The sequence below is a fragment of the Megasphaera micronuciformis F0359 genome (assembly GCF_000165735.1).
Classification (GTDB): Bacteria; Bacillota; Negativicutes; order Veillonellales; family Megasphaeraceae; genus Megasphaera; species Megasphaera micronuciformis.
In genome coordinates this window covers 741,745-799,415 of record NZ_GL538208.1, presented here as the reverse complement: position 1 = coordinate 799,415, position 57,671 = coordinate 741,745, and the positions used below count along the sequence as shown (strand labels likewise).

General features: G+C 45.0%; 54 protein-coding genes, 1 tRNA gene and 1 riboswitch (1 of these 56 running past the window's edge). Of the genes, 50 read left to right on the top strand and 5 right to left on the bottom strand.

Translation table 11 applies throughout. The annotated features are described in order from the left end of the window. The 12 genes from nifJ to HMPREF9429_RS07445 all read left to right on the top strand — a co-directional run. On the top strand, nucleotides 1-2,473 hold the 3' portion of the coding sequence (nifJ, locus tag HMPREF9429_RS07500) for a pyruvate:ferredoxin (flavodoxin) oxidoreductase (protein ID WP_006942831.1). Its footprint begins 1,046 nt before the window's first position; the window shows 2,473 of its 3,519 coding nt (coding positions 1,047-3,519); its start codon lies off the left edge, out of view; the stop codon is at nucleotides 2,471-2,473. 208 nt (nucleotides 2,474-2,681) lie between these two features. Next, on the top strand, nucleotides 2,682-4,658 hold the full coding sequence (recJ, locus tag HMPREF9429_RS07495; RefSeq protein ID WP_232216657.1) for a single-stranded-DNA-specific exonuclease RecJ: 1,977 nt from the start codon (nucleotides 2,682-2,684) through the stop codon (nucleotides 4,656-4,658). A gap of 12 nt (nucleotides 4,659-4,670) precedes the next feature. Further along, complete coding sequence (locus HMPREF9429_RS07490; protein ID WP_006942828.1) at nucleotides 4,671-6,869, top strand: RelA/SpoT family protein; 2,199 nt, start codon at nucleotides 4,671-4,673, stop codon at nucleotides 6,867-6,869. Beyond that, a complete protein-coding gene (dtd, locus tag HMPREF9429_RS07485; RefSeq protein WP_006942827.1) occupies nucleotides 6,866-7,315 on the top strand; it encodes a D-aminoacyl-tRNA deacylase in 450 nt (149 codons plus the stop codon). The genes HMPREF9429_RS07490 and dtd overlap by 4 nt, the downstream gene beginning before the upstream one ends. A gap of 13 nt (nucleotides 7,316-7,328) precedes the next feature. Next, a complete protein-coding gene (locus HMPREF9429_RS07480; RefSeq protein ID WP_006942826.1) occupies nucleotides 7,329-7,964 on the top strand; it encodes an MBL fold metallo-hydrolase in 636 nt (211 codons plus the stop codon). Between the two features lies 1 nt (nucleotide 7,965). After that, nucleotides 7,966-9,045, top strand: a complete 1,080-nt coding sequence (locus HMPREF9429_RS07475) for an AI-2E family transporter (RefSeq protein WP_040774121.1) — start codon at nucleotides 7,966-7,968, stop codon at nucleotides 9,043-9,045. Next, entirely contained in the window at nucleotides 9,032-9,550 is a 519-nt protein-coding gene (locus HMPREF9429_RS07470; protein ID WP_006942824.1) for a Fur family transcriptional regulator, read from the top strand. The genes HMPREF9429_RS07475 and HMPREF9429_RS07470 overlap by 14 nt, the downstream gene beginning before the upstream one ends. Continuing rightward, the gene (gene hemZ, locus HMPREF9429_RS07465; protein ID WP_006942823.1) at nucleotides 9,543-10,988 is read left to right on the top strand and encodes a coproporphyrinogen dehydrogenase HemZ; all 1,446 of its coding nucleotides are present in this window, start codon (nucleotides 9,543-9,545) and stop codon (nucleotides 10,986-10,988) included. Before HMPREF9429_RS07470 ends, hemZ begins: the two co-directional genes overlap by 8 nt. A gap of 2 nt (nucleotides 10,989-10,990) precedes the next feature. Continuing rightward, nucleotides 10,991-12,256: a histidine--tRNA ligase gene (hisS, locus tag HMPREF9429_RS07460; protein WP_006942822.1), complete on the top strand. Its 1,266-nt coding sequence runs from the start codon at nucleotides 10,991-10,993 to the stop codon at nucleotides 12,254-12,256. Between the two features lie 5 nt (nucleotides 12,257-12,261). Next, a complete protein-coding gene (aspS, locus tag HMPREF9429_RS07455; RefSeq protein WP_040774118.1) occupies nucleotides 12,262-14,052 on the top strand; it encodes an aspartate--tRNA ligase in 1,791 nt (596 codons plus the stop codon). 217 nt (nucleotides 14,053-14,269) lie between these two features. Next, nucleotides 14,270-14,347: riboswitch (ZMP/ZTP riboswitch) on the top strand. Nucleotides 14,348-14,405: 58 nt separating this feature from the next. Further along, nucleotides 14,406-16,085, top strand: a complete 1,680-nt coding sequence (locus tag HMPREF9429_RS07450) for a formate--tetrahydrofolate ligase (protein WP_006942820.1) — start codon at nucleotides 14,406-14,408, stop codon at nucleotides 16,083-16,085. Then, nucleotides 16,054-16,704 (top strand): cyclodeaminase/cyclohydrolase family protein, encoded by a 651-nt coding sequence (locus HMPREF9429_RS07445; protein WP_006942819.1) that lies wholly within the window; start codon nucleotides 16,054-16,056, stop codon nucleotides 16,702-16,704. Before HMPREF9429_RS07450 ends, HMPREF9429_RS07445 begins: the two co-directional genes overlap by 32 nt. A gap of 35 nt (nucleotides 16,705-16,739) precedes the next feature. Here the strand turns inward: HMPREF9429_RS07445 and HMPREF9429_RS07440 are convergent, their stop codons facing one another. Further along, nucleotides 16,740-17,144: a hypothetical protein gene (locus tag HMPREF9429_RS07440; protein WP_006942818.1), complete on the bottom strand. Its 405-nt coding sequence runs from the start codon at nucleotides 17,142-17,144 to the stop codon at nucleotides 16,740-16,742. Between the two features lie 370 nt (nucleotides 17,145-17,514). Between HMPREF9429_RS07440 and nth the strand changes: the two genes are divergently transcribed. The 10 genes from nth to sufU all read left to right on the top strand — a co-directional run bounded on the left by nth (nucleotide 17,515) and on the right by sufU (nucleotide 25,584). Beyond that, on the top strand, nucleotides 17,515-18,162 hold the full coding sequence (gene nth / locus HMPREF9429_RS07435; protein WP_006942816.1) for an endonuclease III: 648 nt from the start codon (nucleotides 17,515-17,517) through the stop codon (nucleotides 18,160-18,162). 85 nt (nucleotides 18,163-18,247) lie between these two features. Continuing rightward, nucleotides 18,248-18,643 (top strand): hypothetical protein, encoded by a 396-nt coding sequence (locus HMPREF9429_RS07430; RefSeq protein WP_006942815.1) that lies wholly within the window; start codon nucleotides 18,248-18,250, stop codon nucleotides 18,641-18,643. Between the two features lie 63 nt (nucleotides 18,644-18,706). Beyond that, nucleotides 18,707-18,847 (top strand): six-cysteine ranthipeptide SCIFF, encoded by a 141-nt coding sequence (gene scfA / locus HMPREF9429_RS09070; RefSeq protein WP_059077334.1) that lies wholly within the window; start codon nucleotides 18,707-18,709, stop codon nucleotides 18,845-18,847. A 63-nt stretch (nucleotides 18,848-18,910) separates the two neighbouring features. Next, nucleotides 18,911-20,311: a thioether cross-link-forming SCIFF peptide maturase gene (scfB, locus tag HMPREF9429_RS07425; RefSeq protein WP_006942814.1), complete on the top strand. Its 1,401-nt coding sequence runs from the start codon at nucleotides 18,911-18,913 to the stop codon at nucleotides 20,309-20,311. After that, entirely contained in the window at nucleotides 20,304-20,504 is a 201-nt protein-coding gene (locus HMPREF9429_RS07420; protein ID WP_006942813.1) for a hypothetical protein, read from the top strand. Before scfB ends, HMPREF9429_RS07420 begins: the two co-directional genes overlap by 8 nt. 112 nt (nucleotides 20,505-20,616) lie before the next feature. Continuing rightward, nucleotides 20,617-21,363, top strand: coding sequence for a Fe-S cluster assembly ATPase SufC (gene sufC, locus HMPREF9429_RS07415; protein WP_006942812.1), 747 nt, complete (start codon nucleotides 20,617-20,619; stop codon nucleotides 21,361-21,363). 12 nt (nucleotides 21,364-21,375) lie between these two features. Continuing rightward, nucleotides 21,376-22,806: a Fe-S cluster assembly protein SufB gene (gene sufB, locus HMPREF9429_RS07410; RefSeq protein ID WP_006942811.1), complete on the top strand. Its 1,431-nt coding sequence runs from the start codon at nucleotides 21,376-21,378 to the stop codon at nucleotides 22,804-22,806. Between the two features lie 12 nt (nucleotides 22,807-22,818). Further along, nucleotides 22,819-23,892 (top strand): SufB/SufD family protein, encoded by a 1,074-nt coding sequence (locus tag HMPREF9429_RS07405; RefSeq protein WP_198005687.1) that lies wholly within the window; start codon nucleotides 22,819-22,821, stop codon nucleotides 23,890-23,892. A 16-nt stretch (nucleotides 23,893-23,908) separates the two neighbouring features. Further along, complete coding sequence (locus HMPREF9429_RS07400; RefSeq protein WP_006942809.1) at nucleotides 23,909-25,129, top strand: SufS family cysteine desulfurase; 1,221 nt, start codon at nucleotides 23,909-23,911, stop codon at nucleotides 25,127-25,129. A 17-nt stretch (nucleotides 25,130-25,146) separates the two neighbouring features. Continuing rightward, nucleotides 25,147-25,584, top strand: coding sequence for a Fe-S cluster assembly sulfur transfer protein SufU (gene sufU, locus HMPREF9429_RS07395; RefSeq protein ID WP_040774410.1), 438 nt, complete (start codon nucleotides 25,147-25,149; stop codon nucleotides 25,582-25,584). A gap of 76 nt (nucleotides 25,585-25,660) precedes the next feature. Here sufU and lgt read toward each other — a convergent pair whose 3' ends face one another. Then, entirely contained in the window at nucleotides 25,661-26,452 is a 792-nt protein-coding gene (gene lgt, locus HMPREF9429_RS07390; RefSeq protein ID WP_040774116.1) for a prolipoprotein diacylglyceryl transferase, read from the bottom strand. Nucleotides 26,453-26,541: 89 nt separating this feature from the next. Here lgt and HMPREF9429_RS08915 point away from each other — a divergent pair, with 89 nt between their 5' ends. From HMPREF9429_RS08915 to HMPREF9429_RS07340, 10 genes are all read left to right on the top strand, one after another. Next, on the top strand, nucleotides 26,542-28,023 hold the full coding sequence (locus HMPREF9429_RS08915) for a glycosyl hydrolase family 18 protein (protein WP_006942806.1): 1,482 nt from the start codon (nucleotides 26,542-26,544) through the stop codon (nucleotides 28,021-28,023). Nucleotides 28,024-28,101: 78 nt separating this feature from the next. Next, nucleotides 28,102-30,585, top strand: coding sequence for a leucine--tRNA ligase (gene leuS / locus HMPREF9429_RS07380; RefSeq protein WP_006942805.1), 2,484 nt, complete (start codon nucleotides 28,102-28,104; stop codon nucleotides 30,583-30,585). Nucleotides 30,586-30,600: 15 nt separating this feature from the next. Beyond that, complete coding sequence (locus HMPREF9429_RS07375; protein WP_006942804.1) at nucleotides 30,601-31,221, top strand: NUDIX hydrolase; 621 nt, start codon at nucleotides 30,601-30,603, stop codon at nucleotides 31,219-31,221. Between the two features lie 289 nt (nucleotides 31,222-31,510). After that, complete coding sequence (locus HMPREF9429_RS07370) at nucleotides 31,511-32,779, top strand: S-layer homology domain-containing protein (RefSeq protein WP_006942803.1); 1,269 nt, start codon at nucleotides 31,511-31,513, stop codon at nucleotides 32,777-32,779. 318 nt (nucleotides 32,780-33,097) lie between these two features. Beyond that, nucleotides 33,098-34,432, top strand: coding sequence for an S-layer homology domain-containing protein (locus HMPREF9429_RS07365; RefSeq protein WP_232216656.1), 1,335 nt, complete (start codon nucleotides 33,098-33,100; stop codon nucleotides 34,430-34,432). 281 nt (nucleotides 34,433-34,713) lie between these two features. Continuing rightward, entirely contained in the window at nucleotides 34,714-35,982 is a 1,269-nt protein-coding gene (locus HMPREF9429_RS07360) for an S-layer homology domain-containing protein (RefSeq protein WP_006942801.1), read from the top strand. Between the two features lie 427 nt (nucleotides 35,983-36,409). Next, nucleotides 36,410-37,735, top strand: coding sequence for an S-layer homology domain-containing protein (locus HMPREF9429_RS07355; protein ID WP_006942800.1), 1,326 nt, complete (start codon nucleotides 36,410-36,412; stop codon nucleotides 37,733-37,735). 565 nt (nucleotides 37,736-38,300) lie between these two features. Next, entirely contained in the window at nucleotides 38,301-39,572 is a 1,272-nt protein-coding gene (locus tag HMPREF9429_RS07350) for an S-layer homology domain-containing protein (protein ID WP_006942798.1), read from the top strand. 176 nt (nucleotides 39,573-39,748) lie between these two features. Further along, a complete protein-coding gene (locus HMPREF9429_RS07345) occupies nucleotides 39,749-41,044 on the top strand; it encodes an S-layer homology domain-containing protein (protein WP_006942797.1) in 1,296 nt (431 codons plus the stop codon). Nucleotides 41,045-41,214: 170 nt separating this feature from the next. Further along, nucleotides 41,215-42,516, top strand: coding sequence for an S-layer homology domain-containing protein (locus HMPREF9429_RS07340; protein WP_006942796.1), 1,302 nt, complete (start codon nucleotides 41,215-41,217; stop codon nucleotides 42,514-42,516). 113 nt (nucleotides 42,517-42,629) lie between these two features. On the opposite strand, the gene HMPREF9429_RS07335 is transcribed toward HMPREF9429_RS07340, so the two are convergent. Together HMPREF9429_RS07335 and HMPREF9429_RS07330 are read right to left on the bottom strand one after the other, a co-directional pair. Beyond that, nucleotides 42,630-42,718 (bottom strand) — tRNA-Ser (locus tag HMPREF9429_RS07335). A gap of 81 nt (nucleotides 42,719-42,799) precedes the next feature. Next, on the bottom strand, nucleotides 42,800-44,350 hold the full coding sequence (locus tag HMPREF9429_RS07330; protein WP_006942795.1) for a translocation/assembly module TamB domain-containing protein: 1,551 nt from the start codon (nucleotides 44,348-44,350) through the stop codon (nucleotides 42,800-42,802). A gap of 153 nt (nucleotides 44,351-44,503) precedes the next feature. Between HMPREF9429_RS07330 and HMPREF9429_RS07325 the strand changes: the two genes are divergently transcribed. From HMPREF9429_RS07325 to HMPREF9429_RS07240, 18 genes are all read left to right on the top strand, one after another. Further along, nucleotides 44,504-45,616, top strand: coding sequence for a GspE/PulE family protein (locus HMPREF9429_RS07325; RefSeq protein WP_006942793.1), 1,113 nt, complete (start codon nucleotides 44,504-44,506; stop codon nucleotides 45,614-45,616). After that, nucleotides 45,606-46,562: a type IV pilus twitching motility protein PilT gene (locus HMPREF9429_RS07320; RefSeq protein WP_006942791.1), complete on the top strand. Its 957-nt coding sequence runs from the start codon at nucleotides 45,606-45,608 to the stop codon at nucleotides 46,560-46,562. The genes HMPREF9429_RS07325 and HMPREF9429_RS07320 overlap by 11 nt, the downstream gene beginning before the upstream one ends. Beyond that, entirely contained in the window at nucleotides 46,562-47,755 is a 1,194-nt protein-coding gene (locus tag HMPREF9429_RS07315) for a type II secretion system F family protein (RefSeq protein WP_006942789.1), read from the top strand. The genes HMPREF9429_RS07320 and HMPREF9429_RS07315 overlap by 1 nt, the downstream gene beginning before the upstream one ends. A 15-nt stretch (nucleotides 47,756-47,770) precedes the next feature. Beyond that, nucleotides 47,771-48,163: a competence type IV pilus major pilin ComGC gene (locus HMPREF9429_RS07310; protein ID WP_006942787.1), complete on the top strand. Its 393-nt coding sequence runs from the start codon at nucleotides 47,771-47,773 to the stop codon at nucleotides 48,161-48,163. Between the two features lie 8 nt (nucleotides 48,164-48,171). Then, nucleotides 48,172-48,630, top strand: coding sequence for a prepilin peptidase (locus HMPREF9429_RS07305; protein ID WP_006942785.1), 459 nt, complete (start codon nucleotides 48,172-48,174; stop codon nucleotides 48,628-48,630). After that, complete coding sequence (locus HMPREF9429_RS07300) at nucleotides 48,627-49,058, top strand: pilus assembly FimT family protein (protein ID WP_006942783.1); 432 nt, start codon at nucleotides 48,627-48,629, stop codon at nucleotides 49,056-49,058. Before HMPREF9429_RS07305 ends, HMPREF9429_RS07300 begins: the two co-directional genes overlap by 4 nt. After that, nucleotides 49,024-49,386 (top strand): hypothetical protein, encoded by a 363-nt coding sequence (locus HMPREF9429_RS07295; RefSeq protein ID WP_156780726.1) that lies wholly within the window; start codon nucleotides 49,024-49,026, stop codon nucleotides 49,384-49,386. Before HMPREF9429_RS07300 ends, HMPREF9429_RS07295 begins: the two co-directional genes overlap by 35 nt. Continuing rightward, nucleotides 49,352-49,891 carry a hypothetical protein gene (locus HMPREF9429_RS07290; RefSeq protein ID WP_156780725.1) on the top strand — a complete coding sequence of 180 codons (540 nt, stop codon included), beginning with the start codon at nucleotides 49,352-49,354 and terminating at the stop codon, nucleotides 49,889-49,891. Before HMPREF9429_RS07295 ends, HMPREF9429_RS07290 begins: the two co-directional genes overlap by 35 nt. Next, the gene (locus HMPREF9429_RS07285) at nucleotides 49,875-50,258 is read left to right on the top strand and encodes a hypothetical protein (RefSeq protein ID WP_040774106.1); all 384 of its coding nucleotides are present in this window, start codon (nucleotides 49,875-49,877) and stop codon (nucleotides 50,256-50,258) included. The genes HMPREF9429_RS07290 and HMPREF9429_RS07285 overlap by 17 nt, the downstream gene beginning before the upstream one ends. Further along, nucleotides 50,243-50,977 carry a hypothetical protein gene (locus tag HMPREF9429_RS07280; protein ID WP_006942775.1) on the top strand — a complete coding sequence of 245 codons (735 nt, stop codon included), beginning with the start codon at nucleotides 50,243-50,245 and terminating at the stop codon, nucleotides 50,975-50,977. The genes HMPREF9429_RS07285 and HMPREF9429_RS07280 overlap by 16 nt, the downstream gene beginning before the upstream one ends. Nucleotides 50,978-50,979: 2 nt before the next feature. Further along, complete coding sequence (locus HMPREF9429_RS07275; protein WP_006942773.1) at nucleotides 50,980-51,474, top strand: hypothetical protein; 495 nt, start codon at nucleotides 50,980-50,982, stop codon at nucleotides 51,472-51,474. 115 nt (nucleotides 51,475-51,589) lie between these two features. Continuing rightward, on the top strand, nucleotides 51,590-51,964 hold the full coding sequence (locus HMPREF9429_RS07270; protein ID WP_040774104.1) for a hypothetical protein: 375 nt from the start codon (nucleotides 51,590-51,592) through the stop codon (nucleotides 51,962-51,964). Nucleotides 51,965-52,111: 147 nt separating this feature from the next. Then, on the top strand, nucleotides 52,112-52,675 hold the full coding sequence (locus tag HMPREF9429_RS07265; protein WP_006942769.1) for a shikimate kinase: 564 nt from the start codon (nucleotides 52,112-52,114) through the stop codon (nucleotides 52,673-52,675). Continuing rightward, nucleotides 52,665-53,630 carry a 6-phosphofructokinase gene (gene pfkA, locus HMPREF9429_RS07260; RefSeq protein WP_006942767.1) on the top strand — a complete coding sequence of 322 codons (966 nt, stop codon included), beginning with the start codon at nucleotides 52,665-52,667 and terminating at the stop codon, nucleotides 53,628-53,630. The genes HMPREF9429_RS07265 and pfkA overlap by 11 nt, the downstream gene beginning before the upstream one ends. Before the next feature lie 20 nt (nucleotides 53,631-53,650). Then, the gene (locus HMPREF9429_RS07255) at nucleotides 53,651-54,310 is read left to right on the top strand and encodes an amino acid ABC transporter permease (RefSeq protein ID WP_006942763.1); all 660 of its coding nucleotides are present in this window, start codon (nucleotides 53,651-53,653) and stop codon (nucleotides 54,308-54,310) included. Further along, a complete protein-coding gene (locus tag HMPREF9429_RS07250) occupies nucleotides 54,297-55,016 on the top strand; it encodes an amino acid ABC transporter ATP-binding protein (protein WP_006942761.1) in 720 nt (239 codons plus the stop codon). The genes HMPREF9429_RS07255 and HMPREF9429_RS07250 overlap by 14 nt, the downstream gene beginning before the upstream one ends. 175 nt (nucleotides 55,017-55,191) lie before the next feature. Beyond that, nucleotides 55,192-55,977 (top strand): electron transfer flavoprotein subunit beta/FixA family protein, encoded by a 786-nt coding sequence (locus HMPREF9429_RS07245; protein WP_040774101.1) that lies wholly within the window; start codon nucleotides 55,192-55,194, stop codon nucleotides 55,975-55,977. Nucleotides 55,978-55,991: 14 nt separating this feature from the next. Further along, the gene (locus HMPREF9429_RS07240) at nucleotides 55,992-56,990 is read left to right on the top strand and encodes an electron transfer flavoprotein subunit alpha/FixB family protein (RefSeq protein ID WP_006942758.1); all 999 of its coding nucleotides are present in this window, start codon (nucleotides 55,992-55,994) and stop codon (nucleotides 56,988-56,990) included. A 52-nt stretch (nucleotides 56,991-57,042) separates the two neighbouring features. On the opposite strand, the gene HMPREF9429_RS07235 is transcribed toward HMPREF9429_RS07240, so the two are convergent. Next, nucleotides 57,043-57,621 carry a DUF3862 domain-containing protein gene (locus tag HMPREF9429_RS07235; protein ID WP_006942756.1) on the bottom strand — a complete coding sequence of 193 codons (579 nt, stop codon included), beginning with the start codon at nucleotides 57,619-57,621 and terminating at the stop codon, nucleotides 57,043-57,045. Nucleotides 57,622-57,671 lie beyond the last annotated feature (50 nt).

Below are 57,671 nucleotides of genomic sequence, written 5' to 3'. Positions count from 1 at the left end.
GGTAGGCCTTGATGTAGACATTATCGGCGGTCGTGCAGGTCTCGGCTCGAAGGACGTTCTTCCGGAAGATATTCTCCCCGTATTCGAAGAACTCCAGAAAGATCATCCGATGCACGGTTTCACTATCGGTATCGTTGATGACGTTACGAATCTTTCCTTGCCGCGTGCCGACAAAATGCCTTTGGATACGACCGGTCTTACGGCTTGCAAATTCTGGGGCTTCGGTTCCGACGGTACAGTCGGTGCCAATAAATCGGCTATCAAGATTATCGGTGACCATACGGACTTGTATGCACAGGCGTACTTTGCTTATGATTCCAAGAAATCCGGCGGCGTAACGGTATCTCACTTGCGTTTCGGTACGAAACCTATCGATATGCCGTACTTGATTGATGCGGCGGACTATATTGCTTGTCACCGTCAATCTTATGTAAAACGTTTTGATTTGCTTCGCGGCATTAAAGACGGCGGTACGTTTATGCTTAACTGTACCTGGTCTGATGAAGAACTGGATCATCAACTGCCGGCACGCATTAAACGTGCGATTGCTAAACACCATGTAAAATTCTACACCTTGAACGGTGATGCTATCGGTCAGAAACTCGGCCTCGGCACACGTATCAACATGGTAATGCAGGCTGCTTTCTTCGCACTTGCAAAAGTTATCCCCTTGGATGACGCTGTTAAGTACCTGAAAGACTCCATTGTCAAGTCTTACGGCAAGAAGGGTCAGAAGGTTGTTGACATGAACTGGGCTGCTGTTGATGCAGGTGTCGGTGAATTCCATGAAGTAAATTACCCCGCATCTTGGGCTGATGCTGTAGACGAAAAAGTGGAAGGCCGTCCGACAACGGAATATTTCGAAAACGTGGCAACTCCGATTCTCGGTCAGATCGGCGACGATTTGAAGGTATCGGACTTCATTGGCCGCGAAGACGGCACGATGCCTGCAGGTACGTCCAAGTTCGAAAAAGCAGGCCCGGCATTGTATGTTCCTTCCTGGGATGCTGAAAAATGTATCGGTTGCGTACAGTGTTCCTTCGTCTGCCCGCATGCTACGATTCGCCCCGTTTTGACGACGGAAGAAGAACGTGCAAAAGCTCCGGCAGGTTTCGTTACGGCACCTAAAGCTAAATCCGGTAAGGAATACGGCTTTACGATCGTAGTTGACCAACTCGACTGCCTCGAATGCGGTAGCTGTGCAAATGTCTGCCCGGCTAAGGCATTGACAATGGTTCCGAATACGGAAGAAGAACGTGCCAAGATGGACCTCTGGTATTATGGTACGGAAGAAGTGGCACCGAAAGCAAATCCGCAGAACAAGAAATCGGTTATCGGTTCGCAGTTTGAACAACCTCTCTTCGAATTCTCCGGTGCTTGTGCCGGTTGCGGCGAAACTCCGTATGTTAAATTGACGACACAGCTCTTCGGTGATCGCATGATGATTGCCAATGCAACAGGTTGTTCCTCCATTTACGGCGGTTCCGCTCCGGTTGCTCCGTATACGACAGATGCAAAGGGTCACGGTCCCGCATGGGCAAACAGCCTCTTTGAAGATGCTGCCGAATACGGCTTCGGTATGTTCGTAGGTGTTGATAAGGTTCGCAGAGACTTACTTGCAAAAGTAGAAAATGCCAAAGCCGTTGCATCGCCCGAACTTCAGGCGGCATTAAGCGATTGGGCTGCCAACTTTGCTGAAGGCGAAGGCACACGTGAACGTGCCGATAAAGTAACGGCACTTCTTGAAAAAGAAGCTGCAGGCAAGCCGGTTCTCGAAGCATTCCTCGACAACAAACAATATCTTGTAAAACGTTCGCACTGGATCTTCGGTGGTGACGGCTGGTCCTACGATATCGGTTTCGGCGGTGTAGACCATGTCCTCGCACAGGATCAGGATGTCAATATCCTCATCCTTGATACGGAAGTTTATTCCAATACGGGCGGTCAGTCTTCCAAGGCTACGCCGACAGCTGCTATTGCGCAGTTCGCCGCTTCCGGTAAACGTACGAAGAAAAAGGATCTCGGCATGATGATGATGTCTTACGGTTATGTATACGTAGCACAGGTTGCTATGGGTGCCGATAAGAATCAGCTCGTAAAGGCTATGACCGAAGCTGAAGCTTACCATGGTCCGTCCGTAATCATCGCATATTGCCCGTGCATTAACCACGGTATTCGTAAGGGTATGGGCAAGAGCCAGGAAGAAGAAAAATTGGCAGTTGCATGCGGTTACTGGGATATGTATCGCTACAACCCGGAACTCAAAGAACAGGGTAAGAATCCGTTCAGCCTTGATTCTAAGGAACCGGATTACAGCAAGTTCCAGGAATTCCTTGACGGCGAAGTTCGTTATGCGTCCTTGGCAAAAGGATTCCCCGAATTGGCACAGTCCCTCTATGAAAAGACCGTTGCGGATGCGCGTGCTCGTCGTGAATCCTATGTCCGTTTACAAGCGGGATTTGAAGCTAAATAATAGACTCGACAGAGTTAAACTTAACAACCGTCTCTCATTACGAGAGGCGGTTGTTTTTTTCTATTGTCAAAAAGATAGTAAGGATGTAAATACGCTATGGTAAATTATAGTTTTCTCAAAAAAGAGCTTTATTTGAGAATGAAAATGTGCTAGAATGAATTAACTAATTGATAGCTGTTATTTATTTCTTTAGCAGGCATATATGGACATGCGTTGGATATATGCCGAACCGTCACAGAAAACGGTGCGGCAATTACAAGAACAACTTCACATTTCAAGCTTATTGGCCCGTACACTTGTCAATCGGGGAATCACCGATTCGACAGATGCCAAGCATTTTTTGTATGATAGTATGTCGTCATTATACGATCCTTTTCTTATGAAAGATGTTCGTAAAGGAGCTGAACGTATTCTCACGGCTATTGAACGAGGCGAGCGAATCGTCGTGTACGGAGATTATGATGTAGACGGAATTACATCAACAGCCTTAGTGTACCGTTCTCTTTGTGATTTAGGTGCCGATCCGGCATTTTACATTCCTGAACGGCAGTCTGAGGGATATGGCTTGAACCGGGATGCATTGGAAGAGTTGGTGCGCGACAAAACCGAGGTGATTATTACAGTCGACTGCGGTATTTCTTCAGCTAAGCTGGTCAAGGAATTCAATACGCAGACAGATATTATCATTACGGATCATCACGAACCGTCGGAACATATTCCTGAAGGATATGCCGTCATTAATCCGAAGCAGAAAGACTGCATGTATCCTTATAAGGAATTAGCGGGAGTGGGGGTAGCTTATACGCTGTGCCGTGCCTTAAGAATGCTGGCCGGCAAGACAGATGGTGAGAAATATACATCTCTGGTTGCGTTGGGCACCGTGGCGGATCTGGTACCGTTGACGGGAGAAAACAGAATCTTAGTGGCTGACGGATTGTCACGTATAGCCGAAGGTGATAATTGCGGAATTCAAGCTTTAATAAAAACAGCGGGATTGGATGCGACGAAAATTTCGGCAGGAAATATCGCTTTTTCCGTTGCGCCTCGGTTAAATGCTGCCGGGCGTATCAGCCATGCCGAAAAGGGGGTCTTTCTTCTCTTGGAGAAAGACTCTGATAAGGCAAAAGAAACAGCTGAAGAACTGCATGATTTAAATACACAGCGACAGGAAATTGAGTGGGCTATTACAACGGCAGCCATAGACGAGGTGGAAAATGAAGGATATGAAGACGACCATGTACTTGTTGTTGCCGGTGACGGTTGGCATAGCGGAGTTATCGGTATAGCCGCATCCCGTTTAATTGAAAAGTACTATAAACCGTCTCTGGTCATATCCCTTAAAGACGGTGTGGGTAAAGGGTCATGTCGGAGTATTACCGGTTTTAATATGTATGAAGCCTTGAATTCGTGTAAAGAACTTCTCATTCAGTTCGGAGGACATGCCATGGCTGCCGGCTTTTCCGTTGCCCAGGAGAATATTGACGCTTTGCGAGAACAGCTGAACGAATATGCGTTACGGCATTTGACGGAGAAAGACTATATTCCCGTATTGAATGTAGATTCCGTGGTGGCAGGTGAGGACATAACGGTCGATACGGTCCACGAATTGAGCCTCCTTGAACCTTACGGTATGGGAAACACTCGGCCTCTCTTCGTTTTAAAAAATGCACTCCTTTACGATATTAAGGAAATAGGCAGACAGAAGACGCATTTGCGGATTGTTGCTGAAAGTGAAGACGGTTGTCGCTTAAGCGGTGTAGGCTGGTCGATGGCTGATAAGGCGGACTATATATTACGGAATGATGAAGTGGACCTGGCCTTTCAGCCGGAACTCAATACGTATCACGATCGGACTACGGCCCAACTTGTATTGCGTGATATGCGCTTAACCCATGAATACAAGCCGACCCTTACGAGAAACGATATGGTGGACATATATAAGGTTTTAAAGACCTATGTAGGGGAAGGCCGTCGTACTGTCAGTGACACAAGACGGTATATGCTTGATGCCGTGACATTGATAGACGGACATGATGTACTGACGGCCCTACAGGTTTTTAAGGAACTGGGGATACTGGTTACTGCATCTGATGATGAAGATATATATTATGAAATGCCCGCTCAGGGAAGTAAATTATCTTTAAACGATTCGCCCACATTCAGGGCGGTCGGCTCGGGTTTATAAGGAGGCAGAAAGATGGAAATTTCGAAAAAGGAAGAAGCCTATAATCGCCTCATAGAAATAATTAAGTCATATCAGCCCGATGAAACTTGCGAAAATATTCGCAAAGCATACGAATTGGCCGATGAGGCACATAAGGAACAAAAGAGGGTTAACGGGGATCCGTATATCCTTCATCCCTTAGCTGTAGCGGAAATTCTGGCTGATATGGAAATCGATACGACGACGATTACGGCATCTTTGTTACATGATGTCGTAGAAGACACGGAGTATATGCTGGAGGATATTGAACGGATCTTCGGTAAGGAAGTGGCCTTTCTTGTTGACGGCGTTACCAAGTTAAACCGTTTGGACTATCGTACCAAAGAGGACCAGCAGGTTAACAGTATGCGTAAAATGTTCTTGGCCATGGCTAAAGACATTCGTGTCGTCGTTATTAAGCTGGCAGACAGACTGCATAATATGCGAACCTTAAAGTACATGCGTAGTGAAAAACAGAAGCGCATTGCTCAAGAAACATTGGAAATTTATGCTCCGTTGGCACATCGCTTAGGGATTTTCAATATTAAGTGGGAACTGGAAGATTTGTCTTTCCGCTATATGGAGCCTGACAAGTATTACGACTTGGTAGATCAAATGAAAGAAAAACGGAAGGTTCGCGAAGAAATTGTCAATGAAGCTATTGATGTACTGAAAAAGACGCTGACCGAATCGTCCATCAGCTTTGAAATAAACGGAAGGCCCAAGCATTTTTACAGTATTTATAAAAAAATGAAGAAAGACAATCGCGATTTGAGTCAAATTTACGATCTTTACGCCATTCGCGTTATTGTCGATACAGTTCAGGATTGTTACGGTGTTCTTGGTATTGTCCACAGTTTGTGGAAACCTCTGCCTTATCGGTTTAAGGATTATATTGCCATGCCGAAGCCGAATAATTATCAATCTCTTCATACGACGGTTATCGGTACGCGCGGACAGCCTGTCGAAATTCAAATTCGTACATGGGATATGCACCATATTGCCGAATACGGGGTAGCCGCTCATTGGCGGTATAAGGAAGGCAGAGCCTCGCAAAAGGCGACAGGTTTTGATGAAAAGATGGGGTGGCTGAGGAATATGTTGGAATGGCAGGATACGAGCAACCCTCAAGAGTTTGTAAATGCCCTTAAACTGGACGCCTTTTCCGATGAAGTATTTGTATTTACGCCGCGCGGTGATGTTATCGATTTACCGCAGGGAGCTATTCCCATTGATTTTGCATACCGCATTCATACGGATGTAGGCCACCGGTGTGTAGGGGCCAAGGTTAACGGAAAAATAGTGCCTTTGGACTATGCCTTGAAGAACGGTGACATTGTCGAGGTTATTACCTCTAAAACCGGCAAGCCGAGTTTGGACTGGTTGAAGATTGTAGGCAGTTCGGAAAGTCGCTCGAAAATACGGAACTGGTTTAAAAAGGAAAACAGAGAAGAAAATATCGAAAAAGGATCAGCCGCTTTGGAAAAGGAATGCAAGCGCCTCGGTCATGATTGGAAGCTGGTAAGTCATTCGGGTCGTATAGCCAAGGTCGCCAAGCAGATGAATGCCGGTACGGAAGATGATTTACTGGCTGCTGTCGGTTACGGCGGGTTTGCCGTCAATACGGTTCTTATTAAGCTCTTGGAACTGCATAAAGAATTGGATAGAGTTGATGACGAGCAGAATGAAAAATCGCTTATTGAAAAGCTCAAACCTCGTAAAGCATCGGGACACAATCATTCGGGGGTTCTCGTAAAAGGCGAGTCGGGACTGCTCGTGCGGTTATCAAAATGTTGCAGCCCTGTTCCGGGAGATCCGATTATCGGCTTTGTTACCAGAGGCAGAGGGGTTTCCGTCCATCGGGCGGATTGTCCTAATGTGCGCCTTGATGAAGACGTGGACCGACTGATTGATGTGGAATGGGATTACGGCATGTCCGAGTCTTTCGAGGTAAATATGGAAATTTCGGCCTATGACAGGACCGGCATGATAGCCGATATTATGGCTGCTTTGGCAGAGATGAAGATTTCTATTACGTCCATTAACGCTAAGGTATCGGAAACAAAGAGTGTAACCATTCACTTGGGCATCAGTATTAAGGACTTAGCCCAATTCGAATTTGTTGCTACGAAAATTCGTCGTTTGAAGGATGTATATAAAGTGCAGCGTTTTACGGGAGGCAGTCAGTCATGAGAGCGGTTATACAACGGACAATACGTTCTTCCGTGACATCGGAAGGAACGGAAACGGGACGCATCGGTGCAGGACTGACGGTTCTTCTGGGGGTAGGCCGGGACGATGACGAAAAAGATGTTGTTTACACGGCGGATAAAATATTGAATCTTCGCATTTTTGAAGATGAAGAAGGTAAGATGAATCAGTCTCTCTTACAAAAGGGCGGTGAAATGTTGGTCGTTTCCCAATTTACCCTGTACGGAGATGCACGTCACGGACGCAGACCGAGTTTTACGGCAGCGGCGCCTCCGGATTTGGCGAACCGGTTATATGAAGAGTTTGTACAGTACGTGGAAAAACAGGGTGTTCGTGTGGCGACGGGAGTTTTTCAGACGGAAATGGTCGTCTCTTTGGATAACCACGGTCCCGTTACGATTTTGTTAGACAGTAAGAAAGAATTTTAGGAGGCGAACGCTTATGGCCATACAGTATAAGACCCTTCCGCTCGGCCCGTTGGAGACCAATTGTTATATTGTCTATGACGATGTTGAAAAAGAGGCGTTTTTAATTGACCCGGCATGGGATTATGAGCAAATTGATAAGGCTCTTGACGTTCTCGGGGTGACTCTCAGGTTCGTGTTCTTAACGCACGGACATGCCGATCACATCGGTGCGTTACAGGAAGTGAGAAATCATAAGGACGTGCCCGTGTATATCGGTAAGGGTGATGTGGATCTCATTGCAAACTCACGTAACAATTTATCTATGTTCCTGGGTAAGGAAATCGTTATCACGTCGCCTGAACACATTGTTACGGACGGAGAAGTTATAAACTTTGCGGGTGTACCTTTTAAAGTAATCGAAACGCCCGGACATACCCCCGGCGGCCTTTGCCTGTACGGTGCGGGACTCTTGTTCGCCGGAGATACGCTGTTTCGTTGCTCAGTGGGAAGAACCGATTTTTACGGCGGTGATTCTCATGTTTTAGTTAGCAGTATTGAAGAAAAATTAATGAAATTACCTGATGACACGGTAGTGCTTCCCGGTCACGGGCCGGCTACGGATATAGGGTATGAACGGAGAAATAATCCGTTCCTCGGCGGAGGCTGGTAAGGTGTCTAATAATAAAACGATTGAATTCAGGTTGCGCGTCGTTCTCATGATTTTGGGTGTGTGCCTGTTTTTAGCAGTAAAGGAAATTTATTGGCCCGTTATTGTATCATTGATTATTACCTTTATTTTGACGCCCCTTAGGGATGGGATTCAAAAAGGACTGGTGCGGCTCTTTAGAAGACAGGTGCCGATTGATATTTCAATTTTGCTGTCATTTGTTGTTTTGATTGCAGTCATTGCCGTCATGACAAACAGCATTTTGAAACCCTTAATCGGTCAGTTAAACCTGCTGGCCAATAACTTCAGTACCATTGTCAGTCAGACGTATGAGCTTGTAGTTCAACTTGAAAGCGATCAGGCACCTATTTATATTCCCGATCAGGTCAAGGCAATTGTTAATGAAGCCTTTATTAAAGTCAGTAACTACGGCATTGACGGCATTTCAAATCTGGTTAAATCGGTCTTTGCCATTGCCGGTACAGTCGTAGAGTTTTTTGTCGTTCCCTTTATAACCTTTTATTTTTTGAAGGACGGGGAACGGATGATGAACGCCTTTGTCAATCTGTATCCGTCCGACTATAGGCTTCATTTACGCTCGTATTTCGAAGAACTGAGCCTTGTTTTGAGTCGCTATATTCGCGGGCAGCTTCTTATGAGTTGCATTATAGCCTGCCTGACCTTTACGGGGATGTGGATTATGGGGGTTCCCTATCCTTTGGTCATTGCTCTCTTAGCGGCCATTACGGAGTGGATTCCCGTTATCGGGCCCATTGTCGGGGCCATACCGGCTATCCTGCTCGGTGCGACTATCAGTCCGTCCCTGGCTTTGAAAGTTCTCATTTTTTACGCTGTGGTTCAGCAAATAGACGGGCATCTGATTATGCCTCAGGTCATGGGGAAGGTTATCAGCATCCACCCTGTGGTTATCGTCATTGCCCTTTTAATAGGCGGCACCCTTTTCGGTGTAGCCGGTATGATTTTGACAGTGCCTCTTGTAGCCGTATTGCAAACGACGGCACGGCACTTATGGTTTTTCAGTTCTTATAGAGAAAGGATGTCAAAGAACGATGGAAAAGACTAAAGATGATGTAATGGAATTGATGATGAAACGCATGAAAGATAAGATTAAGGACCAGAAATATAAGATGACGTCTCAGCGTCAAGTGGTCTTGCGAGCTTTTGTGGAAAGCACGGCTCGTCATTTAAGTGCTGAAGACGTTTTTGAACTGGTTAAACAGACGGCCCCCGATATCGGGTTGGCGACTGTATACAGAACTCTTGATCTGTTTACGCAAATGGACTTGTTGAAAAAATTGGATTTTGATGACGGTTGTAGTCGTTATGAGTTGAATGATTGTGAAGAAGACGGTCATTTCCACCATCATCTCATTTGCCTTGACTGCGGTAAGGTGTGGGAATGCAAGGACGATTTATTGGAAACATTGGAAACGATTTTGGAAAAGAGATTGCATTTCCATACGGTAGATCACCAATTAAAAGTGTACGGCTATTGCGAAGAATGTGAAGCGAAACGTAAGGCTGCCGGTTTAGACAACGGCTTTCCGCAGGAAACGGATCGTGACTAAAAAAGCGGCCGCATATGTATATACGGGACCTGACGACTGGCATGGCTTTGTCGGTCAGGTCCTTGCTTCATTAGGATATGTTTATGATAGAGAAGGTAAGGACGCGGCTGTTCGTCTTGCAAGTCGGAAAAAAGGCTTGATTTTGGACGGATATTTTACGGATTCGAACGGACAGGCTCGTAATTTCGGGCCCTACGTCGTTACTACCAAGAAGGAAGTAAAGAACTATCTGCTCGAGGCTTGCCGCACCTTGACAAAGAGACCGCCTTCACCGTGGGGGAAACTTACGGGTGTTCGCCCTTTAAAACTCGTTCATACTCTTTTTGACGAAGGTCTGTCGCCTGAAGGAGTACGACATCGGCTAGGTAAAGAATTCGATGTAGCGGACAGAACGGCGGATTTGTTGGTGCAGGTGGCAGTGACACAGCGACCTTATGTTGTACAACATGAGACTCGAGATGCGGCTTTATACGTAGGTATTCCGTATTGTGCCAGTCATTGTCTGTATTGTTCCTTTCCGTCGCGTCTTGTGGGAAATGAGAAAGCGGAGCGGTTACTGGATTTTACGAATAAGCTTATCGAGGATATACAGGATGTACAGCGCTTGTGTAGTGATACGGGGATTCGTATAGACAGCATTTATGTAGGCGGCGGGACACCGACTTCTTTGTCTGTAGAAGCTGTCGAACGCATTATGAGTGCTTTGCAGCCCCTGGCAGGAGCTTGTCGGGAATGGACGGTGGAAGCGGGGCGCCCCGATACCATGACCGAAGAGAAGGCGAGAATACTGAGAGCTTACGGTGTCGACCGCATCAGTATTAATCCGCAGACAATGCAACAACACTTGCTGGATGCACTCGGTCGTCGTCATACGGTGAGAGACATATACCGTATGTTCGATTATTGCCGTGACGCCGGCTTTAGTGTCATTAATACGGATTTTATTGCCGGTCTGCCCGGACAAACGGTAGAAGACATGCGGCAGAACCTGGAAGCCGTTTGCCAATTGGCCCCGGAAAATGTTACAATTCATACGTTAGCATTAAAAAAGGGGGCACCTTTGTTTCGCCATACTTTACGGGAGGAAATACCGCCTGTACAGGTTGTGGAAGAGATGGTAACATCGGCTGAAGAATCACTTTGTCGACAAGGATATGCTCCGTATTATTTGTATCGTCAGCAGTATATGGCGGCGGAGTTCGCCAATATCGGATATGCTAAGGACGGGACTATAAGTCGCTATAATATCGAGATGATGGAAGAACGACAAACCGTGTTGGGCGTCGGCCCGGGGAGTGCCACGAAGTTTATCGTGCCTCATAGAAAGATGGAAAAAATGTATATGCCTAAAGATATAGGGCAGTATACGGAAGCCTTGACAGAGCGGATGAAGCGACGTCGTCTTTTATGTGCTTCCGTATATGAAGGAGTGAATTGATAATGGCCATTACGGCACCGCGAGGAACTCAGGATTTTTTGCCCGAACAAACGGGAGACTGGCAGAAACTTGAAGAGAAAATCAGAAGTATATGCCGGATTTACGGGTTCGGCGAAGTGCGTACCCCCATATTCGAGAGTACGGAATTATTTTTAAGGGGTATCGGTGAAACGACGGACGTCGTTACGAAAGAAATGTATACTTTTGAAGACCGAGGCGGTCGGAGTATGACGCTCAGACCGGAAAATACGGCTTCTGTCGTCCGTGCTTATTTGGAACATAAACTTTACGGGGAGCAGAAGGTCCATAAGTTTTATTACATGGGACCCATGTTTCGACATGACCGTCCGCAAGCCGGTCGGTATCGTCAGTTTAACCAGTTCGGCGTAGAGGAGATAGGCTCTCAGGATCCGGCAGTAGATGCGGAAATCATTGCCATGGCCTTCCAACTCTTCCGTGAATTGGGTCTTAATGATTTGGTACTTCATTTGAATTCCGTCGGTTGCCCTAAGTGTCGTCCCGTGTACAGACAAAAACTTATCGAGTTTTTTGACGGTAAGAGGGATGAATTGTGTGACGACTGTAAGTCGCGATTGGATAAGAATCCCTTGCGCGTACTGGACTGTAAAGAAGACGGCGAACGCATGTTGTCTGAAGGGGTTCCCCTTATTACGGACTATTTATGTGAAGAATGTGCCGAACATTTTGAGAAGGTCCAGTCCTATTTGACGGGAATCGGTATTTCCTTTGAAAAGGACCCCCGACTGGTGCGCGGCCTTGATTATTATACGAAGACGGCCTTTGAAATCATGTACGCTCCCTTAGGGGCGCAAAGTACCGTGTGCGGAGGCGGGCGGTATGACGGACTGATTGAAGAAATCGGTGGCCCGTCCGTACCGGGGATCGGTTTTGCCGTCGGTATGGAACGGCTGTTGCTGACCTTAAAGGAACAAGGACTGTTGCCTCCCGTTGAAGAGCTTCGTCCCGCCTATATCGTTGCCTTAGGCGATGAGGCGAGAAAAGAGGCCTTTATCTTGCAACAAGCTTTGCGTGCCAAGAGTTTGTATGCCGAAATCGATACGAACGGACGCAGTATGAAGGGACAAATGAAGGCGGCCAACAAGATAAATGCCGATTTTACAGTAATTATAGGCGAAGACGAGTTGGCACAGGGACAGGCACAAATTCGCAATATGGAGACGAAAGAGCAGGAAACGGTAGCCCTCGGCGACGTTGTTGAATATATAGAAAGCAAGAAGAAGGGATGAGTTTAATGGATACAATGGAAGGATTGAGCCGCTCTCATTATTGTGCGGCCGTAACAGAAGAGGATCAGGGAAAAGAAGTCGTATTGTGCGGTTGGGTTGAACGTCGTCGCGATCACGGCGGTTTGATTTTTATCGACTTACGAGACCGTACGGGTATTATACAGGTCGTTGCTTCGCCGGACTATGAAAAGGAATCGTTTGACAAAGCGGAACAGGTTCGTACGGAATATGTCCTCGTTGTTCGCGGTATTGTCCGCATGCGTGATGAAGCGACAATAAACGAAAAGATGAAAACCGGCAAAATCGAAATTCGTTGTGAAGAATTACGAATTTTGAACACATCCAAAACACCGCCCTTCTATATTGAAGATAATATTGACGTAGATGAAAAGATACGTCTCCAATACCGCTACCTCGACTTGCGTCGTCCGGAAATGCAGAACAACCTGATTATGAGAAATAAGGTAAAGCATGCTATGCGTGATTTCCTCAATCAGCACGGCTTTATCGACATTGAAACTCCCGAACTTTGTAAAAGTACGCCTGAAGGGGCACGCGATTACCTCGTACCGAGCCGTGTCAACGAAGGGAAATTCTACGCTTTGCCCCAGTCACCGCAGATTTTTAAACAGCTGTTGATGATCTCCGGCATGGATCGGTATTATCAAATTGCACGTTGTTTCCGCGATGAAGATTTGCGTGCCGACAGACAACCTGAATTTACACAGCTCGATATGGAAATGTCTTTTATGAGTCAGGAAGATATTTTACAGTTGACGGAAGAAATGATCGGGTATGTATTCAAACAGGCTCTCGGTTATGAGATTCCCGGTCCGATTCAGCGCATGACTTGGGACTATGCTATGGAAAACTACGGTTCTGATAAACCGGACTTGCGTTTTGACATGAAGTTCAAAGATATTACGGAACTCGTAAAGGATACGGAATTCAAGGTCTTCCGTAATGTCGTTGATGCCGGCGGTCAAGTTAAGGCTATTAACGTTAAAGGGTATGCCGGTATTCCCCGTCGTGAATTGGACGGTTTGGTTGAATATGTTTCTACCTACGGAGCTAAGGGATTGGCTTGGATTGCCTTTGCGGAAGAGGGCATGAAGTCTCAGGTAAAAAAATTCCTCGGTGAAGATACATTAAAAGCTATCGGCGAAGCTTGCGGCAGTGAAACGGGTGACTTGGTTCTCATGATTGCCGATAAACCGTCTGTTGTAGCAGCCGCTTTGGGTGAATTGCGTAAAGAAATGGCTCGCCGCACGGGCATTATTGATGAAAATGCCTTTGCGTTTACATGGGTTGTCGATTTCCCCATGTTTGAATATGACGAAGAAGAAAAGCGTTACACGGCAATGCACCATCCGTTTACGGCTCCGCGCGACGAAGACTTGGACAAATTGGAAACGGACCAATCAAAAGTGTATGCAAAGGCCTATGACCTGGTCTTGAACGGTGTTGAATTGGGTGGCGGTTCTTTACGTATTTACCAACCCGATATTCAACAACGCGTATTCAAGGCTATCGGACTTACGGATGAAGAAGCGAAGCAGAAGTTCGGCTTCCTTCTCAGAGCCTTCGAATACGGAGCCCCTCCTCACGGAGGTTTGGCTTTCGGCTTGGATCGCATGATTATGCTGATGCTCAAGAGAAAGTCCATTCGCGACGTTATTGCTTTCCCGAAGACGCAAAATGCTATTGATCCCATGAGCGAAGCACCTTCGGAAGTAGCACCGAGACAGCTGCGCGAACTTCATATTGAAGTAGCTCAGGATTTGGTCAAAAAATAATAACACATAACAGTGCTTCTATCATAACGTTGAAGTCGGTATCAAAGAGATGGCGACTTCAACGTTATTTTTGTAAAATAAGAACTCGTCATATGCGGATACGTACCGTTGAGATAGGGGAATGAGAATGCAAAAGTATCCGCCTATACATGTCTAATTGTTATGTATCTTATAACTGTACCGTTTGACAAAGGAAAGGAGCGACAGGTATAATAATATAAGGTTATGTAACTGACGGAAGTGGAACAACCACGGGGAGCATAATCCATTTTAGCCGACCGTCTGGGCAATGATTCCGGGCAGAGTCGGTATTTTTTATGCCTCCTGCCACATATAAATGAGGAGTAACGGATATGAAACCTGTATTAAGCGATATCGAAATTGCACAGCAAACTGAGTTAAAACCGATTACGGAAATTGCCGAACAAGTGGGACTTACGGCAGATGATTTGGAATTGTACGGAAAATATAAGGCGAAGGTCTCTTTTGATGCTATTCGTCGATTACAGAGTCGACCGGACGGTAAATTGGTCCTGGTTACAGCTATTAACCCGACGCCGGCAGGTGAAGGGAAATCCATGACTACTATCGGCTTGGCTCAGGCTTTTAACCGCTTGGGGCATAAGGCTGTTGTAGCTATGCGCGAGCCTTCTTTAGGACCGGTTTTCGGGATTAAAGGCGGTGCGGCCGGAGGCGGGTATTCTCAGGTCTTGCCTATGGAAGATATAAATCTTCACTTTACGGGCGATATGCATGCCATTACTACGACAAATAATTTGTTAGCCGCAGCCATTGATAATCATGTACATCAAGGCAATGAATTGCGTATTGACGTGCGTCGTGTCATTTGGAAGCGGGTCCTTGATATGAATGATCGGGCATTGCGTAATTTGACTATAGGCTTAGGCGGTAAGGTATGCGGTTTTCCGCGTGAAGATCATTTTATGATTACCGTTGCGTCGGAAATCATGGCCGTCTTGTGCTTGGCTGAAGATTTGGAAGATTTAAAACAACGGATGGCTAAAATTACGGTAGCCTATGATTTGGACGGCAATTTGGTAACAGCCGGACAGTTAGGTGTAGCCGGGGCCATGGCCGTTGTTATGAAGGATGCTATTAAGCCGAACTTGGTACAGACAACGGAACAAACACCGGCGTTAGTTCACGGCGGGCCTTTTGCCAATATTGCCCACGGTTGTAATTCCGTTATTGCGACGAAACTGGCTATGAAAATGGGTGAAATTGCAGTAACGGAAGCCGGTTTCGGTGCCGATTTAGGGGCTGAAAAGTTTATGGATATAAAATGTCGTTTCGGGCATATTAAACCGTCGGCAGTAGTTATTGTAGCAACTGTCAGAGCATTAAAGATGCATGGAGGAGTAAAGAAGGCGGACTTACAGGAAGAAAATGTGAAGGCTTTAGAAGCCGGGTTTGCCAACTTGGCGAAACACATTGAGAATATGCGTATTTTCAATGTGCCCGTAGTAGTAGGAATCAATCGCTTCCTTTCCGATACGGATGCGGAGTTGGAAACTCTCACTCGCTTGTGTGAGGACTACGGTGTGCCTGTAGCTTTAAATGACTGCTGGGCTGAAGGCGGCGAAGGCGGCAAAGATATGGCCAACTTATTGCTGCCCTTAATGGAAAAAGATGCAAGTCCTTATTGCCCTTTATATGACGTAAATGAAACGATTCCCGAAAAACTGGAAAAAATAGTGACTCGCATTTACGGCGGTAAAGGCGTGATCTTTGAAGGGAAGGCTCAAAAACAGGTAAAGGAACTCGAAGCTTTCGGGTTGGATAAGATGCCCGTATGTGTCGCTAAGACGCAGTATTCTTTGTCTGACAACGCCGACCTTTTAGGCGCACCTGAAAACTTTTATGTAACGGTCAAAGATGTGCGTGTATGTACCGGCGCAGGCTTTATTGTTTGCGAGACGGGTAATATTATGACTATGCCGGGACTGCCCAAGGTGCCGGCGGCGAACAGGATGGATATTGATGAAAAAGGAAATATTACAGGGCTCTTCTAAAACCATGGGAATAGAAGATTTATCCGTACGTGAATTTTTAGATCAAACGGCATCGTCCGCTCCCGTGCCGGGCGGCGGGAGTATTGCCGCCGTTACGGCAGCTTCGGCCGCGGCCCTTATTGAAATGGTCATTAATTTGACGATTGATAAAAAAGGATATGAAGAGGTGCAAGGTCGAATGATTTCTATGAAATCACAGTTGCCTTCTTTGAGAAAATTGTATTTGCAGGCTGCTGATGCTGATGCGGCCGCATTTTCTTCCCTTATGGAAACCTTACGGCGACCGAAGGAAGAAAAAGGACGGGCGGAAGCGGTTCAAGCGGCGTTTAAAGAAGCGGCTGAGGTGCCTTTGACATTGGGGCAGGATATTTTTCCTTTGCTGACCATGGCTCGACAAGTTGTCGAGCACGGTAATATTTGGGCCGTTACGGACGGAGTTATAGCTGCCATGAATGCCAGAGCGGCTATGCGGGCGGCTTTTTACAGCGTTCGTGTAAATTTACAGTCTATTAATGACGGTGCTTATGTGTATAGGACATTGTCCATTATTTCCGATTTTGAAAGTCGTGCCGACGGACAGGAAAGGCTTATAGAGTCACTTTATAAAAAACGCCGATAGAAAAAGAAGGTTCTGCATTGTGCAGAACCTTCTTTTTATGCTCGTTTTGATGAGAAGTTGCTGAACCAGGCCTTGATACCTTCTTTAGGATATACGCCTACCATGGTATGCTGTAAAGCCTCGCGTACTTCTGCTTCATTTTCTAAAGGATAGATGGACTTATATTCGTCGTATACTTCCCAGAAATCTCGCATATGCAGATTGGCATACGTATCGCCGTATACTTTAAAGCACGAATCACAGAGCGTAATAAATACGGCTTCTTCTTCCTGTTGGGTTGCATCGTCAAGTCCACAGCAACGAGTATATAAATTGATATTGCCGAAGAGCTTGTGCAGGTAATCGTAGACTTTTGATGTCATCTTGGGCTCTAATTGAAGCAGCTTACAGCCGGGAGCAAAATAAATAGGAAATTGGGTTAAGTTATCTAATGTATCCATTTTCAACACCTCTTTTTAATAAATAACGATTCTTTAAATAAAATATATCATAATGAATGAGTTTCTTCAATTTTTGCAATTAAGAGCGTTAATAAGAGTCCTTCTCTTTTATAAAAAAAGTAAAAATCTGTTGAATATCTTTATAAAGAAGTTTTCTCACACTGCAAACTATATTGATCTTAAAAATATGATAATAAATATTAATTAATAATAAAAAATAAGAAAAATAAGTAAGTTGATTGCAAAAAAAGCAACATTATTAACCATCTCTTGCTATGGTTGCAATGTGTTATAATAAAAACCGGCAGTATGAAAGGGGCGATTTTATAAAAATTTGCCCGTTATATGTTGCGGAAAGAGAGTTGACAAAGTGATTACAAAAAAGAAAAAACAAGAGATGTTGCAACGCTTTCAAGATACATACGGAATCATGAAGCCTGCACTTATATATCAGTCGCCTTTTGAACTTTTGGTGGCTGTTGTCTTATCGGCTCAGTGTACGGATGAACGCGTGAATATTGTAACTGCCGGGTTGTTTCCGGAATACGCTTCTCCCGAAAAAATGTTGACCTTGGGAATTGACGGGCTGGAAGAAAAAATAAAGACTTGCGGTCTTTATCACAGCAAGGCCAAGAACCTATCGGCAACCTGTCGTATTTTATGTGAAGAGTATCAGGGGGAAGTGCCTAAGACCTTTGATGAATTAGTGAAACTTCCCGGTGTAGGGCGTAAGACGGCCAATGTGCTTGTCAGCGTTCTTTACGATACGCCGGCTATTGCTGTGGATACTCATGTGTTTCGTGTTGCTAATCGCATGCAGCTGGCTGTCGGTACGACGCCCGACAGTGTGGAAAAGGGTCTGCAAAAAGCCATCCCCGTTGAATGGTGGAGCCGGGCTCATCATTGGCTGATCTGGCACGGCAGAAGAATTTGCAAGGCTCGTAAACCCTTATGTGAGGATTGCTTCCAAAACGATATCTGTCCGTCGTCAACTGTGAGAGTTCGTTCCATTCATTGACAGGGAAAAAGAACATAGAGTAAGATAAAGACATCCTGTTAGACAGACGGTCAAGCAAGAAATATCTCTTACGGAGGTTTATGCTATGAGCTTACGGTATGTCAAAGGCAGTTATATGGATGAGATTCTCGTCAACGGGAATCCCGTACTGGTCGTTCTTGAAGGCTTGGAAGAAGGTAAGGAAAAAGAGGCCCGTCGATACGGTAAGAGCGTATGGGAATGGATACTTGCACATCGACCGCGCGTAGCGGCTCATGCACCGCTTATTGCCAAGTTTAAAAATGAACATTGGCTGAATGACGGTGAGCCGGAAATGACGGCCGAGCAAATTCGTGCCAGCCTGGAACGGATTAATTCTGTTTATATGACTTATAACGGAGACTTTGATGTCTTTTTTGCGACTAACGAAATTTTTGATAATCGTGCCGTCGTAATTACGATGAGTAAGGATTTCCAATTTAAGCAATTACGTCTGTTATAGTGATTGTAGACGTGCCGATTATATGCTATAATACAACAGATATTGATAGCGAGGTGAACCGATATGGCAAAACACATTATTACCATTAATACCGAATCCATTCAGAAGACGGCTCAACATGCAGGTTGCAGCGAATGCCAAACATCCTGCCAGTCCGCATGCAAAACGTCTTGCACTGTAGGTAACCAGGTTTGCACAAAATAAGTAATTAAGAGGGGACACCCTTTACCGACCAGGTAAAGGGTATTCTTTTTATGTGGAGGAAAAATGGCGGAAAAGATTCAACCCATGATTCATAAATATATTATGAAAGGGTTATATATGTTACTCGATGTTAACAGCGGTATTGTCAATGTAATCGATAAGCTGGCTTACGATGTTTTGGATACGTATAAGGGTAACAATAAAGAAGCGGTGTATACTGCCCTTGAAGGAACGTATACACACGATGAACTAACGGAAACGATGGACGAACTTGACGAGTTGATTAAGGCGGAAATGCTTTTTGCGCCCATGTGCGAGTCTTTTAAGGTCGTAGCCGATGAAAAACCGGTTGTAAAATCCTTATGCCTGAATATAGCTCATGATTGTAATCTTCGTTGTAAATACTGTTTTGCCTCTCAAGGCGATTATGACACGAATAAACGAGAATTAATGAGTTTTGATGTGGCTAAAAGAGCTATCGATCTGCTGATTGAAAGTTCGGCAGGCAAGCGGCAGCATTGTGAAGTGGATTTTTTCGGCGGCGAACCGCTTATGAATTTCGGGGTCGTCAAACAGACCATTGAATATATACGAAAACAGGAAAAGTTGCATAATAAGGTATTTAAACTTTCTCTGACGACAAACGGGCTTTTATTGGATGAAGAAAAAATTACATATTTAACAGATAATCATATCAGTCTGATTCTCAGCCTGGACGGCCGAGAGGATGTTCATAATCGTATGCGTCCCGATGCAGGCGGTCACGGCTCTTATAAAAGAATTGTTAAGAACCTGCAACATGCCGTATCCGGAAGAAACGGGGAAGAATATTATGTGCGCGGTACGTATACGAAATATAACCTTGATTTCACGGCTGATGTAGAGCATATGGCAGATTTGGGTTTTGACGGCCTGTCCATGGAACCGGTTGTCGGCGATGACCTGTCGTATGCTATCGACGAGTCGGATTTAAAACGTATCGATGAAGAATACGAAAATTTGACGGATTTTTATTTGGAACGCTATTTTAGTAGTCGCCCCGTTATTTACTATCACTTCATTATGGACTTATATCGAGGCCCCTGTATTGCCAAGCGTTTGCGCGGTTGCGGTGCAGGCCATGAATATATGTGCGTGGTTCCGAACGGAGATATATATCCCTGTCATCAGTTTGTCGGACAGGAAGAATATGCTATCGGCAGTGTATACGACGGCATAACGAATACGGAACTGCCCCGCTTATTCCGAGATATGCATGTACTCAATAAACCGACATGTTGCAAGTGTTGGGCTAAATTTTTCTGCAGCGGCGGCTGTCATGCCAATAACATTAAGTACGGCGGCAGTATAGACACGCCTTATGAGTTGGGCTGTAAGATTCAGAAAAAGCGTATTGAATGTGCCATGTATATTCAAGCTTTGATTGCTGTGAAAAAGCGGGAGGGAGAAAAAGCCGGTGAGTAAAATACGATTCTTTTTATGGATAGTCGTATATGCATATTTAATCTATGCACTTATCAAAGACGGTCCTTCATCGCTTGTAGTCGGGCTCTTGATTTTAGCAACCTTGACAGTAATCATGCAGGCATGGCTTCATAGCGAAAAACGGCGGAAATTACGTGAAAAATATGGAATGGACAAAGAAAAAGACGAGTGAAATGAATACGGTTCTTAAAATACACTAAAAAGGTTGACTTTGTAAAAACGATGGAGTAATCTAAGTGTAGTAAAAAAGTATGATTTAAAAGTTTATACAGGAGTGATTGGTAATGAGTGAATTATTACGTGTAGAGAACCTGAAGGTAACCGTTGACGGTAAAGAAATCCTCAAGGGTCTCGACTTAGTGATTAATAAAGGTGAAACTCACGTCATTATGGGTTCCAACGGGGCCGGTAAGTCGACACTGTTTCATTCGATTATGGGGAATCCTTCGTATTCCGTGACAGACGGTCATATTTTCTTTGAAGGACAGGATATTACACATATGCCCGTAAATGAACGTGCTAAACTCGGTATTTTTATGGCATTTCAGAACCCTATTGCCGTTAAGGGCATCAGCGTAGAAAACTTTATCCGCAATGCCAAGAGTACGATTACGGGAGAAACGCAACGAATTATGCCTTTTCGTAAAAAGTTGCGTGCTCAAATGGAAGAATTGCGTATGGAGAAGTCTTATGCGGAACGGTATGTAAATGACGGTTTTTCCGGCGGAGAACGAAAGAAGACGGAAATCCTGCAGATGACCATGTTGGAACCGAAATTGACCATGTTGGATGAAATAGATTCGGGGCTTGATGTCGATGCGGTTCGCGTTGTTTCCGACAGAGTTGCTGCTTATCACAATGGGGAAAATGCGGTTCTCGTCATTACGCATCACAGCGAAATTTTGCAAAGCCTGAAACCCGATTTCGTCCATGTTCTCATTGACGGAAAGATTGTGAAAAACGGTGATGCTTCCCTGATTGATGACATCGAAGCGAACGGGTACGATGTATATCGTACACAGGCTAAATAGGGGGCATTGTCCATGGCTGAAGAAAAAAGATTTGCCAAAGAACGGGAAAAGATAGAGTCTTTTTCCGACTTTAGCAATGTATATAACTTTAAAAAAGATTTCAAATATTCATATAAGACCGATGCGGGCCTTACTGAAGAAATAGTTCGGGAAATTTCGGCACAAAAGGACGAACCCGAATGGATGCTTCAGGCACGCCTGAAGTCGCTTGAACTCTTTTATAAAATAGATTACCCCACATGGGGGCCTGACATCAGCGAACTGCAAATGGACAACATCGTTACGTATGTGCGCCCCGATGCGGGGTTGAAAGCTGATTGGAATGAAGTGCCCGAAGACATTAAGGATACCTTCGATCGACTCGGTATACCCGAAGCGGAAAAGACGTCTTTAGCCGGTGTGGGGGCTCAGTACGACTCGGAAGTGGTGTATCACAGCATTCAGGAAGAATTGGTCAAACAAGGCGTAGTTTATACTGATTTTGATACGGCTCTGAAAGAACATGAAGATATTGTGCGCAAGCACTTTATGAAGCTCATACCGCCGACAGACCATAAGTTTGCGGCCCTGCACGGTGCCGTTTGGTCGGGCGGATCCTTCGTTTACGTGCCTGAAGGAGTCCAAGTGGATATTCCCTTGCAAAGTTATTTCCGTCTGAATGCTCCCGGCGCAGGACAGTTCGAACATACGATGATCATTGTAGAAAAAGGGGCAAAGGTTCACTTTATTGAAGGGTGTTCCGCACCTAAGTACAATGTAGCCAATTTGCATGCCGGGGCGGTAGAACTCTTTATCGGCGATGATGCGACCTTGACCTATTCGACGATTGAGAACTGGTCAAAAAACATGTACAACATGAACACGAAGCGCTCCATTGTCGGTAAGAACGGAACGATGAACTGGGTAACGGGTTCCTTCGGATCTCATACATCTTGCCTGTATCCTATGACGATTTTACAGGGAGAAGGAGCTCATTGCGAATTTACGGGCGTTACCTTTGCCGGTAAGGGGCAGTATTTAGATACGGGGTCCAAGGTGGTTCATAACGCACCGAATACGACGAGTAATATCGACTCCAAGTCCTTGTCAAAGAGCGGCGGTGTCTGTATCTATCGCGGCAGTGTCGTAATTAACGAAAAGGCGGAAGGTGCCAAGTCCAATGTAAGTTGTGAATCGCTTATGTTGGATGAAATTTCTCAGTCCGATACGATTCCGGCTATTGTTGTTAAAAATGATAATATCGACTTGGGTCACGAAGCTAAAATCGGTAGAATTTCCGATGAAGCCGTTTACTATCTCATGAGTCGCGGCCTTAGTGAAGATGAAGCCAGAGCCATGCTTGTGCGCGGTTTTGTTGAACCCGTTTCCAAAGCTTTGCCTTTGGAATATGCCGTGGAAATGAATAACTTAATTAATCTGGAGCTGAAAGGCTCGTTAAAATAAAGGAGGGTAATGATGAGTAAAGAATTATACAATGAATTGCCTCGTCCTACCTTCCGTTGGATGAAGGTCAATCATTTAGAACTAGACGGATTGAACGCCCCTTATTTGCCGTCAGTCGATATTGAACATATCGTGTCCGGCGATACGCAGGTTACTTTTTATCAAGGCAACGGACTTGACGATTTGGACGGCTTTGAAGGGGCTTCTCCCGAATCGTTGCGAGATGCTGTCAATCACAGCATGAACGGGTGCCTCATTCATGCACCTAAGGGTAGCAAAGGAACGGTTCGCCTGATTTATCGTGTAGAAGACGCGGTGCCGAATCTTACGGCACAACTTAAAATTGAAGCTAAAGAAGGCAGTGAAACGGAAGTATATCTTCTCTTTGAAGGGGATGCTCCGACAGGCAGTGTTAATATAGCCGAATATATTGAAGCCGAAAAAGATGCTAAAGTTACGATTAAAAAGATCCAATTCAACGGTGATTCCGTACGTCATATAGAACATCGTTGTGTCCGTGCCGCTGCAGAAAGTGAAGTTCGTTTTGTCAGCGCCGAAATGGGCGGGGCACAGACAATTTTATATTATAAAGTCGATTTGGACGGAGAAAAAAGCAAGTTCGTCAATCATGCCATGTATGTAGGTTATGATCAGCAGGTTTTGGATTTCTCTTACTGGGTCTTGCAAAAAGGTCGGAAATCTTATGCCGATATTTTGACGACAGGAGCCTTAACGGATACGTCAAAGAAAAACTTCCGCGGTACGCTTGACTTTTTACGCGGTTGCAGCAAATCCGTCGGTTCGGAAACCGATGAATGCCTGTTGCTCAGTCCGAAAGTACATTCCGTATCGTTGCCGCTTCTTTTGTGTAAAGAAGATGATGTAGAAGGTAATCATGCCAGCAGTGCCGGGCAAATCGACAAGGACATGCTTTATTATTTAATGAGCCGCGGATTCAGCGAAAAAGGGGCTCAACTGATTATTGTAGAATCGAATATTCGTCCCGTTATTGATGAACTGGGCGATGAAGAGTTGATTGCGCGAGTTCTTGACAGAGCCCGTGAAAAAATGCAGAAATACGAATAATAGAAAGGTGAGGGGTATGACAACGATTCGCGAAGATTTTCCGATTTTAAGCAAAGAACATAACGGGCACAAGCTCGTTTACTTCGACAATGCGGCGACGACGCAGAAACCTAAGCAGGTTATTCAGGCTATTGTCGACTTGTTGGAACATCATAACGGCAATCCGCACAGAGGGGCTCATATTCTCAGTGTAGAAGCCTCTCAATTATATGATGATGCCCGTGAAGCCGTACGCGAGCTGATCAATGCCAAGTACAGCGAAGAAGTGGTTTTCGTTCGTAATGCGACGGAAGGCCTGAATCTCATTGCCAGAAGTTATGCGGAAACGCATTTGAAGAAAGGCGATAAAATCGTCATCCCTATTTCGGAACACCATGCAAATCTGGTAACGTGGCAACGCGTCTGTCGTGTAACCGGTGCGGAATTGGTCTACATGTATTTGGACAAAGAAGGTCATTTTACGGATGAAGATTTAGCTAAGATCGATGATCGTACGAAAATCGTATCCTTTGCGGCTGTAAGCAATGTATTGGGTATGAAACGGCCCGTAAAAGAATTGGTAGCCCGGGCTCACGCAGTAGGAGCCGTGGCTATTGTCGATGCGGCTCAGGCTATTCCTCATATGAAGTGTGATGTTCAAGACTGGGATTGCGATTTTCTTGTTTTCTCAGGTCATAAAATGTTGGCTTCTGCGGGAACGGGTGTCCTTTACGGTAAGCGCGATTTACTGAATGATATGGAACCCTTCCTTTTGGGCGGCGACATGATTGAATATGTACAAGAACAGACGACGACGTTCAATGTCCTGCCCTTCAAGTTTGAAGCCGGTACGGAAAATGTGGAAGGTGCCGTTGCCTTGCATGCGGCTATTAAATATTTGAACAACTACGGATGGGACAAGATAGAAGAACATGAATATGAACTGACTAAGCGTTGTCTCGAAGGTATGAGAAAACTGCCGTATATTCATATCATCGGCTCGACCGATGCAAACGAAAAAACGGGGGTTATCGCCTTTACGATTGACGGAGTTCATCCTCACGATGCGGCCACCATTCTTGACAGCTACGGAATTGCCATCCGCTCGGGCCATCATTGTGCACAGCCTTACGGCGCTTATATTAAGGCGGAGGCTTCTAATCGTGTCAGCTTCTATATTTACAATACGCCGGAAGAAGTGGATTATTTCCTGGAAGTATTGCCCCTTGTTCGTAAGCAAATGGGCTTTAAGGACTAAAGGAGAGGCGAATGACAATGGAAATGGATCAACTGTATTCCGATATTATTCTGGAACACAATCAGACACAGGAAAACAAACATGAATTAGCCGATGCGACTCTTTCCGAACACGGGCATAATCCCAGCTGCGGTGACGATATTACGTTGCAGGTTAAAATAGTCGACGGTATTGTTAAAGACGCAGCTTATACGGGTCACGGCTGTGCTATCAGTCAGGCGTCGGCGGATATGATGATTGACGTTATTAAGGGAAAAACCGTGATCGAAGCCTTGCGACTTACGGAACTTTTTTTGAATATGATTAAAAGAGAAGTTACGGATGATGACGAACTGGAAGAGTTGGAAGACGCTATTGCACTTAAAAATATTTCCAACATGCCGGCTCGCGTTAAATGTGCCGTCTTGGCTTGGCACACGTTGAAAGAGGCGTTAGCTAAAGAAGAAAAACAATAATGGATTCCCTTTTGAGTGGAATAAAAAGAGCTCTCGATCGAAGATACGGCCGAGGGCTCTTTTTATATATGAGGTGTTATTCGGATTTTAATTTTTCATCTTCTCTACCGTATATTTGTAGGACTATCCAGATGGCCAAAGCTATGACAAAGGCAATGATACTCGTCCATTGAGCGGATTTAAAAGCCCAAAGAGTTGATACGTAGTCGCCCCTTAAATATTCGAGGAAAAAGCGTTCTACGGCATAGAGCATAACATATACACAAAAGACCTGACCCTTCTTATGCGGGAAGACGCTATATAAGAGAAGGGCTACGAAGACGAGAATATCGACTTGTCCCTCCCACACTTCGGCAGGCCAGAGCGGATTGTCGCCGTATGTACGATGGGCCAGGGTCGTTTCGGGATAGACGATGCCGAAAGAACCGCCCGTAGGATGGCCGAAAGCATCACCGTTCATTAAGTTGGCCATACGACCTACCGATTGTCCGAGGATGATAGCGGGAGCCAGTAAATCGCCGAAGGCCCAAGTATCGATGTGATGAATTTTCGTATAAATGACACCGGCTACGGCACCGAAAAGAAGACCTCCCTGAATAGCCATGCCGCCTTGCCAGACATAGGGGATTTCCGTCAAGTGGTTATGGTAGTATGCCCAATCAAAGAAAAAGACATCCCAAAGGCGTCCGCCGACAATGCCGGCCAAGCCGCAGCAAAGGGTGAAGTCGAAGATGTGAAGGTGCCAATGACGCCCGTCTTTTTTCATAATGTAATAGGCCGTAATGCCTGAAGAAATTATACCGAGCATAAAGAGAAGTCCGTATGCGCGGACGGGAAAGGTTCCTATATAAAAGAGATATTGATGCATGACGAAAGTCATCCTTTCATGTGATATAATAAAAAAGTTAAGTACCAGTATATTATACACTACCAATTCATTGTGAACAGGAGTTAGCCATGAAAAAGGGAAGACGAATAGTCGCTTGTCTTTGTGCCGTATTGCTCGGTTCCGCTATCTTAACGGTTCAGGAAGCCGATGCGCACGGACGTGGTAAGCAAACGGATTATAAAAAAAAGACGTCGGTCGCAACACAGCCCGTATTGACGAAAAATGAAGAGGCTTTACAGATCTTAGTAAGTCCCTCGCTTTTAAAAAAGGCCGGTATTCAAGAGGCGGAAAACGGTAACTATAGAGTGACCTTGCCGGACAAAACAGGCGTTGTTTTTCAGAATAATGTTGTAGATTTGACCTTTCCTACTGTAAAAGAAGGAAACGGCACATTTGTCGACGTAACGTATATTAAAGATGCCTTACGTCTGAAACTGGAAGGCAGTGAGGGGACGATTGCCGTCACTTCACCGCAAGGGCTGGTTGTTTTGAAAGATGCCGTAGAAAACAAACCTGTTGATAAGGCGCAAACAGGGGGTGTTGATCTTATGTGGGATCCGGAAATGAACACAGAGAATCTTGCACAACGCCCGACAACGGGTACTGCCGTCATATCGCCGACGGCCTTTCGAGTTACTCCGTCGGGAGTAACTATTCACAAAAAAAACTTTGATACTTATGTGGGTGCCTATAAAAAGGCGGGTTATAAAATTTGGCCCCTTGTGGACAATAACTTTAACCCTACGGCAACGCACGAGTTTTTGGTAAATAAATCGGTGCGTGAAGAAACGATTAAAAGGCTCATCGGGTATGCTCTGTTGTACGGCTTTGACGGATACAATCTGGACTTTGAAAATATAAACTACGAAGACAGAGACGAACTGACCTCATTTGTTGCCGCCTTTTCAGTAGCCGCTCATGCATACGGATTAAAGGTATCTATGGATGTAACGCCCGTGTCGGCGAGTAAAAACTGGTCTCAAGTCTATGATCGAGCTTCTTTAGCTCCCCATCTCGACTATCTCATGCTTATGGCTTACGATCAAGTGGGACGTACCAGTCCCGTGCCGGGTCCTTGTGCTACCGAACCGTGGGTGGAGTCGGCTGTCCGTAAAACCTTGGAATTTATAGATAAAGATAAGCTCGTTCTAGGCATGCCCCTATATATGCGTACATGGTACAGCACTGATGAAGAAAGTATGTTACCTGAAAATCCCGATGAATGGCCGGCACCGGCCGGAAGCGGTCCGGGAGAAAAAGATAACTATAAGTCGTATAGTACGTTGAAGGTAAGAACTTTGACCATGAAGAACAGTCTTAAAATCAGGGAAAAATATGCTTCCTATATTCGCTGGAATGATAAGGAAGGTCTCTACTACATGAACCTGCCTTTAAAAACAGGTGTAGTTCAAATCTGGTTTGAAGACAATACGTCCTTGGCAAACAAAAGAAATCTCATTGATAAGTATCAGTTGGCAGGGGGTGCCTACTGGCGCAAAGGCTTTGAAGATGCCGACTTTCGGAATATTTGGAGCAGTTCTGCTGATTGACTTGATATGATGAGAACACTATAATAAAAACAATTCGTATTTTGAGCTGCATGGCGGCTTACTTTAGGAGGCTTATGTATGGAAAAGTATATCCCTCAGGATATTGAAAAGAAGTGGCAAGGCGTATGGGCAGAATCTCATGCCGATAAAACGCCTGATAATAACGGAAAACCGCCGTATTACGTGCTGGAAATGTTCCCTTATCCTTCGGGAAACTTGCATATGGGGCATGTGCGTAACTACACTATCGGTGATGTTATTGCCCGCTATCGCCGTATGAACGGATACAACGTATTGCATCCTATGGGTTTTGATGCTTTCGGTATGCCTGCTGAAAATGCGGCTATTAAACGTAATATTCCTCCTGCCGAATGGACATACGATAATATTGCCAATATGGAAAGGCAGCAGAAATCTCTGGGCTTGTCCTATGATTGGGACAGAGAAGTAGCTACGTGTCATAAAGATTACTATCGTTGGACACAATGGATTTTCGAACTTTTATATAAGCGCGGATTGGCATATCGTAAAGAAGCGAAGGTTAATTGGTGCGATACATGTAATACCGTATTGGCCAATGAACAGGTTATTGACGGCAAATGCTGGCGTTGTGATCACGACGTAGTCAAAAAGGATTTGAAACAATGGTTCTTTAAGATTACGGACTATGCCGATCAATTGCTGGATGACTTAAAGTTGTTGCCCGGTTGGCCTGAACGTGTTAAGACTATGCAAAAAAACTGGATCGGTCGCAGTGAAGGTGCTCAGTTTTGTTTCGATATTCCCGAAATCGGTGAAAAACTGGATATGTTCTCTACGCGTGTCGATACGATTTTCGGTACGACCTTTGTGGTTCTGGCTCCGGAACACCGGTTTGTGCAACGAATCATTAAGGGTAAGAAAAATGAAGCTCAGCTGCAGGAATACATTACGCTCATGAAAAATCAGAGCGATATGGAACGTACGTCGAATGAAGCTGAAAAGACAGGCATGTTTACCGGTGCCTATGCAATCAATCCCTTGAACGGTGAACAGGTTCCCATCTGGATTGCCAACTATGTTCTCGCCGATTACGGGACAGGTGCCGTTATGGGCGTTGCCGGTCACGATCAAAGGGACTTTGAATTCTGCAAAAAGTACAATATTCCTATTCACTATGTCATCTCCGACCCGACCGGTGAATATGACTATGAAAATGCTACAGAAGCCTATACGGGCGAAGGCGTTCTTATGAACTCGGGAGAATTCGACGGCCTTTCGATTGAGGCGGGAAAAAAGGCTATTACCAAATGGTTGGAGGCCCATAACTGCGGCAAGGGGACAGTTAACTTCCGTTTGCGCGATTGGTTGATTTCGCGTCAACGCTATTGGGGAGCTCCTATTCCTGTCGTATACTGTGAAAAATGCGGTGAACAATTGGTTACTGAAGAACAGTTGCCCGTAGAACTGCCTACAGACGTAGCCTTTACGGCCGGTGCCGTATCCCCCTTGGCAACAAGTGAAAAGTTCAGTCACTGCACCTGCCCGGTTTGCGGCGGTCCGGCAACGCGCGAAACCGATACGATGGATACCTTTGTTTGCTCGTCGTGGTACTATTTGCGCTATACGGATGCACGCAATGAAAAAGCACCGTGGAGTCGTGAAAAAGCCGATCATTGGATGAATGTGGACCAGTACATCGGCGGTATTGAACATGCTATTTTACATCTTATGTATTCACGTTTCTTAATGAAGGTATTCCGTGATGCAGGCTTGGTTGAAGCGTCCGAACCCTTTGAAAGATTGCTCACTCAAGGGATGGTCTTAAAGGAAGGCAGCAAGATGTCCAAGTCCAAGGGCAATGTTGTCTCGCCGGAAGAAATTCTTTCCAAATACGGGGCCGATACGGCACGTTTGTTCATTTTGTTCGCCGCTCCGCCTGAACGCGACTTGGATTGGTCCGACAAGGGAGTAGAGGGATCCTATCGATTCTTAAATCGTGTTTGGAGAATCGTACACCAGTTTGCCGATATTGCCAAAACGGCGGAAGTGTCGAAAGACATCTATTCCGAAGCGGATAAGGCTTTGCGTCTCGTTGAATACACGTCGGTTGCCAAGATTACGGATGATATTCAAGGCGATGACGGAAACTACGCTTTGAATACGGCCGTCAGTGCCGTCATGGAATTTGTCAATGCTATGCATGCGTATGTAGGTGAAGATAAGGGGCAGTTGCATGCAGATGTAGCCGATGAAGCCAATGAAAATCTCTTGCGTCTTTTAGCTCCCTTTACGCCGCATATTGCGGAAGAACTGTGGTCTATCATCGGTAAAAACGGTAGTGTTCATACCCAAGAATGGCCGCAGACGGATGCACAGGCTCTCGTCGTATCTACTATTGAATTGCCTGTACAGATTAACGGTAAGGTTCGTGAACGCATTGTCGTAAGTGCCGATGCATCGGTTGAAGCTATAAAGGAACAGACTTTGGCGTCCGACAGAATTCAAACTCTCATTGACGGTAAGAACGTAGTTAAGTTTATTGTCGTTCCCGGCAAGATTATCAATATTGTCGTCAAATAGGTTGAAGGAGTATATATGAACGAGCAGGCCGTATTGGCTCCCTGGCCCGAACACGAGAGGACCTCGTCCGTACTGTTTAACAATGTACCCTGTGCCGTTTTGGTACCTTTCATAAAGAATGCGGGAGGCTTGCACCTTTTATTTGAAGTTCGCAGTAAGACGTTGCGTTGGCAGCCGGGAGATATTTCTTTTCCCGGCGGAAAAATAGAGGCGAGCGATGTTACTCCTTTGGCAGCGGCTATTAGAGAGACGGGAGAGGAACTGAATATACCTCCCGAAAAGATACGTGTCCTGGCAAGTTTATCGCCGCTGGAAACCGTTACGGGCGTTACCCTGAATCCTTTCGTGGCGGAAGTTTCGAGCGTAGAGGATATTCGTTGTACTGCCGAAGTGGATCATACCTTTACGGTACCGTTGCAGTGGTTTATGGAGCATGAGCCTGAACTGGCGGAAATGGATTTGGCAACCCGACCGGGAGCTACCTTTCCCGTAGATATTTCTTATGCGGGAAATCCCATGGAATGGCGACGTCGCAAAACCTATTTTGTATATATTTATCGATATGAAGGGTATCGTATATGGGGCATGACGGCACAAATTGTAAAAGAATGCATCGATATTATAAAAGCTATGTAGGTAAGCGGCCTTTTATAGGCCGCTTTTCTTTTGTTTAATATGAGCGGAATATCTCAAATTAAAAGTATATAAAAACATCAATTCTCTAAAGTGAAAATTTTTATCGACTTATTATTGACACAATTTATCAATAATAGTAGACTGGAATAGCAATATAGATATTCTTGCAGTCTTTATTGCCGAACGATGTAACCGGAAGCGGAAGAGGAAACATGGACAACTCGCTCCGTACGGTTTATCGATTTTGCCTATTCGATGCAGGAACAGTATAGGAAAAGAGGTAACGGACATGAACAAAAAACTCGTAGCATCTTTAGTAGCAACCATGGCTGTCGGTGCAACAGCATTTGCAGCTAATCCCTTTGTGGATGTCCCTCAGAACAGCTGGGCGTATAATTCCGTAGTAGAATTGGCTAACTCCGGTATCATTCAGGGCGTTGACGGCGTTCACTTCCAAGGGCAGCGTAATATCACTCGTTATGAAGCAGCCGAAATGGTAGCTAAGGCTATGGCCCATGAAGATCGTGCAAACGCTGAACAGCGTGCACTTATCAATCGCTTGGCCGATGAATTCTCCGATGAACTCGGTAAACTCGGTGTTCGCGTATCCAACTTGGAAGAACGGGTAGGTAATGTTAAACTCTCGGGCGATGCCAACGTTCATTATCAGCATCAGAAGGGCAATATTGAAGGCGACGCTTCTTGGGAAGCCGCTGTTCATCTCTTGGCAACGGCAACGGTTAATGACCGCACGACTGTTAACTTGGGACTCAGCACGGATGATATGAGCTTTGCCGACGAACACTCCGCATCAAGCAATGAAGACCATAAGCTCTACGTTGACCACGCTAATGTGGAATACAATGCCGGTAAGCATGTAAACTTCCTCGTAGGTCGTTATGACTACCAAATCGGTAACGGCATGGGTATTCAATACGGCGATACCTTTGACGGTGCTCAACTCAAATTCAGCGGTGACCACTGGGCATTGACGGGCGGCTACGGTAAGTTTAAAGAAGCCGATCCGAATCCGGGCCTTCTCGATGTTAAGACCGGCTATGCATCTTTGGACGGCACGTGGGGTGACTTCGGTGCCGGTGTTTACTACAATCACTTCGGCGGTGAAAAAGCCAACGCAGCCAACTTGGACAATATTTTCGGCGGCTACATGTCGATTAACTTCGCTAAGAAGTGGAATCTCATGGGTGATTACCAGCGCGTAAGCAAGAACAAAGAAACGGCAACGGATAAAGACGGAAATATTTGGGGTGCTAAACTCCAGTACGGCCAATCCGTTCCTGAAGAAAAGGGTACTTGGGACGCATGGGTCGACTATGTACGCCTGGATAAAGGTACCTACTACGGTAGCACGGCTAACTGGCGTGACGGCGGTTATCTCGGTTATGAACACGGCGTTAAGGGTTGGGGTGTAGGTTTCGATTACACCTTGGCTAAGAACGTAGTCTTGGCAGTAGGTCAGACCTTCGGAACAAAATCCGTTGATAACGGCACGAAGCAAAAAGAATATACAAGCGCTGAATTGGATTTCTTCTTCTAAATCGGCTACAAATTTTCGGGACGGCAGAGTATTCTGCCGTCCTTTTTGTGTATAAGAACGATGGGCTTCAGGAATTATATAAAATAGGTTTAACTTAAATAGAATGTAAACCTAATTGTAATACATTTTTAGATTACAATATAAAATGGCTTATATTGTATAAAAGATTAAAATTACAACCATATGAAGTATATCTGTAGTAAAATATACAATAATTCGGTATTTTGACACAGAACGGACTATTATGTAATATTATACGTGAACTTATTTTAGCTGAAGTAAAGTTAACAAACAAAGCTTGTTCGTATGTGGAGGCCTATGAGGGAATTCGCCGGGAACGGTATTCACTTATCATGTACGAAGGAGTCGTTGCGCAACGCCGAAAAAATCGGAAAGGGCGTAAACCTTGTGAATAAGAAAATAATTTTAACCATATCCGGCTGTATGATGATGACAGCCGTAGTTTCGGCAGCTAATCCTTTTACGGATGTGCCGCAAGACAGTTGGGCGTATCAGTCCGTGACGGAACTGGCTAACTCCGGAATCGTAGAGGGCGTAGACGGAAAGCATTTTCAGGGTAACCGAAATATTACGCGTTACGAAGCGGCACAGATGGTGGCGAAAGCCTTGGCTCGTGAAGATAGGGTGCGCGGTGAAGAAAGAGAAAAAATTCAGAAACTTGCTGAAGAATTTTCCGAAGAATTGAACGGATTGGGAGTTCGCGTAGACGATCTGGAAAACCGCGTAGGAAATATAAAATTGAGCGGCGATATTCGAGTTCGCTACCTGCATGAAAAGGATGCAGGTAAATATGGTGATAGGTCATGGCAGTTCCGGGGCAGACTGCGTGCCGAAGGGAAAATTAATGAAAAAATGTCGGCCATCTTGGGAGTTAACTTCTGGGATAATTTTAATACAACCCAATCGGCCTCGTCGGGCAGTGATACTTTTTATGTAGACAGAGCTTATATTACGTACCGTCCCGATGCAAAGAAAAAATCCCTCTTTACAGTAGGGCGCTTTGATTATGCCTTCGGTAACAATCGGGCTCTTCAATACTATGAGACCTTCGACGGCTTGAAATATAGATATCAGACGGATAAAAGAGCCTTTACTGCAGGATACGGTAAATTCAAAGAAGGTCGCAGGCTTTTAGACCGTAAAGCGGCTTTCGCCGAAGTGGAAAAATTCTTTAAAAACAATTCGGCACTGGGCCTGTATTACATGCGGGTTGACGGTTCGACGGATGAGAGGAGCGGCCATGTATGGGGCGGCTATACCAATATCGTCCCGGGTAAAAAGTGGCAGGCTAATTATGTGCTCTATCGCGTTGACAGAAAAGATGAAAGTACATTGAAAGACGGTATGACCTATATTGCTACGGTGAAATACGGGAAGGCGAACTTCGCAAGACCCGGGTCGTGGGATTTGTGGGGTGAATACTTACATGACGCAGCCGGAACGGCTAACGATGATTGCTGCGGGACATGGCGCATGCATGCTGACGACACGAAAGGCTGGGGAATCGGTCTGGACTATACGTTGGCAAAAAATGTACAGATACAACTGTTCCGTACCTTTGATACGAAAGTAACGAGTACGGGCAATAAACGTAACGAGCTGACAAGAGCTCAATTTATCTTTTTATTTTAAATAAGCTCTTTAAAAGTCTTTGTCGAAAACCGACAAGGACTTTTAGTATATAGTCGATAAATAAAAATATTTAAACATGCATAGTGAGCATAATATGCCATAAAACAGTACCTTTTCGTTATAATAAAAGAAAAAATATGCAACACTGTTCATAGGTGGAGAACGGAAGAAGAGTTGATGAAGGATGCGGCGAGAGGCAACATGGACAACTCCGCAAGGTCATCTTCATCTGAATTTTTCCTTTTATGTCAAAAAATTATGAATAAGAGAGGAAGAGTCACATGAACAAGAAACTCGTAGCATCGTTAGTAGCAACCATGGCAGTAGGCGCAACGGCATTTGCTGCCAATCCTTTTGTAGACGTACCGTCCGACAGCTGGGCATACAATTCCGTAGTAGAATTGGCTAACTCCTGTATCATTCAGGGTGTTGACGGCGTTCACTTCCAAGGCGAACGTAACATCACCCGTTATGAAGCTGCTGAAATCGTAGCTAAAGCTATGGCTCATGAAGATCGTGCAAATGCTGAACAGCGTGCACTCATCAACCGTTTGGCTGATGAATTTTCCGATGAGCTCAATAACCTGGGCGTTCGCGTTTCCAACTTGGAAGATCGCGTAGGCAATGTAAAGTTGACGGGTGACGCTCGTATTCGTTACATGAAACAAGGTCAAACATTGAAAAATGATAATTCCTGGCAGTTCCGCGGCCGCCTCCGTGCTAATGCGAAGATTAATGACCGCGCCGATGCCGTACTCGGTATGGAATATAATACCAAGTTTGGAAACAATACGGCTGCAAGTGCAAGTGCATCCAGTGCCGGTAAGGACCATTTCTATGTAGACCGCGCATATGTAAACTATGCATTGGATAACGGTCATAAATGGAATGCAATGGTCGGCCGCTATGACTATGAATTGGGCAATAATATGGGCCTTATTTACGGAAATAACTTTGACGGCGCTCAGCTTAAATTTGCTGATAACAAAATGGCAGCTACAGTCGGTTACGGGAAATTCAAAGAAGGTATTTTGAATGACTCCAAGACGGCTTACGGTGAATTGGAAGGTTTCTTTGGCGGCGGCACGGTTGCAGGATCGGCTGTAGGTGTATACTACAATGACTTCAATGCTTCTTCTGGCGGAAGTGCGGAAGACGCAAAGGTATGGGGCGCTTATGCATCCTTAAACTTCGCTAAGAAGTTTAACCTTAATGCCGAAGCTTATCGTGTAAACTACGACAAGGCCAGTGTTGCCGATGCTGACGGCTTTGCGGCTAAACTCACATACGGCAAGGCAAAATTCGATACGCCTAAATCTTGGGATCTGTGGGTTAACTACATCAACATCGAAGACGGCGCAGCTGATGATAACGGAACGGGTTCGTGGAGAACGAACGTCAATAATACGAAGGGCTGGGCTGCCGGTGCAGACTACACCTTTGCTAAGAATGCACAGCTTCAAGTCTTCCAGACATTTGATACTAAGATTGAAAAGAGTGGTAAAGATCGTGATGAACTCACGCGTGTTCAGTTTGTATTCGTATTCTAAAAATGACTTAAACAAGGTCTCTCATATGAGAGACCTTGTTTTTTTATATAATAAGTAAAGAAAACTATTATTGGGTTACGAGTTTTGTCCGGAAATAAAAAAAATTTTAATATTTTTCAAATTTATTTTCCGATCATGCCGGTCTGAAAAAACGAGATATACAAAATATGGAAAAAATAACAAAAAGATACACCAAATATAGAAGAAATTAAAATCTAAACTCCTTTTTTTGACAAATTTCAGAAAATAGGGTAAACTAAATCTCGACTTACGGATGACCTTGTGCCATGCTTAAGTCGAATGGAGAAATGAAGCTGTTTTGAAGCAGTAAAAGAGAGGAAACATGGACAACTCGCCAATGACCCTTCAAAACAAATTCAAAAGTTCTCCGAAACTTATATTTGTTTTTTGAAAGGAGTCTTTCACAATGAACAAGAAACTCGTAGCATCTTTAGTTGCAACGATGGCTGTTGGCGCAACTGCATTTGCAGCTAACCCCTTCGTTGACGTACCGTCCGACAGCTGGGCTTACAATTCCGTAGTAGAATTGGCTAACTCCGGCATCATCCAGGGTGTTGACGGCGTTCACTTCCAAGGCGAACGTAACATCACTCGTTATGAGGCCGCTGAAATCGTAGCTAAGGCTATGGCTCACGAAGATCGTGCAAACGCTGAACAGCGCGCACTCATCAACCGTTTGGCTGACGAATTCTCCGATGAACTCAACAACCTCGGCGTTCGCGTTTCCAACTTGGAAGATCGCGTAGGCAACGTTAAATTGACAGGTGATGCTCGTGTTCGTTACATGAAGCAGGGCGACACGTTGAAAAACGACGGTTCTTGGCAGTTCCGTGGCCGTCTCCGCGCTAACGCAAAGATTAACGACCGCGCTGACGCTGTAATCGGCGTTAACTACAATTCCAACTTCTCCAGCACAGACGCTGCATCGGCAGACAAAGATAAATTCTTCGTTGACCGTGCATATGTAAACTATGCATTAGACGCTGGTAAGAAGTTCAATGTAATGGTTGGTCGTTATGACTATGAATTGGGCAATGCTTCGGGCATTCAGTACGGCGATAACTTCGACGGTGCACAGCTCAAATTCGCTAATAAACACATGGCTGCAACGGCAGGCTATGGTAAATTTAAAGAAGGTGTATTGAACAATGCTAAGACGGCTTACGGCGAATTGGAAGGATTCTTCGGCGGCGGTTCTGTAGCCGGCTCGGCTGTAGGCGCGTTCTACAATAATTTTAATGGTCCTGTTAAAGTGACAACGGATATTGCTGGGGTTTCTACTACGGCAACAATGAATACTCCCGATAGCCTCTGGGGTGCGTATGCTTCCTTGAACTTCGCTAAGAAATTCAATTTCTTTGGTGAATACCAGAAAGTTAATAATCAAGGAACAACAAAAGATGCTGACGTTTACTACGGCAAACTCCAATACGGCAAAGCTCTCTTCGCACAGCCGAAGACTTGGGACCTCTGGGTTGACTATGTAAATGCTGATAAATACGGCATCTATGGTGGTACGGGCAACTGGAGAACGGATAGCCTTCTCGGTATCCCGACTGCAACCAGCGCTACAGCTACCGCAAGTACCGGTGCTAAAGGTTGGGGCGTAGGTGCTGATTATGCATTCGCTAAGAACGCACAGTTCCAGGTATTCCAGACTTTTAACTCGAAGACAAAGAATAATAAAGATATCGACGAACTCACACGTGCACAGTTCGTATTCGTATTCTAATCAATACGATTATCAACAAGACCTCTCTTTGAGAGGTCTTGTTTTTTTTGTGTGCGAAAATGACAAGTAGACGAGTGGTGTAGCTTTAAGGAATAATCATATAAGGAAAATTTTACAAACTTCCCTTATATGATTATCAAGCGATAATACCCTAATAAGTAAAATTTCTTGCCGGGAAGCCCGGTCTTACAGGTAAAGATCTTCTTATTATGTATAAAACTTTACAATGTTTTCAAGTACCAAAAGTCGCTTAAATACCGACTTTTATGAGGGTACTATGGGATAATATACAGATATAACAGGATAAAATCTGATTTTTCTGTCACAAAATGTATACGAAGATGAAAACTTAAAAGTGTTGACGAGTTTTCAAATCGGGGGTATACTCATGTCAAGTTCAGAGAAGAAGTGCTTCGGAACTGAACTTGCAAGAGAAAATACAGTGCCGGGTAAGACGGGAAACGAGAGGAAACATGGACAACTCGCCGAGACCCCTTGAAGGCAAGGTATATTTCTCCGATTACAATAATTGTAAACTTATGCATTTACAGAAGGAGAGATTATTATGAACAAAAAACTTTTAGCAACTTTAGTTGCAACCATGGCAGTAGGCACGACAGCTTTTGCCGTAAACCCGTTCCAGGATGTTCCTCAAGACAGCTGGGCATATAATTCCGTAGTAGAGTTGGCCAACTCCGGTATCATCCAGGGTGTTGACGGCGTTCACTTCCAAGGTGAACGTAACATCACGCGTTATGAAGCAGCTGAAATAGTTGCTAAGGCTATGGCTCATGAAGATCGTGCCAATGCTGAACAGCGTGCTCTTATCAACCGTTTGGCCGATGAATTTTCGAATGAACTTAACAATCTGGGCGTTCGTGTTTCCAACTTGGAAGACCGCGTAGGCAATGTTAAATTGACGGGCGACGCCCGTGTTCGTTACATGAATCAGGACAATTCGTCCAATAAAAATGACGGATCCTGGCAATTCCGCGGTCGTCTCCGTGCCAATGCCAAGATTAACGACCGTGCAGATGCCGTATTAGGCGTAAATTATACCAATAATTTTGCTAATCAAGATGCAGCATCGTCCGATAAGGATAAATTCTACGTTGACCGTGCATATGTCAATTATGCGTTGGACGGCGGTCACAAGTGGAATGTAATGGCAGGTCGTTATGACTATGAACTCGGTAATGCAACGGGCCTTCAATACGGTGATACCTTCGACGGCGCTCAGCTTTCTTATGACAATGCCAAGATGACGGCTACTGCCGGTTACGGTAAGTTTAAAGAAGGCGACTTGAACGATACGAAGACGGCTTACGGCGAATTGGAAGGTAAATTCGGCGGCGGTTCCGCAGCAGGTTCCAAAGTCGGCGTCTTTTATAATAACTTCAATAAAACGAATTTGACCGGATCTACGGCTCCCGATGACCTCTGGGGAACTTATGCTTCCGTAAACTTCGGTAAAAAGTTCAATCTCTTGGGTGAATACCAGAATGTAAATAATCCCGACGGTACAGCTGATGCAGACGTATTCTACGGCAAACTTCAGTACGGTAAAGCTACGATGGCTCAACCGAAATCGTGGGATCTGTGGGTTGACTATTTGAATGCTGAAAAGAACGGCGTCAACGGTTCTTCGGGCAACTGGAGAACGGACAACCTGCTCGGTAAAGCCAACGGTGTTGAAACCTGGGGTGCCGGCGTAGACTACACCTTCGCTAAGAATGCTCAGTTCCAGGTTATGCAGTCCTTCGCTTCCAAATCCAAGGACAGTAATGTAGCTGATCCGGACGAACTCACGCGGGCACAGTTCGTATTCGCATTCTAATTTTAACTGAAACTATGAAACAAGGCCTTTCTTCTGAAAGGTCTTGTTTTTTTGCGCCTATCAGAGCTTCCTCCTGAGAATTTACCGCATTGACGTTTCATTTTAACAAATATATTAATTATGATATACATTTTAAAATACAATGGCGTTTATGAATAGTTGAAAAGGAGAAGGCGATGAAGAAACTTTTGGCTTTTTTCGTTATGACTACTACATTAGGGACAACGGCCATGGCGGCCAATCCTTTTGTAGACGTACGGTCGGACAGTTGGGCGTACAATTCCGTAGTAGAATTGGTTAACTCGGGTATAGTTCAGGGTGTTGACGGAACCTATTTTCAGGGAGAACGTAATATTACCCGTTATGAAGCTGCTGAAATGGTGGCCAAGGCCATGGCTCATGAAGACCGTGCAAATGCAGAACAACGTGCACTCATTCATCGCTTGGCTGATGAATTTTCAGATGAACTTAATAATCTGGGCGTTCGTGTCTCACATCTTGAAGACCGTGCAGGTAATGTGAAGCTGACGGGCGATGCACGTATTCGTTATATGAATGCGAAAAGTTCGCCGATTTATAAGCAGTTTTGGGATTTCCGCGGTCGTTTGCGTGCTCACGGACAAATCAACGATCGCATTGAAGCTGTTCTGGGCGTTCAATATGACAATAATTTTGACGACGAAACGGCGGCATCCGGGTCGCCTGTAGTCTTTACATACGGGTATAAGCTGAATAATTTCTTTGTCGATACAGCCTATGTAAACTATGCATTCGATTCAGGTCATCAGTGGAATTTAAAAGTAGGCCGCTATAATTATAAGATCGGCAAGGTAACGGGCCTTCAGTATGATGATACCTTCGACGGGGCTGAACTTAATTTTAAAAATAAAAAAGCGACAGTTACGGCAGGGTACGGCAGGTTTAAAGAAGCCAATTTCAATGAAGCCAAGACCGCTTACGGCGAGGTGGAAACTTCCTTCGGAGGCGGTTCGGTCGCCGATTCGGGAATCGGTTTGTATTATAATCGTTTCAGCGGTGAACAATGGAATATGAGCCATCCTCAGAAAGCCTTGAAGGGTGCTTATATGTCTTTGAACTTTGCCAAGAACTTCAACCTTTTCGGTGAGTACAATCGCGTAAGTTTTAAGGACGGCACGAAAAAGGCCGATGTATTTTACGGTAAGCTTCAATACGGCAAAGCCCGTTTTGAAAAATCTCAGAGTTGGGATCTGTGGGTTGACTATTTAAATAGCGATCGTTCGGGTATTCAAGAATTCCTGGTCAGCGGTAATTGGAGAACGGAAAACCTCTTAGGCGCAGATTACGGAGTTACATCGTGGGGCGTAGGGGCGAACTATACGTTTACCAAGAATTCGCAACTTCAGTTATTTAAATCGTTTAACTCTAAGCTAAAGGACCGAAGCGGTAACTTGTCCGAACTTACGCGTGTACAATTCGTATTTGTATTCTAAACGGTATAAAAAGCCTTCATATTGGTATATATGATAATAAGAAAGCGAGCTCATAAAAAGAGCTCGTTTTTTGTATTTAAATATATTTTTTTACAATAAATTGAAAATTTGATATAATCATCAAGGAAATTAATGCAAATAAAGCATAATATTTTAAAGGAGTGTTTAGGATGAACAAGAAGACGGCAGCTATTCTCGCAGTTATGTCGGTTGTCTGTTCGACAGGGTTTGCAGCGAATCCGTTTACAGATGTACCTAAGGATAGTTGGGCTTATAATTCGGTCATGGAATTGGCGAATGCAGGTATTATTCAAGGCCTTGATAAGACGCATTTTGAGGGCGAACGCAATATTACCCGTTACGAAGCGGCAGAAGTAGTGGCTAAGGCTATGGCACATGAAGACAATGCCGATGCGCAGCAACGCGCTCTTATTAATCGTCTGGCGGACGAGTTTTCGAGTGAGCTTAATAATCTCGGCGTTCGCGTATCCGACTTGGAAGACCGTGTAGGCCGGGTTAAGGTAACGGGTGATATGAGATTCCGCTATCTGAATGATTCGAAATCCGTTGCAGACCATGATTATTGGGATTATCGTGCTCGTATCCGAGCTAACGGGAAGATTAACGACCGTGCAGAAGCCGTACTGGGAATCCAGTATATCAACTGGTTTGATGATGAAACGGCGGCATCGGGCACTCCTATGTACGCCTATAACGGAAGCCTTTACAATAACTTCTTTGTTGATCAGGCATATGTGAACTATGCTTTGGATCCGGCTCACAATTGGAATCTTAAAGTCGGTCGTTATACGTATGTGTTAGGTAAAGCATCGGGGCTTCAATATGATGATCCCTTTGACGGTGCCGAACTGAGCTTTACGAATAAGAAACTTACGGCTACTGCAGGGTACGGTAAGTTTAAAGACGGCTATTCCAACAATGCTAAAACGGCTTACGGAGAGTTGGAAGGAAACTTCGGCGGCGGTTCTATGACGGGGTCGGCAGCCGGTATTTACTATAACAATTATCCCGGAATGGGCGGAATATTGATGCATGAACCCCAAGATCTTAAAGGGGCCTACGTATCTTTGAACTTCGGTCCTAAATGGAATCTTTTCGGTGAATATAATCGAGTAAGCTTTAAAGACGATACGGCATCTGCCGATGTATATTACGGCAAGTTGCAGTATGGTAAAGCTCTCTTTGAAAAACCTAAAACCTGGGATCTTTGGGTTGATTACCTGAACAGCGGTTTGAGCGGTATTCAAGATTTCCTGGGAACGGGTAACTGGAGAACGGAACACTTTACGGGCGGTACCTTCGGTGTAACCTCATGGGGTGTCGGCGGTGACTATGTTTTTGCTAAAAATGCAAAATTACAGTTATTCCGAGCTTTTTCATCGGAAATAAAGGATTGCAATCGTTGTGATGCAGGCAACTTTACACGGGCACAATTAGTATTCGTATTTTAGAATATAATAAAAGACCGTCCTATAGGGCGGTCTTTTATTATATTTATTGGGTAAGTATTTATTTCGTAAGAATTATAAAAAAGAGTCGACACTTGTGTCGACTCTTTTTTATGTGGCGGAGCGGGTGGGATTCGAACCCACGAGACCTTTCGGCCTAACTGATTTCGAGTCAGCCCCGTTATGACCACTTCGATACCGCTCCACATAGGTACTTCATGAGTTTATCACGGTTTCATAAGACCGTCAAGGAGCGTTCCTGCATATTTCACAACTTACGATGGTCTTACAAGGAGGGTTTTAAAGATTGCTTTATTTTTGCCGTATCGGTTTTGAGCTTTTTCATATTTTCTTTAATAGCTCGCATATTCTCTTTCATACTTGATGACGTGTCCCTAAAGTTAGAAGTGCCGTTTTTCAGCTCCTTCATATTATTCTTTGTGACAGACAGATTTTCTCGAATGTCAGGCCACGACATGGGGCCATTAGTATCTGATGAGAAGAGGTTAAATGCTACCGATGAGGAAGGAAAGACAACGCTAATGTCGCCGAGGATGAGTTTACCGTTTACGATTTGAAAGGCATCGGTCGTAATCAAGCCGAATTTAGTGGCGATAGCTACGTCAAAAAATTCTAAAAGGTGTCGTCTGTTGGAGAACTTTCCTTCTAAATAGTTGAAGGAAAAAAGGGTGTAGCGACCTTTTCCGGACCGGAAGGAACCGTACGTAAGCAAATTGTCGGGATTACCGTCGCACTCCATGGTAATATCCGTATCTACCAGGCATTTAAATTCCATGCGTTTTAAGGCTATGCGACTGTCCAATCCCGTGCCCTTTCCGTGAATGGTATAAGCTCTGGTATTAAGATTGTAATCGCCGTAAGCGGCCAGTTTTCCGTTATAAACATCGGCTGATACATTCGTAAATAAGAAAATTCCGTCTTTATAATCGATATCGCCGCGGACATTTGTGAAATCCAGTGCGGGGATGGACAGCTTATCCATCTCCAGTTTGCCGTGAGCCATGGGTGCGGATACAGGACCTGTAAACTGCGTTTTCAAGGTAAGAGGATCGTGAACGGATTTGCCGAAGCCGACGGAAGAAGGATCAACTTTTAAGAAATTCACTTCCAAATCGGCTTCGGGTATGGGTGTACGCAAATTGACGGAACCGTTGATATTAATGCCGTCACCGACAGCCCTACCGCTAAAAGGTCCGGAAGAAAAATTGACGGTCAAAAACTCATTGGACTTTAAATGCAGTGATGCATCTACAGAGGTCATGACATATTGTTTATCGTCCTTATAGGCTTCAAAGCGACAATTATTAAGGTTAATACGCAGATTGAATTTTTTGTCCGTCATATTGAGAGTGCGTATTTTTTCATCAAGAGTAGCCGATTTTTTTACCGATTCCGGAGCCTCGGAAGAAATAATTTGGGCCGACATGTCTTTATTGAATTTAATTGATACGGTCGAATCGTTTAGCGTAATTTCCCGCAAGGTCGTTGTTTTTAAAGAACGATGCAAAATAAAGTCCCAAGGGTTGACCTTGAAACTTCCTGAAGGGACGAGCAGTACGGGTGTACCGTCCGGAGCGTCCCACTCCAAATCAGTGAAATTCACCTGGCCGCGAATATCGGCAGATAAAGTGTTGACATGAATTGTACCTTTTACGACCGACTGAGTTTCCATGACGCGGTTAAAAATAAAGGCCGCACCGTGTGAAGCAAAGAGGGCCGATACAAGAAGCATTAACAAAATGGCAGTAAAAATTACGCCTATTCGTTTGCCGAATTTTCCATAGTGTACGGTTATATATTTTAGTGATTTTTTCATGTCAGACTCCCTGTATTCGATTTTTTTATTATACCACTAACAAGACTAAGGAATTAAGGAAAGATTAAACTTTGTTCAGTCCCCTTAAATTTAGGTAAAAAAGGGCTGTTTATCCATTACAACGATTATGCTGTACATACAGGAGGTTTTCAGATGAAAAAATCGGTTTGGACTGATGAGGAAGGAAAAACGGAAACGGTTCAAAACTTAATAGAAAAGTTGTTTTCCTATGCAATGACCACAGGTGTCAGTGATATTCACGCGGAGCCTCTTGATGAAACATTTCGCATTCGTTGTCGCCGCGACGGTGTTTTGCAGTCCGTAGGCGCTATACGAAAAGAGAAGGGAAAAGCCTTTATCAATCGTCTAAAGGTTATGGCCGCTTTGGATATTGCCGATGCACGTAGACCGCAAGACGGACGTATTGTGTACAAAGAAGGTATTGACATGCGACTTTCAACTATGCCTACCGTTCGCGGTGAAAAAGCGGTTATTCGTATTCTGGGCGGTAGCAGAAACCTGCCCGATTTAGATGGTCTGGGAATGGATAAGCGAGCTGTAAGTCTGATTCGCAGGTCTTTGCGGGACGCAAAGGGATTAATCATTATCTGCGGTCCTACGGGAAGCGGTAAAACAACGACCTTGTATGCGGCTTTGCGGGAGATAGATAAGGAGTCCGTCAGTATAGCCACCCTGGAAGATCCGGTCGAGTATAAGATAGACGGCCTTTCTCAAAGTCAAATAGGTAAAAAAGGCGGGATTGCTTTTCATGAAGGATTAAGAGCTCTTTTGCGGCAAGACCCGGATGTTTTGGTTATCGGAGAAATAAGGGATAATGAGACGGCAGCCATTGCTGTCCGTGCCGCATTGACGGGACATCTCGTTTTTTCTACTATCCATGCTAACGAGGCGGCCGCTGTTCCGGAGCGTTTGGTCGACATGGGTGTTCCCGCCTACTTGGTAGGTGACGCCTTGGTGTGTACGGCTGCTCAAAGGTTGGTTAGAAAGCAATGTTCGGTTTGTGGCGGCACCGGTTGCCTTGCGTGTAATTTCAGCGGTTATGGCGGAAGAGGCTGTCTGGCCGAGGTTATCTATTTTACGAACCGGACGAAGGAGGCTGTACGTCGTGATGCGTCCACCGGAGCCGTACGGAAAGGGGCACAGGAAAAGATCTTTTTCAAAGAAACGGCAATGGCGATGGTGAGAGACGGCCTTACGGATGAACGGGAAATTATGCGGGTTTGCGGTGAAGACCATGAATATTGACGAACTTTTGCATGAAGCTGTTATGGCCGGTGGAGCGGACTTACATATCCAGGAAGGGCGCCCGCCTTTTATACGACTGCCCGATACCGATTTGATTCCGTTAACAGATAAGGCTGTTGTGAAGGAAACGTCGGTTGAATGGCTTCATAAACGAGGCTATAAATTTTCGGGAAACGAATGTCTGTCCTTTTCTTTCCCCATGAATGAGCACTTGAGATGTAGAGCCCACTGGTCCAGAGATCAGGCCGGTATACGGGGCGTTTTGAGGATTCTCTACCCTTTGGACTCACTGCCGGAAGATGAAGATATGCCGTTTTTGGCAAAACTTACAGATACCCCGTCAGGGCTGATCTTGGCTGTAGGGCCGACGGGAAGCGGTAAGACGACAACACTGTGGCGGATGCTGTCTCATGTTAATGAGTGCGGGGCCAGGCATATTATTACGCTCGAGGATCCGATTGAATATGTTGTGTCCGGCAGACGTTCACTGGTGACTCAACGTGAGAAGGGGCAACATTTTAATGATTTTTCCCAAGGTGTACGCGATGCATTACGACAAGATCCGGATATTATACTTGTCGGTGAAATGAGGGATAAGAATACGATGGAAGCGGCTCTGACGGCAGCGGAAACGGGGCATCTCGTTTTTTCCACCTTGCATACCCGAACGGCGGCGCAGACCGTTACCCGCCTAATTTCTATGGGTGAGGGACAGGAAGCCTCATTGCGGTATCGTTTGTCTTCCGTTTTATGTGCCGTCCTGGCGCAAAGGCGTATAAATACGAAAAAGGGCGTACGCATTTGTCGAGAAATCCTTGTTGCTACGCCGGCAGTAGTACAGCTTATCAGAAGCGGCAAAGAGCATCAACTGGAAACGATTATGCAAACGGGCGGTGCTGACGGAATGAGAACCATGGCTCAAGCTGAAGGACGGTTGCAGAAATAATGAAGACCTATATTGTAACTTACGGACAAGGAAAAACATTGCACAAGGCTGTTGTGCAGGCCAAAAGCAGGGAAGAAATAAGAATAAAAGCTGCTGAGAGAAGGCTTGCAGTTACAGAAATAAAAGAAAAGGAAGACACCTCTTTTTTTCGGTCATCGTCGATATTGACCGATAAAGAGTGCGCCTTTCTTTTCGGTCAGACCGGTCTTTTGTTAAAGGCGGGTATTCCCTTAACAGAAGCCTGGCATCTCATTTCACGGCGTTTAAAAAACAGGAGAAAAAGACAAGCTGTTGAAGGTTGCATTACGGCCATGGAAAGCGGTAAAAGAGCTGCAGAGTCCATGCAGGACAGCGGTGCTTTTCCGCAAACGGCTTGCAGTCTTGTACAGGCAGGCGAACATTCGGGGCATATGGAAGATATGACGGAATTACTTGCGTCTTATTATGAACGCTTGTGCGATGAGCGTTCACAACTGCGTAATATGATGATTTATCCGACGTTCCTGTTTGTTTGTATCAATATCCTGTTTTTCGGGGCTCTGGTTTTTGTTATTCCGGTCTTTTCCGATTTATTTGCGGAAACAGGCGTGCCGTTACCTCAAAGCACGAGAATGTTATTGGCAGCAGGAAATTTCCTTTATCGCTATGGGCCGTTTTTAATCGGTGCGGCAGTGATGACGGGAATTCTGATATATAAGTTATTGCAAAGGAGGCGATATAGAGAAAAGATAGAAGAATTATTGTGGAGAATCGGGCGGATACGCATATTCTTTTTGATTTGGTCATGGCAACGCTTCAGTATGATTTTGGCCGTTCAGTTGGCCGGAGGGATTCCGATAATTTCGGCACTCGGCGATGCCCTTTCGGCCGTACCGTCAGAAGTGTTCAAGGGGCATATTGTGCGTACGATTCGTTGTCTGGAGAACGGCATGTCTTTCAGTACCGCCGTCAAGTCGGGAAGATTCGGGACATCTTACGTCGAGACTATGTTGCGCGTCGGCGAGTCCACGGGAGAGTATGATCGCGTTCTCCGGACCGTTTCCGCTTATTACGGGAAGCGGCTCCGAGAAACGAGTACAGCCATTCGCAAGGCTGCCGAGCCGCTTATGTTGGTTTTCACGGGAATCGTAACCGGATTTCTCGTAACGGCCTTATTATTGCCGCTTCTGGATATGATTACAGCCGTGAACTGAAGAAATGGAGATGATATGATGAAGATTGCAAGTTTTCGTATAACGCCTGTAAGAAACGGGTTTTCACTTTTGGAAATGCTGGTTGTTGTCAGTATCATTTTAATTTTGGCTACCGTCGCCGTTCCCAAGTTTATGTCTGCCGGAAAGACGGCGAAAATAGCAAAAATCAGTGCGGATATCCGGACGATTGATAATGCGGCGGCATTGTATGAAATCGATAAAGGGAAATATCCCGAAACGGTGGCCGCTTTGGCTACAAAGGATACAAACGGTAAGGCATATCTGCAATTCGAGCCCAAGCTTCCTGACGGAACTGTATACAGCATAGGCACGGACGGCGTCGTGTCGGGTACTTTTGACGGTAAGACTTATACGTCACAAATGGAAGATATTAAAAACGGAGGCTAAAAAATTTCGTGGCGACTTGGATACTTAATAACTATGAGAATCTCTATGTTGCAGCTATGATGATTTTGTCCGTGATTTTTATCGTATGTGATATGAAATGGTATTGGATTCCCGACCTGCTTTTGTTAATTCTTGCAGGTATTCAGGGACTGTACCTGTCGGTTCATACAGTACAACCGAATCTTGCCGTTATGGCGGGAAGTGTGATCTTTATGATTGCTTTACATGCCGTGGTACCGCAGCAAACGGGTTCGGGAGATGTTAAGCTGTTTGCCCTGTTAGCTCCGACTTGCGACGGGGTCGGAGCCTATCTTATGTTGGTGGCGGCTTTTGTGACAGGTGCTTGTGCGGCCTTGCCGGTAAGATTTATCAAAAAGAATACACTCGTTCCCTTTGCTCCCTTTATTTTAGGAGGGTGGTGGGTTGTCGGACAATGGGGAGCTTTCTTAGAGGATATTCTTTTATGAAGAAAAACGGGTACTTGCTGACAGAGTTGATAGTAGTTCTGGCATTGGCGGCTATTGTTTCGACAATGGCCGCCCCTGTAGCCGTGCATAGGCGACGAAATCAATATGCCGTTGATACGACTGTCAGTGAATTAGTGACGGAAATGCGGTGTCTGCGTACCCGGTCAATAGGAAATCGAGGTCAATACGGAGCAGGGAAATTATATGTACGCCCGAAAGAATATGTACTTACAACGGATCCCCTTACAGTTCGTAAGGAGCAGGCATTTCCGAAAGGAGTTTCGGTTAAGGGAACGGGTATTGTATCTTTTGACGGAGACGGACGCCCGGAAGGAAAGACGATGCATCTTGTTGTTGAGACGGATGATGAGCGGTATAAAAGACATATTATCATTGCGGCCCAGACGGGGCGCATTCGAACGGAGTAAGAACGGCTTTATTTTTGCCGATGCATTGATAGCCTTAAGTGCGGGACTTCTCATTTTTACGGCCGTAAGTGTTTGCCAGAATCGTGCTTTGATTTTATTGCATAGAGCTTGTCAAATGCGAGCGGTAGCTACCGTAGGCAGATGCGAGATGGAAGCGTTACGCATAGGTAAAAGATGTAAATATACAAAAGACTTGGCCGAAAAATACGGCATACGTGTAGAAGCATCAGTAAAAGATACGAATTCATCTACGCTTTATAAGGTGGTTATGACAACGCGGGATGGTGAAAAATATGTTCTTACTACACACAAGACGGCAGAGCGGTAAGGGCTTCTTTTCAGTTGAAATCATCCTATATGCTTGTATCGCCTGTGCAACAACCCTTATTTTTTCAACTTTGTTTACGAACAGTGTAAAAAGGTATAAAGAAGCTTATAGCAGAGAGTGTCTGTTGCGACAGGCTGTCATATGTGAAGAAACGGTTCGACACGAACTGCGTTATGCGGAAAATGTACGAGTCAGCGGCAAAACGGTCACCTATACGGATGAAAACGGAAAAAATGCCGGCTTTACAGTGCATAAGTTCGGACTGTATAAAAAATTGAATAATGGTACGGTTCAGCCACTGACGGGAGATGATGACGGGGCGGAACAACATACGGCCGTTTTTGTAGAACCGTATGGGGGAGAAGCGTTTTTTCAAAAAGATGAAGAGGCGATTGTCATGCATTTTATGTTGAAAGACAGAGTTACTGAAGAAGAACAGGAATGTTGTGTGTATGTCGTACCCTTAGCCACTGCATGGAAGGATGAATATGGTAAGAACTCGTAGAAACGGTTTTATGACCTTTGTTATTTTAGGACTTTCATTGGCGGCTCTAAGTATGACTGTGGCCTTTTCCCGATCCGCCTCGGCGGAGCTCGGTTGCCAAGCCGAATACATGAGGGGAGCGGAAACGGAATACAGGGCTGAGGAATCTCTTTTTAAAGCTTATGATATGTATTGCAAGGGACATTTTTCACCATTTACGGAAGAAGATGAAAAAGTTAAGACCCGTGTCAAAATAAGGGAAACGACGCAGGGCGATTATATATTGGAAAGCTGTGCTTGTCGCAAGGTTGACGGTTGTATAAAAACTTGTTCTTTGAAATTTACGATGCAGGACGGGAAGGGAAGGATACAGTGGATACACTATTAAAGCGTGCTGTTTTCAGGCGTTACAGTGCCAGGCGACGAGCTATTATCTGGCCTGAAGAAACGCAGTGCCGCGTTGTCCGTTGCGAAAAAAACGCATGGCGACAAGTTATAGCACTTCAGGCATCGGTCACAGATGTTCCGGGAAAGCGAAAAGGCGGTAATACGTCGCTTATGGTAGAACACGTCATCGATCAGTATGACCTGAAAGGATATTTGTTGACCGTTGTATTGGGTGACGGAGACCTAATTGTCCGTTCATTGTCTTTACCCACGGCATCACGCAAAGAAGCCGGTCAGTCCGTAGCTTGGAGCGGAATGATATTAGATAGCGCCGAAGAATATGTTTATGATGCCGTAAGGACGGGAGAAGAAAAGCTACAGGGAGAATATACCTGGTTGGCTGCCGCTTATCCGGCAAATACAGTGGAAGCCGTTGTTCGTTGTTGCAGAGAAAAGGGATGTTTGTTAGATAGAATTGATATATTACCGGCTCTTATTGGGAAATTGTATCCCTCATATGAGGGAAGCGTGTCCATTACAGATGACGGTAAAAGGCACATTACAGTCCTTAATAAAAGAAATGTTTGCGCATATACTTGTGAAGACGACCCGGGAGTAGATCATGCCGTGGTTCCTCCTGAGAGAAATGATCAAGCAGAAGCCTTAAGGAAAAAATGGCAGGTGGAGTTTGAAGCCATGCCTTTATTAATGGGGTTATAGTCATGGAGTTTGATTTAAGCCTTTCTTTTAGAGAAGCGAAGAGACACGAAAAGACTTTCCGTAATCTGTTTATAGTTGCTCAAGTAGCGGTTTCATTCATTCTCAGTATAGCTCTCTTGTACGGCTGCGGTTTAGAAACTGTCGGCAGAAAGATACGGGCCGAAACGTCGGGAGAAGCTATACGACAGTCGGAAATTCATAAAAAATCTGCCGAAAATTGCAGCCGAGCAGCGAAAGAACTGAAGGAACGGGTGGAAGAAAAGACGGACTCGGCCGCTTTCTTAGTACATATAGGAGAAACAAAGCCTGAAAATATTACCTTCCTTAAATGCGAAAAGCGAGGTAATGCTTTGGTTATTACGGGAGAAACGAAAAAGAAAGAAGAGATTTCACGTTGGCAAAATGCGTTAAAGGCTAAGACGGAAAATTCCGTATGGCGTATCGGAAAAACTGAAGAACGGGAAGGAGTGACTCATTTCGAAATGGTTAAAGAATAATTTTTCAGTATACAAAGACAAGTCGTTGGATGCGTATATAATCGGTTTATTTTTAATAACCCTGCTTCTATGTGCCTTTACAATTATGCGTGACATAGCTTTGTACGAGGCCTGCGTGCACTTAGGGAAAAACCGACTTGCGTCACAACAACTTAAGAACCGTGAAGAGCCGGCGTTTATCCCCTTTGCCTTAGATGATAATACGGATATTCCCGTTATGGCGGAAGAATTGGCACATAAAAATTCCGTTAACATTACGGACTTACACAGTCTTTCGAGCGGCAAAGATGAGGTCTACGAAGTGACGGTTTGCGGGAGCTATGCTGATTTTATACGCTTTCTTAACGATATGGATTGTCTGATGCCTCCCGTGTTCGTGGAAATTACACATTTGGAGTCGGGACGAGACGAAAATCGGGCGGCAGGAATAATGAGCATTGATATTCATTCCTGTAAGGTAAAAAGGGAAAATAAAAGTAATAATGAGTAAAAAGCAGTACTGGATGCATATTAATCACTAAAGTATGCATAAAAAGTACTGCTTTTTTCTATTTACAGTGTTATCTTTCCTTATTTTTTGCTATAATAGTAGACAATTCATACGTATAGTTTTTCAGAGTCTGCGCAGGGGGGACAGATGATGAAACGTAACATTGTACTTGTAGGCATGATGGGCAGCGGAAAAAGCCATATCGGCCGCAAGCTGGCACAACGCCTGAAATGGCAGTTCGTCGATACGGATCGACGACTGGAACGGGCTGTAGGCATGACTATTGCCGAATTTTATAATGAGGCGGGGGAAACGATTTTTCGAGAAAGGGAAATCAATATTCTTCATCAAGTAAGTCGTTATCATGAAGCGGTTATTTCTTTCGGCGGCAATTTTCCCATGAATGTCGATACGTATCGTATTCTTCATCGGAACGGAGTTATTGTGGCCTTGTCATCCGAACCGTATCGAGTGGAGGAGAGGGTCGGCAGACATATCGGCAAGAGACCGACTGTAGATTACGACGATTTGCACAACTTCGTACGAACGATGATGAAGCAGTGGGAAGATGTATACCCCTATTGTGATTTTACGATTGACACGACTCGCGGCGGTGCCTCTTATATTGTCGATACGATTGTTGAAGCAATTCATAAGGAAAAAATACAGTTTGCCAAGCGAGATCGGGGAGGAAAGACGCATGAACATTAATAAAATCGCCGTTTTAACGAGTGGCGGAGATGCACCGGGTATGAATGCCGCTATTCGCGGCGTTACCAGATATGCTATTTATAAGGGACTGAGCGTAGAAGGTATTGTTCGCGGTTATGGCGGTTTGTTGGATGAAGATATAAAGCCTCTTGATCGGCGTTCTGTAGGAGAAATTATTCAACGAGGCGGAACTTTTTTACGTACAGCCCGTTGTCTTGAATTCATAGAACCGGAAGTACAGAAAAAAGCTGCTGAATTTCTACGTTCCCGACAAATTGACGCCTTGGTTGTTATCGGTGGGGACGGTTCCATGAAAGGGGCTGAAGCACTTAGCCGCTTGGGGATTCCTACCGTCGTTATTCCCGGTACTATTGACGGGGATATGGTCGGGACGGAATATACGGTCGGCTTTGACACGGCTGTGAATACGGTGCTTGACTCGGTGAATAAGATTCGTGATACGGCTTATTCTCATGACCGTGTAGCCGTTATTGAAGTCATGGGTCGTCATGCCGGGTTTATCGCTCTCTATTCAGGGATGGCCTCGGGAGCGGAAATTGTTTTGACCCCCGAACATCCTGTTGATTTTCAGGCCGTTTGCAGCCATCTTTTGGAATCACACAGCATGAATAAGATGAGCAGTATTATCGTTGTTGCTGAAGGAGCCGCTACAGGTACGGAAGTGGTTGATTATATAAAAGAACACACGTATCTACAGGCTAACTTGACTGTTCTGGGTTATGTGCAACGCGGCGGTTCACCGTCAGCTTATGATTCGATTATGGCCGGACGTTTTGCACAGAAGGCGGTTGATGTGCTGTTGGAAGGTAAGTATAACTGTGTTGTCGGCTCCGTCGGCAGGCAAGTCGTCGCCACACCGTATGAAGAAGCGGATAAGATTCGATTTGTATTTGATGAAGGCCTGTATAATCTGGTGCATCAGTTGGGTAGATAAATTTAAGGAGTGAAGGTGCTATGAATTTCGATTTAATATGGAATTCCCTGCCGTTACTATTATTGGGTGCGGCCATGACAATCAAAATTACAGCTATTTCCGTAGGTATCGGCTTTTTATTGGGTCTTATTATCAGCGTTTGCCGATTATCGGGAATCAAGTTATTAAAAGCTGTAAGCGTATGCTACGTAAACGTCATTCGCGGAACGCCTATGCTGGTTCAGATCTTTTTGATTTATTTTGCTCTGCCGCAAGTGCTCGGGACTCGTATCGATCCCTTTCTGGCAGCCGTCTTGGCTTGCTCTATCAATAGCGGTGCTTATGTATCCGAAATTTTCCGTGCCGGAATTCAGTCAGTAGATAAAGGACAAATGGAAGCGGGCCGATCTTTGGGGCTTTCGTGGATGCAAACTATGTTTTATATTATTTTGCCGCAAGCCTTTAAACATGTCATTCCTCCCTTAGGCAATGAGTTTATCTCCATGACGAAGGAAACGGCTCAGGTTTCCGTCATCGGCTTTGAAGAATTGACACGTCGCGGTCAGTTGATTATTTCCAAAACTTACGGGGCCTTGGAAATTTGGTTGGCTGTTGCCGTACTTTACCTGATTATGACCCTCGGTATCGCTCAACTGGTCAGCTATTTGGAACGGAGGTTCGCAACGGATGATAGAAATTAAGAATTTAAAAAAATTCTTCGGCAAGCATGAGATTTTAAAAGGTATTAACCTCACCATTCAAGATAAAGAAGTTGTCGTAATTATCGGGCCTTCGGGATCGGGAAAAAGCACGATTTTACGGTGTATTAATTACTTGGAAGAACCTACGTCGGGGGAAATCATTGTCGATGGATTGACTCTTGATTCGACAAAGAAAGTAAATGAAGTTCGCATGGAAGTGGGAATGGTTTTCCAGCGATTCAATCTTTTTCCGCACATGACCGTTTTGGAAAATATAATTTTGGCACCGGTTAAAACAAAGCGTATGACAAAAGAAGAAGCTACGAATGTAGCTATCGCTTTGCTGGAGAAAGTCGGTTTAAGCGATAAAAAAGATGCTTATCCCGGTACTTTGTCGGGCGGTCAACAGCAGCGTGTGGCTATTGCCAGAGCCTTGGCCATGAAACCTAAATTCATGCTCTTTGATGAACCCACCTCGGCCCTTGATCCGGAAATGGTCCGCGAAGTTCTCGACGTTATTAAAGATTTAGCCAAAGAAGGCATGGCCATGGCTATAGTTACTCATGAAATGGGTTTTGCCCGTGAAGTGGCGGATAGGGTTCTTTTTATTGACGGCGGTATTGTATTGGAAGAAGGCACGCCTGAAGACATTTTTACCAATGCCAAAGAAGAACGTACCAGAGAGTTCTTATCTAAAATCCTTTAAAAAAAGACGAGCATTGGCTCGTCTTTTTTTATGGGTAAATGTCTTTTTTTTATAACTCGACCTTAAATATACCTATTAGGTATATTTAAGTAAAAAATAACTATTATTAGTTGATAAAAAAGTTAAGATGGCCTATAATATGAACATAATTATTAGTTAGCAGGGAGGAATGAAAATGAATATTGCAGTATTAGTTAAACAGGTTCCGTCCGTTTCCGATATTGAGCTTGATCCGAAAACCAATAATCTCGTGCGTATCGGAGCACCGTCTATGTTGAATCCTGTCGACTTACATGCTATTGAAGCGGCTTTAGCTGTTAAAGACAGCGTAGGAGGGACAGTCACCCTAATTTCCATGGGGATGGCTACCGCAGCTGATGCGATGCGCGACGGAATTGCCATGGGTGCCGATAAGGGTGTTCTCGTATCGGATGAAAGGATGGCCGGTTCCGATACGTTGGCTACAGGAAAAATATTGGCCAAGGCTATTGAAAAAATCGGTTCCGTCGATCTTGTCTTTACAGGACGTCAGTCTACGGACGGAGATACGGGACAGATTCCTCCGGCAGTGGCACAGCGTCTGGGCATGTCTCTTTTAACCTATGCCGAAGAAGTGGAAACTACGGCTGACGGTTTGGTTATTACGCGTAAAAATTGCGGCGGCACGGAAAAGGTAAAAGCTCCTCTGCCGCTGGTATGCTCCGTATCCGAAACGGCCAATACTCCTCGCTCCGCTAATATCAGAGGTAAAATGAATGCGAAGAAAGCCGTTTTTGACACCTGGCGGTTAGAAGATTTGGGGTTAGCTCCCGAAGAAGCGGGGAAGGCCGGATCGGCTACTGCCGTTGCGGGCGTCTTTGCACCGGAAAAACATACAGTGGGTATTATGATTGAAGGCGCCGATGAAAAGGCGGCTATAGCCGAATTATTCAAAAAATTGGCCGCTGACCATATCGTATAAGGAGGGAATCGTAAATGGATATCAAACAAAGTGTTTGGGTATATATTGAAACGGAAGACGGTAAGGTCGCACAAATCAGTCAGGAACTTTTGGGTAAGGGCCGTGAACTGGCGGATGCCAAGGGGAAAAAGCTGGTAGCTCTTGTCTTATCGGGGGAAGAAGCGGCGGCAAAAGAAGCTATCGGTTACGGTGCCGACTGCGCCTTAGTTGTGGATAATGAAGAACTGAAGTCTTATGATTCGTCCTTATATACGACGGCAGTTCGGGAATTAACAGAAAAGTATGAACCGAACGTTCTTTTAATCGGGGCATCCTATAACGGCAGAGATTTGGGAGGTCGCTTATCGGCCGCTGCCGGCTTGGGACTTGTGGCCGATTGCATCGATTGCCGCTATGAAGGTGACGGAGATGACATTACATGGATTCGACCGGCCTTTACGGGCAAGTTGTATGTGAAGATTTTGACGACGACACGACCTCAGTTGGCGACTGTAAGTGCCAAGATATTCCGTGGTAATAAACTCGACTCGTCTCGCAGCGGCGAAGTTATTCATGAAAAGGTGGACTTACAGGGGCAGAAGGCTTTGCAGGAAGTTGTCTCTTTTGAACCCTTACCGGTAGAAGAACAGGAACTTACTATTGAGACGGCGGATATTGTCGTCGGTGCCGGTCGCGGTGTAGGTGATGAAGAAGGCTTCGAAAAGGTAAAGGAATTTGCAGCATCCATCGGTGCAGCCTTGGGTGTGTCGAAACCCCTTGTAGATAACGGGTGGGCAACTCATGACCAGCAAATCGGTATTACAGGGAAGAAGATTGCTCCTAAGATTTATATTGCCTTAGGGATATCCGGTGCTATTCAGCATAAGTTGGGCTTAGCTGAAGCGCCTATGATTATTGCCGTCAATAAGGATCCGGAAGCACCTATTTTCGAATTCGCTCATTACGGCATTGTCGGTGACTTGTTTGAAGCTATACCTGCTTTGGAAAAAGAATTTGCCAAGTATAAATCATAGATAAAAGTAAAACGGTTCGGTCAACAGACCGAACCGTTTTGTGTTTCTTTTCCTATTTTAAATTGGATTGTGCTTTGGCACTTACCGTATTATTTGTAAAGGTGAGCTGTACGCTTGACTGGTCGTCGTTCATCCAAATATAAACCTTTGCATTTGTACCCATTATTTCGGCATCGCTTAACAAATAACCTTCGCGATTATTCAGGGTTTCTTTTACTTGGTCGTAGGTCATGCCGGGTTGTACCTTGTTAAACTGGTCGAGTTTAATCGTTTCCCCGTTAGCTTTGAAAAAGCTCGGGCTGACCATGGCCTTGGTGACCAGGGCTCCGTTTTGGAAGAGAGCCGTCACACCCGTAGTGCCTTCTTTCCAGTCATAGGCCTGTGTTTTAATGCCGGCTACTTCATTTTCCGTAGACAAGGTACCTTCGCTTCCGAGTGCTTTTTTTACGTCATCATACGAAGCACCCATAGGGATGGCCAGGAATTTTTCGTATGCCTGCATTTCCGGGCTCTTTTGTTCCTGCTTTGCATTGTCGCCGCTCTTGTCACCGTTTGAGTTGCCGCAGCCTGCCATAAAGGTGCAAGCCAAAAGGCCGGCCATGACGAGAGCACTGACTTTTTTCTTGTTCATGGGAATCACTCCTTGAATATATTTTTAGGCAAAAGCCGTAAAACCGTGGG

Bases quoted from the DNA above. Each gene is read 5' to 3' on its own strand.
- recJ (WP_232216657.1), top strand. From the start codon at position 2,682: ATGCGTTGGATATATGCCGAACCGTCACAGAAAACGGTGCGGCAATTA.
- HMPREF9429_RS07490 (WP_006942828.1), top strand. From the start codon at position 4,671: ATGGAAATTTCGAAAAAGGAAGAAGCCTATAATCGCCTCATAGAAATA.
- dtd (WP_006942827.1), top strand. From the start codon at position 6,866: ATGAGAGCGGTTATACAACGGACAATACGTTCTTCCGTGACATCGGAA.
- HMPREF9429_RS07480 (WP_006942826.1), top strand. From the start codon at position 7,329: ATGGCCATACAGTATAAGACCCTTCCGCTCGGCCCGTTGGAGACCAAT.
- HMPREF9429_RS07470 (WP_006942824.1), top strand. From the start codon at position 9,032: ATGGAAAAGACTAAAGATGATGTAATGGAATTGATGATGAAACGCATG.
- hisS (WP_006942822.1), top strand. From the start codon at position 10,991: ATGGCCATTACGGCACCGCGAGGAACTCAGGATTTTTTGCCCGAACAA.
- aspS (WP_040774118.1), top strand. From the start codon at position 12,262: ATGGATACAATGGAAGGATTGAGCCGCTCTCATTATTGTGCGGCCGTA.
- HMPREF9429_RS07450 (WP_006942820.1), top strand. From the start codon at position 14,406: ATGAAACCTGTATTAAGCGATATCGAAATTGCACAGCAAACTGAGTTA.
- HMPREF9429_RS07445 (WP_006942819.1), top strand. From the start codon at position 16,054: ATGAAAAAGGAAATATTACAGGGCTCTTCTAAAACCATGGGAATAGAA.
- HMPREF9429_RS07440 (WP_006942818.1), bottom strand. From the start codon at position 17,144: ATGGATACATTAGATAACTTAACCCAATTTCCTATTTATTTTGCTCCC.
- HMPREF9429_RS07430 (WP_006942815.1), top strand. From the start codon at position 18,248: ATGAGCTTACGGTATGTCAAAGGCAGTTATATGGATGAGATTCTCGTC.
- scfA (WP_059077334.1), top strand. From the start codon at position 18,707: ATGGCAAAACACATTATTACCATTAATACCGAATCCATTCAGAAGACG.
- scfB (WP_006942814.1), top strand. From the start codon at position 18,911: ATGGCGGAAAAGATTCAACCCATGATTCATAAATATATTATGAAAGGG.
- sufC (WP_006942812.1), top strand. From the start codon at position 20,617: ATGAGTGAATTATTACGTGTAGAGAACCTGAAGGTAACCGTTGACGGT.
- sufB (WP_006942811.1), top strand. From the start codon at position 21,376: ATGGCTGAAGAAAAAAGATTTGCCAAAGAACGGGAAAAGATAGAGTCT.
- HMPREF9429_RS07405 (WP_198005687.1), top strand. From the start codon at position 22,819: ATGAGTAAAGAATTATACAATGAATTGCCTCGTCCTACCTTCCGTTGG.
- HMPREF9429_RS07400 (WP_006942809.1), top strand. From the start codon at position 23,909: ATGACAACGATTCGCGAAGATTTTCCGATTTTAAGCAAAGAACATAAC.
- sufU (WP_040774410.1), top strand. From the start codon at position 25,147: ATGGAAATGGATCAACTGTATTCCGATATTATTCTGGAACACAATCAG.
- lgt (WP_040774116.1), bottom strand. From the start codon at position 26,452: ATGCATCAATATCTCTTTTATATAGGAACCTTTCCCGTCCGCGCATAC.
- HMPREF9429_RS08915 (WP_006942806.1), top strand. From the start codon at position 26,542: ATGAAAAAGGGAAGACGAATAGTCGCTTGTCTTTGTGCCGTATTGCTC.
- leuS (WP_006942805.1), top strand. From the start codon at position 28,102: ATGGAAAAGTATATCCCTCAGGATATTGAAAAGAAGTGGCAAGGCGTA.
- HMPREF9429_RS07375 (WP_006942804.1), top strand. From the start codon at position 30,601: ATGAACGAGCAGGCCGTATTGGCTCCCTGGCCCGAACACGAGAGGACC.
- HMPREF9429_RS07370 (WP_006942803.1), top strand. From the start codon at position 31,511: ATGAACAAAAAACTCGTAGCATCTTTAGTAGCAACCATGGCTGTCGGT.
- HMPREF9429_RS07365 (WP_232216656.1), top strand. From the start codon at position 33,098: ATGAGGGAATTCGCCGGGAACGGTATTCACTTATCATGTACGAAGGAG.
- HMPREF9429_RS07360 (WP_006942801.1), top strand. From the start codon at position 34,714: ATGAACAAGAAACTCGTAGCATCGTTAGTAGCAACCATGGCAGTAGGC.
- HMPREF9429_RS07355 (WP_006942800.1), top strand. From the start codon at position 36,410: ATGAACAAGAAACTCGTAGCATCTTTAGTTGCAACGATGGCTGTTGGC.
- HMPREF9429_RS07350 (WP_006942798.1), top strand. From the start codon at position 38,301: ATGAACAAAAAACTTTTAGCAACTTTAGTTGCAACCATGGCAGTAGGC.
- HMPREF9429_RS07345 (WP_006942797.1), top strand. From the start codon at position 39,749: ATGAAGAAACTTTTGGCTTTTTTCGTTATGACTACTACATTAGGGACA.
- HMPREF9429_RS07340 (WP_006942796.1), top strand. From the start codon at position 41,215: ATGAACAAGAAGACGGCAGCTATTCTCGCAGTTATGTCGGTTGTCTGT.
- HMPREF9429_RS07330 (WP_006942795.1), bottom strand. From the start codon at position 44,350: ATGAAAAAATCACTAAAATATATAACCGTACACTATGGAAAATTCGGC.
- HMPREF9429_RS07325 (WP_006942793.1), top strand. From the start codon at position 44,504: ATGAAAAAATCGGTTTGGACTGATGAGGAAGGAAAAACGGAAACGGTT.
- HMPREF9429_RS07320 (WP_006942791.1), top strand. From the start codon at position 45,606: ATGAATATTGACGAACTTTTGCATGAAGCTGTTATGGCCGGTGGAGCG.
- HMPREF9429_RS07315 (WP_006942789.1), top strand. From the start codon at position 46,562: ATGAAGACCTATATTGTAACTTACGGACAAGGAAAAACATTGCACAAG.
- HMPREF9429_RS07310 (WP_006942787.1), top strand. From the start codon at position 47,771: ATGATGAAGATTGCAAGTTTTCGTATAACGCCTGTAAGAAACGGGTTT.
- HMPREF9429_RS07300 (WP_006942783.1), top strand. From the start codon at position 48,627: ATGAAGAAAAACGGGTACTTGCTGACAGAGTTGATAGTAGTTCTGGCA.
- HMPREF9429_RS07290 (WP_156780725.1), top strand. From the start codon at position 49,352: ATGTTCTTACTACACACAAGACGGCAGAGCGGTAAGGGCTTCTTTTCA.
- HMPREF9429_RS07285 (WP_040774106.1), top strand. From the start codon at position 49,875: ATGGTAAGAACTCGTAGAAACGGTTTTATGACCTTTGTTATTTTAGGA.
- HMPREF9429_RS07275 (WP_006942773.1), top strand. From the start codon at position 50,980: ATGGAGTTTGATTTAAGCCTTTCTTTTAGAGAAGCGAAGAGACACGAA.
- HMPREF9429_RS07265 (WP_006942769.1), top strand. From the start codon at position 52,112: ATGATGAAACGTAACATTGTACTTGTAGGCATGATGGGCAGCGGAAAA.
- pfkA (WP_006942767.1), top strand. From the start codon at position 52,665: ATGAACATTAATAAAATCGCCGTTTTAACGAGTGGCGGAGATGCACCG.
- HMPREF9429_RS07255 (WP_006942763.1), top strand. From the start codon at position 53,651: ATGAATTTCGATTTAATATGGAATTCCCTGCCGTTACTATTATTGGGT.
- HMPREF9429_RS07250 (WP_006942761.1), top strand. From the start codon at position 54,297: ATGATAGAAATTAAGAATTTAAAAAAATTCTTCGGCAAGCATGAGATT.
- HMPREF9429_RS07245 (WP_040774101.1), top strand. From the start codon at position 55,192: ATGAATATTGCAGTATTAGTTAAACAGGTTCCGTCCGTTTCCGATATT.
- HMPREF9429_RS07240 (WP_006942758.1), top strand. From the start codon at position 55,992: ATGGATATCAAACAAAGTGTTTGGGTATATATTGAAACGGAAGACGGT.
- HMPREF9429_RS07235 (WP_006942756.1), bottom strand. From the start codon at position 57,621: ATGAACAAGAAAAAAGTCAGTGCTCTCGTCATGGCCGGCCTTTTGGCT.